The sequence below is a fragment of the Sphingobium sp. genome (assembly GCF_049304695.1).
Classification (GTDB): domain Bacteria; phylum Pseudomonadota; class Alphaproteobacteria; order Sphingomonadales; family Sphingomonadaceae; genus Sphingobium.
The window spans coordinates 1-46492 of record NZ_JBAQOK010000095.1; the positions used below are offsets into that span (position 1 = coordinate 1).

A 46492-nucleotide genomic window follows, 5' to 3' on the forward strand; every position below is an offset into this window, starting at 1 on the left:
GCCTCGTTTGGGCGCCTGCGCGGGGGCACGTTACATATATTGGAGAAGGTCGCATGACGCGGCAGATCATCATGACGTTGGCGCTGCTGACAGCCGCCATCCCCGCTTGGGCACAGCGGCCTGCGCCCACCCCCGTCGGCGCGACGCTGGGCAGCCGCCTGTCGGGCGACCTGACGCCGACGCATGATCCGGTCATCGCGCGCGAAGGCGACGTCTATCATGTGTTCAGCACGGGTCATGGCCAGCGGTTGATCGAAACGCGCACGTCGCCCGACCTGATCCACTGGACCGCCGGCGCGCCGGTCTTCACGACCTTGCCTGATTGGGCCAAGGCGGCGATTCCGGGCAGCGAGGGTATCTGGGCGCCCGATATTGCCTATGTGAACGGGCGCTATCGGCTCTATTATTCGGTCTCCACCTTTGGATCGAACCGGTCTGCGATCGGCCTGGCCACCAGCGCGACGCTGGACCCCAAGGCGAAGAATTTCGGATGGCGCGACGAAGGCATGGTCGTGATGTCCACCAAGGACGATGATTATAACGCGATCGATCCCAATTTCATCGTCGACCGGGATGGCCGCCACTGGCTGTCGCTGGGCAGTTTCTGGACCGGGATTAAACTGTTCGAACTGGACCCGAAAACCGGCAAGCCGCTGGACGCGAAGACGCCCATTTCCATTGCCCGCCGCCCTGCCCCCGTCGGCGCGCCCGCGCCGGTGGAAGCGCCCTTCATCATCGACCATGGCGGCTATTATTGGCTGATGGTCAGCTATGATTATTGCTGCAAGGGCGTGAACAGCAGCTACTACACGGTGATGGGCCGGTCGAAGGCGATCAGCGGCCCCTATCTGGGCAAGGATGGCAGCGCGCTGATGGAAGGGGGCGGCACGATATTCCTGCGCGCCGACCTTCAGGAACAGCAGCGCTGGCGTGGTCCGGGCCATGCGGGCTGGCTTCACGACAAGGATGGCCAGGATTATGTCGTCTATCACGCCTATGACAAGCAGGCCGACGGCGCGCCCACGCTGCGCATCGCGCCCGTGCGTTGGGGTGCGGATGGATGGCCCGTCGCGCAATATTGATCGTAATTAGTCCGACTATATCTATGCAGGACGTAGAGTTTCAGGAGATATAATGATGCGTTTCGCCCTCTCCCGCCGTGGCTTTATCGGCACGGCGGCTGCGCTGTCGGCTGCGCCGATGGCCACCCGCGCCGCCGTGGATACGCCCGCCGCGCCGGTTCCGGTCAATCCGCTGGTCAAACAGCGGGCCGATGCGCAGATATTCCGTCACGACGACGGTTTCTATTATATGACCGGATCGGTCCCCGAATATGACCGGCTGGTGCTGCGCCGGTCGAAGACGATCGCGGACCTGACCACCGCGCCGGAAGCGGTACTGTGGCGGCATGAAAAGACCGGGCCGCGTTCGGGCTTCCTCTGGGCGCCCGAACTGCATCTGATCGACGGCAAATGGATCGTTTATTTCGCCGCTGGCCCGAGCGGTGGCGGCGATGACGTGTTCCGCATCCGCAGCTATGCCGTCGTGTGCGACGGCGCGGACCCGATGACGGGAAAATGGAGCGTGCTGGGCGAATTGCAGACGCCATGGGACAGTTTCAATCTGGATTCGACCAGCTTCGTGCATAAGGGCGTGCGTTATATCGCCTGGGCGCAGCGCGAGCCGGGGATCGACAGCAACAGCAACCTCTATATCGCCAGGCTCAAGACGCCGCTGATGCTGGCGGGCAAGCCTACCCGGCTGACCGTGCCGACGCTGGAGTGGGAGACGCTGGGCTATAAGGTCGCCGAAGCGCCCGCTGTCCTGCACCGCAAGGGGCGGTTGTTCATGACCTATTCGGCGAGCGCCACCGATGCGCGCTATTGCCTGGGCATGCTGAGCGCGGACGAGAATGCGGACCTGCTGGACGCCAAAAGCTGGACCAAGTCGCCCCAGCCGGTGTTCCAGACCTGCAAGGAAACCAGCGTATTTGGCCCCGGCCACAACAGCTTTACCGTGGACGAACAGGGCCGCGACATGCTGGTCTACCATGGCCGCGATTATGAGGCGATCAAGGGTGATCCGCTGTTCAACCCGGATCGGCATACGCGCGTCCAGCGGCTCTATTATACCGCCGAGGGGATGCCCGATTTCGGCGTGCCGGTGGGCAACGGCCCCCTGCCCGAGCGTTTCATTTCCGCCGTCGATCCCAAAATGCTGCTGGCGCATGAGGGAACACAACTGGTGGCGGGCAACCCTGCGTTGCCGCAGACGCAGTTTCGCCAGTTGCCGGGCCGGGCGGGTAAGCAAAGCGTCATGCTGTCGCCCATATTGATGCCCGATCATTATCTGGTCGCGGACAAGGACGGGGCCGTGACGATCCAGCAGGATCAGAAGAGCGCCGATTTCGCGCTGCGCAGCCAGTTCGTTCGTCTGGCCGATGCGCGCAGCGGGACGGTACGCTTTGCCGCTATTTCCGCACCGGGCAAGGCGCTGGGCGTGGCGGGGAACCGTATCCGTCTGGTCCCCAGCCGTGACGCTACGGCAAGGTGGCGTGCCGACTGATTATTTCGACAGAGTCCGACAATTGAAAATGGCAAAGCGGGCCGGTCATCTTGCGATGGCTGGCCCGCTTCCTTAAACGCCAATGCCCCAAGGCCAATGAATATCAGCATAAACGTTGCGGCAAGAATGTCACAACTGAGGCACATCCCGTCTTTGCCGCAAAAATCATCCTTGCGAATCCCCTGTTCGGACAATAATTAGTCCGAGTAATGGACGCATGGCCGATGGCCAGCATCAGGGAGGATTTCTGACATGGCCGTCAAGCCGATCGCACTGGGTTCCGCATCGTTGCTCGCACTGATGCTCGCTGGCGCTGCGCAGGCGCAGACTGCTCCAGTCACGCCACAGGCAGGAGCCGACGCGGAAGCCGCCGATATCGTTGTGACCGGCGTACGCGCGTCGATCGTCGGCGCGCTGAACGTCCGCAAGAATTCGACGCAGATCGTCGATTCGATCGTGTCGGAAGATGTCGGCAAGCTGCCCGACAATAATGTCATCGAAGCGCTTCAGCGCGTTACCGGCGTGCAGGTGACCAACCGCACCGGGGGCGAGGCGGCGGGCATTTCGATCCGCGGGTTGCCCGACGCACTGACCACGCTTAACGGCCGCAATATCTTTACCTCGACCGGCCAGGCCTTTTCGTTGCAGGATATTTCAGCGAATCTGGTCAACCGGGTCGATGTCTATAAGACGCGATCGGCTGACCAGATCGAAACTGGCCTTGCCGGGCAGGTCGATGTCCAGACCCGCCGCCCGTTCGATTTTGACGGCTTTGCCATTTCGGGTCTGGCACGCGGCATCTACAACGAGCAGGCCGACAGCTATAACCCCAACGTCGCGCTGCTGGTCAGCGATCGTTGGGAAACCGGCATCGGCGACATCGGTATTTTGGTGAACGGCAGCTACACCCGCACCAAATATCGCGATCAGACCGTCACAGCGGGTGCATTTGTGCCGTTTGCGACCCTGACCCCTGCCGCAGGCACCGGCCTTGATGGCTTCCAGCGCATCTTCCCCGCCGGTCGCGATCCTATCACTGGCCAGTTCGCGCAGGTTCCAGGACAGGGCGAATGGATTCCCGGCCTCGATCGCGGCCTGTCGACGGCGGCTGGTGCGACGATGAAGGTCAATGGCGTCGATACCCCCTATTATCTGTCGCGCGACGCCGCGTTCAGTTCCGACCTTTACGGCAAGCGCGAGCGGCCTTCGTTCAACGTCGCGCTGCAATGGGCGCCCAACAGCAGTTCGGTCTATACAGCCGAAGTCTTTTACGCCGGGTTCCGGGGCGAGACGTTCAACAGCCTGCAATTCAGCTTCGTGGATTTCTGGGCCAATCCGCAGGCGCCGACGCTGTATGACGGCACCAACATCGTCAAGGCGCGCACCGCCAATTCGGTGTTCGGTTTCAACAGCGGCGATTATAACAAGAGCAAGACCGACAGCTTCGTCTATGCACTGAACGGCAAATGGGATCTGGGCGATCGCGGCAAGATCGTCGGCGACATCGCCTATCAGACGAGCAAGGTGCAATCGTCGTTCATGGCGATGCGTACGACGCGCGTGGCCGACACGATCAATGTCGATTTCAACGCGGGCGGCGGCATTCCGTCCTATCATTTCAACGACGACAGCCTGCTCAACGACACCAGCATCTGGAACGTCGCGGAATTTTACGACAATGCCAATCGCGACAAGGGCAGCGCCATCACTGGCACGCTCGATGGTTATTATACCTGGGACGATGGCTTCATCCGTCAGGTGAAGACCGGCATCCGCATCGACCAGCGCAAGGCGTCGAGCGCACTGCGCACGCAGGATCGGGGTGGTCCGCTGGTGGCGACCACGCTGGCGGGGCTGGGCGAAGGCGCGAGCTTTACCAACGACGATTTCTATCAGGGCCGGGCAGACGTGCCGACAAGCTGGACGCTGGCGAACGGATATTGGCTGCACGACAATGCCGACAGGGTGCGCGGGCTGTACGGCCTGCCTACGTCCGACCGGCTATCGCTGCAAAAGACGTTCGACATCGATGAGAGCACCATCGCCATGTATGTGCAGGCCGATGGCGAGGTATCGATCTTCGGTCGCCCGCTCAAGCTGCAGGCCGGTGTGCGCTATGTCACGGTCGATACGGACTATAATTTCTTCGACCGATATAATGCCGGGGCGCAGACCAGCGTATCGTCGGGGTCGGACCGGTTCCTGCCCAGCTTTACCGCGCGCTACGAGGTTTTCGACAATCTGCGCCTGCGCTTCAACTATGGCGAAACGCTGCGTCGGCCTAATTTCGGCGACATCAATCCCAACTATAACCTGACCGGCGATCTGACCAATGTCGGTTATGGCAGCGGCACGGCGGGCACGGCGAACCTGGCGCCCACCCATTCGAAGAATTTCGACGTGGCGCTGGAATGGTATTTCGATCGCAACAGCGCGATCACCGTCACTGGATTCCGCCGTGAAGTTCAGGGTCTGGTCGTGCCGCTGACCATTCAGGAGTTCATCCCCAACAATGGCATCCAGGCGGGCGCGACGAACAATTTCGCAATCACCCGTCCGGTCAATGCATCGGACGGCGTGTTGAAGGGCGTAGAATTGGGCCTGACCTACTTCCCATCCTACCTGCCCGGCCCGCTCAACGGCCTGGGCTTCGTGGGCAGCGTGACGATCCTGGACTCCAAGCAGAATATCCCGCAGTCGGACGCAGCAGGCAACATCGTGGGTCAGGCGACATCGTCCTTCTTTGGCGTCTCGGACCTGAGCTACAACGCGACGCTCGCCTATGACAACGGGCCAATCGGCGCGCGCCTGTCCTATATCTGGCGCAAGGAGTTTCTGGCCAACAACGAAGCGCGGCTGTTCGCCAATCCGATCGGCGTGTGGCGCAACCCGGAAAAGAGCCTGGACCTCCAGCTGACCTGGAACCTCAACGATCGTCTGGGCGTGACGTTCGATGCAGTGAACCTGACCAAGTCGAAGCAGCAGACCTATTACAAGTTCGAGGATGTCGGCGGACCAGAGCAGTTCAACCTTGGCACGACATTGCTGTCACGCACCTTTGCGCTCGGCGTCCGCTACACGTTCAAATAACTATCGAGGTGCCCAAGGGGCGTGGCGTCTCCTTGCCATGTCCCACAGAATGGCGGTCGGTCCGGGGATTTCTCCACCCCGGATCGGCCGCCATTTTTTGTGCCATGCCTTATCTGTAGCGCACTTCGGACAGGTCCAGGTCGCGGATCAGTTTCTGGGCGACCTTGCTGCCGATCCTGCCCTTGCGTGCCATGGCGAAGATGGTGTCCCGCTCCGCCTTGATCCCGGCGAGGCGCAGGTCGCGTTCCAGCCCGGCGAGGCGCGCCACTTCGCGCACGTCCTTTTCGTTCTGCGATCGGCTGTCGATGCGCTCGCGATAAAGGTCCATTATGCGGGTGCCCGTGGCGGTGTAGACGTCGGCGTCCGCCCGCCCCTCGGCCAGCCTGTGCTGCGTCTTTTCGATCGCCTTTATCGCCGCCTGCGCCGCCGCCACGCGCACGGCGTCTTCCTGCGCCTGTTCGGACGGTTCGGCAGGCATCGCCAGACCTTTAAGCAGGAGCGGCAAGCAGAGGCTGGCGAGAATGAGGGACAGGATGATGACCCCGGCCGCCAGGAAAATGGCAAGGTCGCGCGCGGGAAAGGCCGATCCGTCGGTCAGCGTCAGCGGAATGGTCAGCACGCCTGCCAGCGTGATCGCGCCGCGCACGCCCGCGACCGACATGGCGGCCATCAGGCGCCAGTCGGGGCGGCGATAGGGCGTTTCTTCCCGCGCGCGGAACAGGGTGAGGCGAAAGGAGATCCACACCCAGGCGAACCGCAGTGCGATCAGCACCAGCATGATCGCCAATATATAGCCGGCGAGCCACCATGGGTTAGCATGGTCGGTGATGCGCACCGTCTGCCGCGCGGCAGTGAGGATGCCAGGGAGCTGCTCACCCAGCAGCACGAAGATGATGCCGTTCAGCGCGAACTGGATCGTGTCCCATACCGAATTGCGGCGCATACGGGTGGCGGGCAGCGCCTGACGCGATATTTCGGCAAAGGTCATCGTCACGCCCGCCGCCACCGCCGCGAGAATGCCCGAACAATGGAAGGTTTCGGCGATGATGTAGGCGGCGAAGGGGATGAGCAGGCTGATGAGCACCTGCGAGCCGATGTCTTCGCCGAAGCGGGACGATATCCATGCCTTGGTCCGGGTGACGGACAGGGTGACGATGACGCCAACTGCGATCCCACCGATGGCAAGCCACAGGAAGCTGAGGCTTGCCTGACCGATGGAGAAGCTGCCGGTGAGCGCCGCTGCAATCGCGAAACGCAGGCAGACAAGGCCCGACGCATCGTTGAGGAGCGATTCGCCCTCCAATATGTGCATCATGCGCTTGGGGATAGGCACGCGCGCGGCGATGGCGGACACGGCGATCGGATCGGTGGGCGACACGACGGCGGCCAGCGCGAAGGCGACGGCCAGCGGCATTGCCGGGATCAGCCAGTGAATGAAGAAGCCGACCCCGACGACGGTCAGCAGGACGAGGCCAAGCGCGAGTTCAAAGACGGTCGATACGTCCTTGAGCAGTTCATCCTTGGGGATGCGCCAGCCGTCGAGGAACAGCAGCGGGGGCAGGAACAGGAGCAGGAACAGTTCAGGGTCAAGTTCGACCCGAAGGCTGGAGGCCAGACCGATCATATAGCCCAGGGCGATCTGCACCAGAGGCGTTGGCAGGGATAGCGGCAGCATGCGCGAGATGGCGCTGCTGACCACCACGGCGACCAGCAAAATCAGGACAATCGAGACAGTTTCCAACAATCAGCTCCAAAGCACGTCAGCGGTCAGGACGGGCTTACAGAGGCAACGGGTCGAAACCAAGGCATAGGCGGCTGCTTTTGTCGTCAGGCGCTTGTCTTCCAAAGCGCGGTAGCGCGATAAGCGAAGGGAAATCGATCAGGCGGCAGGACGGCGGTGAAAGCCGTTTCCATTTTTGTTACTGCCCGAAGATGCGGTGCTACATTGCCCGGACAGCTTCTGCGGAAACCGGATTTTCAGTGGCTCAACCTATGCCAGAACCACCCGCAAATACGCGCGCAGCATATTACGTCCTTATTACTTTAAGCTTTTCAGGAGGTCGCGTAATATGAAAACCTGACCCAGTCGCCCCAGAAACCATTGATTTTTCGATGATTTCTGGAGCGGGCGAAGGGATTCGAACCCTCGACCCCAACCTTGGCAATCTGATTCAAATGCTACGCCACAGTTTCCGGTATTACGATTTTATACGATATTTCAATTAGATATTGATTTTCGTCTACCACGTCATATCCTGCAATACGCCACGAAACGGCGTATTTTGGAGACAATATGGAGACAATGGCTGCCGTTTTGAGCTTTGTCTCCAAATGGAGGTGGCGATGCCAACTGCCAAGCTAAACAAGCGTTCGATCGATGCGCTTAAGCCCCCAGAAGAAAAGCAGTTCGTCCTTTGGGACAGTGAGATTCGAGGTTTCGGCGTTCGCGTGCTTCCATCAGGCCTCAAGACATTCATCATCCAGTACCGGAATGCCGAGGGCATCAAGCGCCGCGTCAATATCGGTCGCTTTGGCGTGATCACTGCCGAGCAAGCGCGCGATCTTGCCAAGATCAAGCTCGGCGCGGTTGCCGCCGGGGAAGACCCGGCGGATGACGCTCGCCGCGCCAGGAACGAGATGAACGTTGCTGAACTGTGCGATTGGTATCTTACGGAAGCCCATGCAGGCCGAATCCTCGGTCGACGAAACCGGCCGATCAAGGAGTCCTCACTCGCGATGGATGAAAGCCGAATCCGAACCCACATCAAGCCGCTGCTCGGCAAACGGATCGCCCGTCATCTGACCATTGCTGATGTCGAGGCGATGCAAAACGATGTGGCGACCGGAAAGACGAAAAAGCCTCGACCTGACGGTCGGGGCGGCAAGGCGACCGGGGGCCCCGGTGTCGCAGCACGCTGCCTAGCGACCCTTCAGGCCATCTTGGGCCATGCAAAGCATAAAGGCTTACTGGCCGAGCATCCTACAAAGGGTGCCAAGAAGCTCGCTGGCAATAAAAAGACGAGACGTCTCAGCGTCGCCGAGATCGAAGCGCTGGGCAAGGCAATGGTCTATGCCGAGCAGCAAGGCGTCAGCCCGACCGGTATTGCCGTCATCAGACTATTGCTGCTGACTGGCTATCGTCGCGAAGAGGGGCAAGCCATGCAGCGGGCATGGGTGAATCCGATGGGAGGCTTCGTCGCTTTCCCTGACACCAAGACCGATGGACAGATCCGAGCGATCGGGCCGGAAGCAATCAAGGTGATCGTGTCGCAGCCGCAGATCACAGGCAGTCCTTATGTGTTCACCGCGACCACCGGGGATGGCCCCTTCACGGCCGTCAGCGCCTGCCTGCAGCGGGTTTGCGGGTTTGCCGGAATTTCGGACGTTACCCCCCATGTTCTGAGGCATACCTTCGCCAGCATCGCAGCTGAACTGGGTTTCTCCGAACTGACGATCCGCGCGATGCTGGGGCACGCTTCGCAAAATGTGACGCAGGATTACATCCACGTCGATGAAGCCCTCAAGCTGGCCGTACGACGGACATCCGACGAGATTGCCAAGCTGCTCGCCCAAGGGGCTGCGAAGCTGGACCGCCTCCGTCTGGTTGCTTGAGCGACAAAGACGACTAGACAAATGGTAACATATACGTTACCAGAAACGTCATGAGTTGATCGTACAGGAGTATATCCGCGAGGACGGATCCAGCCCGTTCCGTTCATGGTTTGACGATCTCGACACCCAGGCCGGGGCTAAGGTGGCGACGGCGATTGTCAGGCTGGAGCTTGGCAATCTGTCGAACGTCAAATGGATCGGCGGCGGTCTCGGAGAATATCGGATCGATTGGGGACCAGGCTATCGGCTTTATCTTGGACAGGATGGAGATGAACTGATCATCCTGTTTGTAGGGGGAACGAAGAAGCGACAGCAGGCCGATATCGATCGTGCCAGCCTGCTGTTGACGGAGTATAAGAGCCGTAAGGCGGCTGCGAAGAAAGCCAAGGGATAGAAAGATGGTACTGACGCGCGATTTCAAGGAGACGGTCAAGGAGCGCGCCGCGCGCGATCCTGCCTTTGCCAAAGCCATGCTCGACGAGGCCGCGACGGCATTCCTTAACGGTGAGCCCCATATTGCACGCCTGATCCTTCGTGACCTAGTGAATGCGTCGGTTGGGTTTGAAGCCTTGGCGGCCCAAACGAACCGGCCGAGCAAAAGCCTGCACCGGATGTTGTCCGAGAAGGGAAACCCCAGCATGGACAATCTGGCAGCCATTTTCGGAGCGGTGCGCGAGCGCCTTGGCGTTGCCATCGTAGCACATGCAGTAGAGCTTGGCTGACTGCTATCGGCACGGAAGCAGAGCCGTTAGTCTATCCCAATCCAAGCCTAATTTCAGAGCGACGACGCGTTCACCGCGCCACGCCCCTACCACCCTGGGGGCTTGCGCAATCTGCTGCTGCCTGGGAGCAAAACCAAAGTTTCCGACCTCTATCTGACTTGGATGACCGTGCCAGCGGCGACAAGCCTGGGGCGATAACGGCCGGTTCGACACATTGTTTGGCATGCTCCGTGCGGACCTGGCACGGTCGGCCTCTACATCGGCCCTAGCGCGCACCTTCCGACCTGCGCACACCACCCCGTGGAACTATCTCCTAAGAGAGGTTGTTTTATCTATCTAAATAGTAGTAATTAGAAGCAGGGCTAGCTTTGCAATCCGATAGAAGGATTCGGGCCAGCCTGATGATTCAATAATGGAGAGTTGATATGGCGATCGACGACCGGCTCTACGCATTGAAGCAGTCAATGGTGAAGGCTCAGAACGACGACACACGCTATGCTGTCGCTGAGACCGTCAGGGACCTAGGATATATCGATTTTCGCGATTTCCTTCAGGCCCGTCCGACCTTATCGCATGTCGAACTTGTCGAGCGGAAATTGAATTCGCACCCCTAGGATGGAACTGGCGGGAAAGAAGCTCTGACTTGATTCCCGCCGGCCTTTTTCAGGCTGCAGTCCTACGCGAACCTGCAACGCTGTACCGGTTGTCAGGCACGTCCAGTCCAAGATGCTCGCGGAAGGTCGTCCCTTCATAGTTCCGACGGAAGAGGCCTCGTGCCTGCAGTATCGGTATTACCTGATCGACGAACAGATCGAGTTGACCGGGTAGTGGTTCGAATATCACAAACCCATCCGCCGCTCCCGCTTCAAACCACTGTTGTAATCGGTTGGCTACAGTCTCCGCCGATCCGACGAAGGCGCCGCGCGGCGTGGCCAGCCGCTCTGCTACCTGGCGCAGGGACAGATTGTCTGCCCGCACTTCCGCCAATATGCGCAGCGTGCTGCTTTGCTGGCTATTGATACCGATATGCTCAACATCCGGGAATGGGCCGTCCAGATCATATTGGCGAAAATCATGATCGTTGAAGGTACGTGACAGGAAGCCAAGACCGGTGTCGATTGATTCCAGCGCTGCCAGTTCATGATAACGGCTCTCCGCATCCTCGTCTGTTTCGCCGATGATTGGCGCAATGCCTGGCAGAATGAAAAGCTTGTCCGGGTCCCGGCCCACGCCCTTGGCACGGGCTTTCACGTCGGCCAGATAGGCCTGTCCCTCCTCAACGGTCGGAGCGTGCGTGAAGATCACTTCTGCCCGGCGCGCAGCAAAGTTGCGACCATCGTCGGATGCCCCGGCCTGAAATATGACCGGCTGCCCTTGAGGCGTGCGCTTGATATTGAGAGGGCCGCGCACCTGGAAAAATTCTCCCCTGTGGTCGAGACGATGAAGCTTTTCAGGATTGACGAACTGGCCGCTGTCCTTGTCTGCGACATGCGCGTCTGCTTCCCAGCTATCCCAGAGCCCCTGAACGACGTCGAGATATTCGCCCGCAATACGATAGCGCAGATCATGCGCGGGATGCTCTGCCTTGCTGAAGTTGGCAGCGGTGTCACCCAACCAGGACGTCACCACATTCCAGCCAGCCCGTCCCCCGCTCAAATGATCCAGTGAAGCGAACTGCCGTGCGACGTTGAACGGTTCGGAGTAGCTGACGGTTAATGTGGCGACCAAGCCGATGCGGCTGGTCGTAGCCGCAAGCGCCGACAGGATCGTAAGCGGTTCGAAGCGGTTGAGATAGTGGGGACTCGATTGTTCCGTTATGGACAAGCTGTCGGCGACGAATAGAAAGTCGAACTTGCCCCGTTCGGCAGTCGCCGCCTGCTTCTGATAGTGCGCCAGACTAGTGCTGGCATTGACGTCCCTGTCGGGATGGCGCCAGTCGTTCCACGTCCGTCCTACGCCATGCAGGATGAAGCCAAGTTTGATCTGCCTGTCCGTCATGTTCGTGCCTTTTTAGAATATGATCATTCCCTCGGCATAGGCGCGCAGCCTAGATGCCGACCAACGCGAAGTTCTGGTCCGCTTATGATTTGGAGAAATAGAGCAGCTGCTATGTGTCGGCAGGATTGAGAAGGATGCAAATTCCTATTTGGCATTGTCATGCCTCGACGGTGTTCGCGACTGCTAATGTCGTAATCTCACTGTCCATGCAGGATTGGTTTCATGCCCATAACCCCGCGTCTTCTAACCCGCCGATCAACCCTGAGCCTCATGGCAGGTGCGGTGACAGCAGCCTGCACCAGCGGCGCAACCCGATCGGGCAAACTGTTCGTCGGCGATCAACGTGGAGGTTCCAGAGTCGTGTTGCAGGGGGCGGACAGGCTGGCCAATGTGCCTTACGAGATTATATGGTCGCAATTTCCCAATGCCGCCCCACTTCTAGAAGCATTGAACGCGGGCGCAATCGATAGTGGCATAGGAGGCGATTCTGCCTTTATCTTTGCCGCCGGAACAGACGCCAAGATCAAGGCGATCGGCGCACAGGCGACGCGGGGCATGGGACCGGTTGTGCTTGTAAGGCGAGATTCGAGGATAGGTTCGCTTGCCGATCTGGCGGGCCGAAAAATTGCAACGCCGCGTGGATCCATCAGTCACAATCATGTGCTCGCCGTGCTGGAAGCCTATGGCCGTCCGTATGATGCGGTCAGCTTCGCTTTTCTATCGCCATCTGACGGGCGCGCTGCTTTGCAAAGTGGGGCAGTCGACGCCTGGGCGATCTGGGATCCCAATGCGGCCATGGCGGAGCAGGAAGGCGCCCGAATACTCCCCGGCAAGAAAGATCTGGTCCCTGGATATGGTCTGATGTTCGGGCGCGAAGGGGCCATCCACGACAAGCGATCGTTGCTTCAGGATTATCACGATCGGCTATATGCCGGATGGGAATGGGCCACGCGCAACCGTGAGGACTATATCGAGCTCATGCACAAGGATACCGGCCTCGCGCGCGACATATTGCGCATCACCCATGGCCGGGCGGATCGCTTCCCTGCCAAGGTTGATGCCACGCTGATCGCGCAGGAGCAGGAGACAGCGGATCGCTACCTGCGCGCTGGCGTCATCAACCGCAAACTGGATGTCGCCGGATTGTTCGACACCAGCTTTTCATGAGTCCGCGCTATTCTGCTGCCCATTGGGGTGTCTATCAGGTTGAGCAGCGAGCGGAAGGATGGCCGCCGCGGTTGACAGCGTTCGCCCAAGATCCCGATCCGCATCCCATCGGCCTGGACCAGTTTGATCAATCTGTCGCGCGGCTGCGCGTTGCACGCCCGGCAGTACGGCGCGGCTGGCTGGAACGACGTTCGCCGACCGGGAGGGGCGAAGAGAGTTTTGTGGAATTGCCATGGGACGAGGCACTGGATCTGGCTGCAGGAGAAATCGACAGAGTCCGCAAATCCTACGGCAACGAGGCGATTTTCGGCGGCTCCTACGGCTGGGGTAGCGCAGGGCGTTTCCATCATACCCAAAGCCAAATCCATCGCTTTTACAATATGATGGGCGGTTACGTCCGTAGCGTAGATAGTTACAGCCTTGGCGCCGGGCGGGTTCTCATGCCGCATATTGTTGCAGGAATGGATGAGAGCAACGTCTCTCACACCAGTTGGGACGTGCTAGCCCAGCATTGCCGATTGTTCGTCAGCTTCGGCGGAGTACCGCTCAAAAATACGCGCGTTTCGTCGAGCGGCGCGGGCCGACACCGGGTCCGCGATGGCTTGCGCGGCCTTCGAAACGCTGGAGGAAATATCATCAATATCGGGCCGGTCGGCGACAATCTGGGCGACGGTGACGCCGCCGAATGGATCGCAATTCGTCCCAATACCGACACCGCCATGATGCTGGCGCTGGCCTGGGTGGTGTTGCACGACCCCCTGTTCGACCGCGGCTTTCTGGACAGCCATTGCGTTGGCTTCGATCATTTCCGAAAATATCTGATCGGCGAGACCGATGGTACGCCCAAGACGCCGGAATGGGCAGCAGCGATAACTGGTGTCGAAGCAGCACGTATTGTAGCGTTGGGCACCGATCTGCTGCGCCATCGAACCATGCTGAATGCAGCATGGGCATTGCAGCGGGCGGCGCATGGCGAACAACCCTTCTGGGCACTCGTCACGCTGGCCGCCATGGTCGGACAGATCGGCCTTCCGGGCGGCGGCTATGGTCTAGGCTACGGCGCGATGAACGTCATGGGCAGCGCGCATCCGCGCTTGCCCGGCCCGGTCTTTCCCCAGGGCAGCAACGGCGTCAGCGCCTTCATTCCCTGCGCACGAGTCGCCGACATGCTGCTGCATCCGGGCGAGCGTTTCACCTATAATGGCGGGAGCTACGTCTATCCTGACGTTCACTTGATCCATTGGGCTGGCGGTAACCCTTTCCACCATCATCAGGACTTGAACCGCTTGCGTCGGGCCTGGGCACGCCCCAAAACCGTCATCGTCCAGGAACCCTATTGGACGCCGGTAGCGCGACACGCTGATATCATTCTGCCCGCGACCATCCCGCTGGAACGCGACGATATTGGCTTTGCAACCCGTGAGGGCTTGTTCGTGGCGATGCGGCAGGCAGTCCCACCGCAGCAGGAGGCGCGCGACGATCATGCTATTTTCGCTGCCCTCGCCGCAAGGCTGGGTGTCGCCGATGCCTTTACCGAAGGGCTAGATACTGTGGACTGGCTGCGACGCATCTACACCGAAAGCGCAGCGAAGATCGCGGCGGAGGGCATCGCTTTGCCCGACTTCGACCTTTTCTGGGAACAAGGGATCATCGATCTGTCCCCGCATGATGCACCCCATATCATGCATGCCGACTTTCGTGAAAATCCGATCGCGCATCCTTTGAGGACGCCGTCAGGGAAGATTGAGATATACTCCCAAACGATCGCCAACTTTGGTCTGGAGGATTGTCCTGGCCATGCAGTTTGGCGCGAACCCTTCGAATGGCTTGGGAGTCAAAAAGCAGTGCGTTATCCATTGCACCTGCTTTCCGACCAGCCCGAACGCCGCCTGCACAGCCAGCTCGACGCCAGCCCCTACAGCCGGGCCGGGAAAATTCAGCAGCGCGAGCCAGTGTTTCTCAATCCGGCAGATGCCGCCGCTCGTAATATTGCAGACGGCGATATAGTGGAGATTTTCAACGACAGGGGACGCTGCCTGGGCGGGGCGCTCGTCAGCGCGGCGATCATGCCCGGCGTGGTGCGCCTGTCGACCGGTGCGTGGTTTGATCCGGGTCCCGATCTGGAGCGGCACGGCAACCCCAACGTGCTGACGCTTGATCGTGGTGCATCCAGCCTGTCGCAAGGCTGCGCGGCCCAGACCTGTCTTGTGGACATTAAGCGGTTCGAAGGGACTGCGCCACCGGTTGAGATATTTGATCCACCAACGATAATCCATTCTGCCTGATGCAACTCTGCTCTCGTCGGTTGAGAGCAGAGCTGGACAGAATAGCCTATAGCTTGCCGCGTAAAGTCAGGCCGTAAAGACGAGGCTCGCCTATCGATGCGAGTGCCACGCCATAGGTGGAGTTGACGGAAATAGTGTTGTAGTAATTTTTGTCGAACAGGTTGCGCACCCAGAAGGACAAATCCCACTTGCCGTCCTGTCGGCGCACACCCGCATGTGTGCCGAACAGGGCAAAGCCCGGTACGCGCGAGAAGGGGTCGAGGTTCACCGTGGCATAATAGCTTGACCGATAGCTGCCATCGCCACCCACATAGACGTCCAGCCCGTTGCCTGCCGAATGGACATATTCCACCGTGCTGCCCAGCGACCATTTAGGTGCGCCCGAAGCCTGCCGCCCTGACAGGTCAACCGATGTCTTGTAGGATTCCAGGAAGGAGGGCACGGCATTGGTATATTTGAGATATTTGGCGTCATTATATGTCGCGGCGAATGTGGCGCTTAGCCCCTCGGCCGGGGCAATACGGGCGTCAAGTTCCACGCCGCGCGAACGCAATGTGCCGACATTGGCGATGTACGATGCAGCAGGCGTCACCAGCGTATTGACGTAATTGGCCTGATAATCCTTGTCCTCCGTCCAGAATAGCGCACCGTTGAGTTCCACCGCGCCACCTGCAAAACGGGTCTTGAGGCCCAGTTCGAACGCATCGACCTTTTCCGGCTTCACGAAAATATCCACGCCCAGCGTCTGCCGCACCAGGTTGATGCCGGGTGACTTATAGCCACGTGAATAGCTGTAATAGGCGTGAGCGCCGTCGGAAATATCCCAGGCTGCGATCAGCGTGCCAGAGATGTTGTCGGTGTTGCGCTTGGCATAATAGCTGCCAGTCGGCGCATAGGCGGCACGAAGCGCGACCGCGGTAGCCTGATATTCGACGGGCAGGCTGGTGATAGAGGCAACGTCTCCGCGCGCTTCTGCCGCATACAAGCCCGTTTTATGCTCATAGGTGTAGCGCAAGCCACCGGTCACCCGGAAATTTGGGGCGATATTCCATGTCGCCTGTCCATAGGCAGCGTAGCTGTGTGTTGCCGGAACTACATGCGCAAAGGATTCAAGACCATCCAGAATCGCAGAAGGCAATGGCGAAACGGATGCGGTCGGCGTATTGGCGGTCCGCAGCCAAGCGACCGCGTCCTTGCCATAGACTGTCCGCTGCTTGTCGTCGGCTTCCTGCCAGAAGAAATAGAGACCGGCACTATAGTCGATTGTACGTTCGCCCGTTGATGCGACACGGAATTCCTGGCTGAACTGCTGCTGATCTGTATCGACAACGCCTAGGGTAGATATTTCGGCACCGATCTGGTCGCCGTCATAATTGGGAATCCATTTCCAGTTGCGATAGGCCGTAATCGACGACAGAGTTATGCCGGACAGATCCAGGTCCGCCTGCGCCTGAAAACCGTAGCTGGGCATCTCGTCATATTGTGAACTATTGAGATCGACCTTGCGATCGAAGGCATTTACCGTGCCCGGCACATAGCCGACGTCGGCGGCGCGACGATAAAAGCCACGAACCTGCGTACCGTTGTTCAGCGTCGTCGGCAGGACAGCGGTGATGCTCTGGAATCCGACATCGCCCTTCTGGATCGAATAATCGGCGATAAAGCGAAGCCGGAAATTGTCGGTCGGCTTGTATAGGAGGTCGAACCGCGCAGAATGGTTGTCGAGATTGTCCCAATCTTTCTTGTAAACCGTATTTTCGATCAGCCCGCCCCGCGACGTGCGCAAATAACTGACCCGTACCGCCAGGTCGTCGCTCAGTGCCGCATTCACGCTGACATAGCCCCGGAAATAGTCATAATTGCCGTAGGATATTTCCGCCCTCGCCTCGTTCGTGAAGGTCGGTGCGCGGGTCTTGATGTCGATCGCGCCGGCTACGGTGTTCTTGCCAAACAGCGTGCCCTGCGGCCCGCGCAGAAGCTGGATGCTCTCCACATCGATGAGGTCGGTGATGACTGATCCGGTGCGCGGCCGATAAACGCCGTCGACATACAAGCCGACGCCCTGTTCCAGTCCGTCGTTCGTGCCGCCCGCATTGGTGCCGATACCACGAATCGTGATGGTCTGATTCCGACCACTGAACCCCTGAATGTTCAGGCTGGGAAGTTGCTGTACAACCTGCTTCAGGTTGAAAGCGCCCTGCGCGCTGATCGTGTCGCCGCTGATCGCACTGATAGCGATCGGCACCTTTTGCGCATCTTCCTGCTTGTAGCGGGCAGTCACGACGATGGCGTCAACGCTCGTTTCAGCGGTGCCATCATCCGGGATGGACGTCTGTCCGCTGGCGATGCCTGGCAGCGCGCAACTCGCCAGCAAAGCAAGAGCGAGGTGAGGCTGCGTGATCCGCTTGTTCTTGAAGCTCAACATAGGTCCCCTTTGGCATGAGTTTACGCTGCCTTAGGGAGCCGGAGGCCTGCGGTTCCAACGCGCAATGCATTACGGTCTATGCGTATTTTCAAAGCATTGAGGCCTACTCAAGCCATTTACCGCAGTGGTAATAGGTCAGTCGGCGCTTCTATCGGCATGCCGTGCGGCGTATCGCTTCGTCGCGATCTCCGCGCCTTCGCGCAGCAAGGGACCCAAACGCCAGAAATCCTGCAAATGGCCCTCGCCCGCCGATGCTGGGTGGTCCCAGCCATAGTCATGGCGCAACCGCCCGACATGACCCGACGCCAGCACGGCATCTGGCGATATGACTTCGGCGCTATGCTGGTCTGTTGCGACATAGATAGCGTCCGCGTCGCAATAGAGTTCGCACATGTAGCAGGTCTGGCACTGGTCGATCCGTGCGATCACGGGCGGACCGATGGTGCTGGCGTCGATCACATGGGTGGGGCAAGCGGCCACGCACGCATCGCAGCCGGTGCAGCGATCTGGAAAAATATGCGCGATCATGCTGCGATCTCCTGCGCGACGCGACGTTCCTCGAACCGCGTCCACACCTGGTCGAGGCCTCCGGTCAACAAGCGGCGGGCCAGCGCTGGTTCGACATGGGGCCGGTCATGACGCATATGCATTCCGCGGCTTTCCTCCCGCGCCAGCGCCGCGGCCGTCACCCAACGCGCGCTGGCGACCATTGCAGCCTGTTCGCGCAGGCCAACGCGGGCCAATCCATCATTTTCGGCATGATCGGAAATCTCGCGCCAAACTGAATCGAGCGCGGCCTTCGCCTTCGTCAGCTTTGCCTCGCCCCGCCAGAGCGCGCTGTCATAGTCGATAGTGCCAGCCTGAACGATTGGCAGCACGGATTGCAAATCAACGGCTCGTCTGCCAGCCAATGGCCTCACTCCGGCCTGTCCGACGGGGCGTGCTGGCCGGTCAAGCTGCTTGCCAAGCCTGCGCGCATGCGCCGCAGCAGCAGTTCCCGCAATCCGCCCGGACGTCAGCGCCCATGCCGCATTTTGCGCTCCACCACCGCTAGTTGCGCCTGCCACCAGTTCGCGCGTCGCGCTGTCGCCCGCAGCGTACAGACCTGACACGCTGGTACGGCATGCATCATCTATGATCTGGAGGCCCCCGGTGCCACGCACCGTACCTTCACCAAACAGGCGAATGGGGAAGCGATCCTGAAAAATATCGAGTCCCCGCCGCTCGAAAGGCGTGAGCGACGCGGGCTGAATCCGCCGCAACAGCGTTTTCAGCTGATCGGGCGCATCGCTCAAATCGGCCAGGACAGGCCCGGCGATCATCGCTTTTGCTAAGGCTTTGAGATGTGCAGCTTCGCCACTCATCGGCGGCGGGACGTCGAGTTCCCGGCCCTCGACATCAAAGAAGCGCGCGGCAAAATAGGGCAAGGTGCGGGTCGAGTTCCACGCTGGAGACAGGGAATAGGACACGGAAAACTCCATGCCGGATAGCGCCGCGCCGGCCTCGGCCGCCATCAGATAGCCATCGCCCGTATTGCCATGACTACCGATCAGGCCCGACCGGAAGGCGCAACCGCCCGTTGCCATCACCACAGTCGCTGCCCGTATCGTCCAATCATGGCCAACCATGCGCGCATGACCCGCCGCGCCGGCTACCGACCCATCGTCATGAACCAGCAGTTCGAGCGCGGGATGGTGGTCCAATATGGTGACGCCCGCGTCGCCCGCAAAATGGCGCAACGCGCGCATATATTCCGGCCCCCGCACGCCGCTAAAGAAAGTGCCGCCCTTCCCGTTGCCATCGAAGGGATAATAGGCAGCCAATTGGGGCAGCGTACGCCAGGTTTCCTCCAGGATACGCGCCATCCAGTTGCGCTCGGCCAGTCCTAAGCTGCGGACATAGCGCTCCTCGACCGCCGCTGCGCGCTTGTCCGGGTCAGGCGCGACCCACCAGTGATTTGGTCCGCCGGTCGCGGTTACGCCGCTGGTGCCGACAAAGCCTTTGTCGACAAGCACGACCTGTGCACCCGCTTGCGCAGCCGCGCTCGCCGCCCAGCATGCTGCCATGCCGCCACCGATGATAAGAACATCGGTTGTCAGGTGCAGCCCGTCCTTGCCGCTCATTCCGCCGCGATGGCCTGCGGTTCTCGCGCGCCGGACGCATAGCGGTTTTCCGGCACAGGCAGGCCCAGATGGCCGCGCAGCGTGTCATGCACATAGTCGGTGCGGAACAGGCCGCGCGCCTGCAGGATCGGCACCACGCGTTCGCGGAACAACGCAAAGTCGCGCGGACGGGTTACCCGCAGCAGGAAACCGTCAGCAGCGCGGCCTATGAACCAGCGCTCGATTTCATTGGCGATAGTTTCAGGCGACCCTACGAAATCAGACCGCCACTGGCCGAAACGATAGGCCGCCTCACGCAGCGTCAACCTGTCATCCTGCGCCCGCCGGATGATGCTTTCTGCATGTCCCTTATAGCTGTTGAGCGTCACGCCAGACAGATTGGGAAAGGGGGCGTCCAGGTCATATTGGCTGAAATCATGATAGTTGAAGGCGCGGCCCAACTGAACAAGCAGCTTGTCGATGTCGAGCGCGCCCTGCGCCGCCTGCGCAATGGCCTGCGCTTCCTCATCTGTGTCCGCAATGATCGGGACCAGGCCTGGCAAAATCTTGATGAGGTCCGGGTTACGACCCAGAGCGGCCGCGCGCGCTTTCAAATCGACATAATAGGCGTGCCCCGTCTCGAAATCCTGCGCGCTGGTGAAGGTGCCCTCGGCGATGGCAGCGCCCAGATTGCGACCTTCGCTGCTGTCGCCCGCCTGGAAGATAACGGGCTGCCCCTGCTGCGAGCGGCTGAGCGCCAGCGGCCCCGCGACCGCGAAATGTTGACCCTTATGATCCAGGCGATGCTGCTTGCGCTTGTCCAGGAACAGACCTGCTTGCCGGTCACGGGGGAAGGCGTCATCTTCATAACTGTCCCACAGGCCCTGCACGACATCGACGAATTCACGAGCGCGGGCATAGCGCAGCTTATGATCGAAATGCTCTTCGCGGCCATAGTTGTGAGCCGCACCCTCCAGCCCGGTAGTGACGACATTCCAGCCCGCTCGTCCGCGACTGATCTGGTCGAGCGAACCGAACTGACGCGCGACATTATAGGGCTCCCAATAGGAGGTGGTCAGCGTGCCGACCAGCCCGATGCGCGACGTCGTTGCGGCGACCGCCGACAGCAGGGTCAGTGGTTCCAGCCGGTTCAGGAAATGCGGCGCTGTATCGGGCGTAATATACGGCGAATCCACCACGAACACGAGGTCGAACTTTGCCGCTTCAGCGAGGCGCGCATTGTCTATATACCAGCCGATGTCGATGCTGGCGTTGCCGGGCAGCTCTGGATCGAGCCAGGAGCTATGATCCGCGCCGACGCCTTCCAGTATCGCGCCCAGATGCAGTTGCCGCCCAGTCGCGCCAATCTCGCTTGTGTCGCTCACGCTCTTGTCCTTTTCTAGATCAGGACTGGATCATTAGGTCAGCGGCAAGCACAGGAATAACGAGGGCTTCTCATAGACTGATGGGAATAACTGATCGTCAGGGGCAGGGATCTGGGATTTCACGATAGACCCCCTCGATCGCAGCTATGGCTTCATCAGGCAGCTTAAGATCGGCACTGGCGATATCGATCTTGAGTTGATCCAGACTGGTCGCGCCGATGATCGTGGCCGTTAAGAATCTGCGGCTGTTGACGAAGGCCAGCGCCATCTGTGATGGGTCGAGACCGAAGGCCTGGGCGATCGCCACATAGCGCGCGCTGGCGACCGGCTGGTTAGGTAAATCATATCTTACAAATTGCTTCGAAACGTCACGGCGCGATCCGGCCGGAATGACGCCGCCAAGATATTTCCCGCTCAGGTTACCGCCTGCAAGTGGCGAATAGGCAAGCAGGCCGACATCTTCGCGCAGCGCAAACTCGGACAGGCCCTGTTCGAACGTGCGATTGAGCAGATTATAGGCGTTCTGGATCGATGCGACACGCGGCAAGCCTTTGTCCCGTGCCAGGCGCAGATATTCCGATAATCCCCATGGCGTCTCGTTCGAAACGCCGAACGCACGGATTTTGCCGGCCTGGACGAGATGTGCCAGCGCGTCGAGTGTGTCCTCGATCGGCACGGTGTCCGGGCCATCGTCGATCCGATCGAGCCCGCGCCGGCCAAAGGATGGGACGGTGCGATCGGGCCAATGCACCTGATACAAGTCGATATAGTCCGTTTTCAGCCGGGCAAGACTATCCTCTACGGCCTGCACGATGTTGCGCCGGTCGAGCCGGTTGTTACCACCCCGGAAAGATCGGATCGGATCACGCGTCGGTCCTGCGACCTTGGTCGCCAGAACGATGTCGTCGCGACGCCCACGTTTTTCGATCCAGTTGCCGATATAGGTCTCGGTGAGAAATTGCGTATCCTTGCTGACCGGGGTCACAGGATAGGCTTCGGCTGTGTCGATGAAATTGACGCCCTGCCCGACGGCATAATCCATCTGCTCATGGGCTTCTGCCTGGCTATTCTGCGACCCCCAGGTCATCGTTCCCAGGCAGATGAGGCTGACTTTGATCTCGGTGCGGCCAAGCGTGCGATAGTCCATGCGTCGGTGCATCCTTGTTGTTGCTTGGTTGCTGCATAGTCCCGCCGGGGGAGAAGAAAAGTCGCGGGACGGTGGTTGAGCAGAACTCAACAAGCCGTCAACGGATCTTATAACCCCTCGGCTTCGACCCAATGCGCCCCGGTGATCTGCCGTGCGAGGGCCCATACCTGTCGCCGGATGTCCGGCACCGCGACGATTTCCCAATGCGCGCCGCGCGTCATGGGGCCTACGACAAACAGGCGAGACTGCGCCGATCCGCCGCGTGCTATAGCGTGGCATTGCCGGTCTACATCTATACCAATGGCCAGTTGGTCGGGCCGGATCAGCCCTTGTGCAAACAGATTTCGCAGCAACGGGTCGGTTGTCCGCCGCAGGTCTCCAAGAGGACCTGTACAGTTGACTACTCGCGCAACTGTAAGCCGCTTGGCTCCGTCCTGTCCGCGATCACGTATATCGACCGCGACCGCGCCGTTTTGGAGCGCAGCCGCCAGCACCTTGGCGGCGCGGATGTCCAGCCTTCCTTTTGCCTGCATCGCCTTCAGCCGTGAAGCGACAGGTGGTGCGATGCGATGACGATGGACGTCCCAATAGGGACGCAGATGGCGAAGGAAGCGGCCACGTTCCGCATGCGACGCAGCGCGCCACATGTCGGGCGTGAACGGACGCAATTCATCGATGGCGTTGCGCCAGCCTGTCTCGTCCGCACGCCGACGCACTCTGTGCACCAACCTCGACAGGCTCCCCTGCGGCCGCTCCTGGCATGGAGCAAAAGGCGGTGCCGGGGCATGGCTTTGCGGGGCGAGGCCGCGCCGTGACAGCGCAATGATCCGTCCCCTAAAGCCAGCGCTGTCGAGGCTGAGCGCACAATCTACGGCGGTCAGCCCACTGCCTAACAACAAAATGCTATCTGTATCGGTCAGCCCTTCGGCCAGATCAGCGGCCCAAGGGTCATCGGCATAGGCAGGGCCGTGGAAATCGGCAAAGGCAGGCAGTGTATGCGGAGGCAGGTTGCCTGGCGCAATGATGACGCTATCGGCTGCGACCATCTTACCCGATCCCAGTAGCAATCGCACGCCGCCCGGATCGATCGCTAGGTTGATCGCTTCGTCACTCAGTACGGTCAGTCGATCTCCGGCCAGGAGACGCGCGTCCTCCAGCATCGCGCAAAGATAAGCGCCATAATCGCGGCGCGTTGCAAAACTGCTTTCCTGTCCCAAACCATGCTGCATCAGCCAGTCAACAAAATGACCGGGTTGATCGGGCAGCGCGCTCATATTGGCCGCACGCACGTTGAGGATATGCTCCGCCTGCGCCGCACCATAGGCAAGGCCGCGACCCAGGCGACCCAGATCACGCTCAATGAGCGTCACGCGAAGCGCGCCATGGCGCAGCAGGTTTATCGCCAGCAGCGTGCCGCTGAAACCGCCGCCTACGATGGCGGCATGGTCGACCTTCATCATGGATCAAGCATTTCTAATATTTGGCACAGCATTGCTTGTGAGACTTATCTCTACCTTTGCAATAGATAAAGCCTTTATCTGTATCGCTGAAGGACAACCATGGCATTATTGCATTCTCTCAAGGCCCGCTGGCGTCGCCTGCGCGAGACTGCGCACCGCGAATTTCTGCGCGATCCCAACGTGATCCTGTTCGAGCGTGGCGTCGAGCCCGGTCAGAGGGGCGAGGCAAGCCGCTGATATGTGGCCGAGACGCCAATTTCTGGGTGCCGGGGCAGCGGCCTGTCTGATGCTGGGCAGTTGTGGCCGCGATCAGCGCGAACGGCCCCGGTTGCGTGTTTCCATTACGGGCAAGGGCGAGGGGGATACGCGCCTTCTGTTCAAGGCGGCAGGGATCAGGCCGGAAGGCTTCGATTTGCACTATAGCGAATTTCAGTCCGGTCATCTGGTGATAGAGGCGCTGAATGGCGGCTCGCTCGACTATGGCGGAATGAGCGAAATTCCGCCCATCTTTGCAGCCGCTTCCACCATCCAGAGCTTCCGCCAGATCGCCATCGCCCATGGCGATGTCAACAACCAGGTCGTATTGGTACCAAAGGATTCCAGAGCGCGTTCGATCGAGGATCTCAAGGGCAAGCGCGTCGGCTATGTCCGCGCCACCACGACCCAATATTTCCTTATCCGCATGCTGGAGGAGGCTGGCCTTGGCTGGGACGACATCATTCCGGTCGCCATGGGCGTGACAGATGGTGCCGCGGCCTTTTCGCAAGGTGCGCTGGACGCTTGGGCGATCTATGGCTTCCCGATCCAGCGCGCGATCGCGACCGAGGGCGCGCGCATCCTGCGCACGGCCTATGGTATTTTGTCGGGCAACTATCTGGTCGCTGCCCATGTCGATGCGCTGGCCGACCCTGATATGGCGAAATTGATCGGCGACTATCTGGGACTTGTCCAGAAAGCCTATGGATGGGCCGCCACACATCGGCAGCAATGGGCGAACATCATCGCCCAGGATATTGGCGTGCCGCGCGAATATGTGCTCGACCAGTTCAAGCGCCAAAGCGCGAGCTATGAATTGCGGCCGGTCACTGACGCCGCCATTGGTTCGCAGCAGCAGGTCGCTAACCTCTTTTTCAAACAAGGCCTGTTGCCCAAGGCGGTAGACGTCCGCCCGCTATGGGACGCCCGTTTCAATTCCGTCATTCCAAAGAGAGGCTGAGACCATGGCCAGCCAGCCAAAAATCATCGATTCTGTTCCCTTCGACACGCCGGTGCCCGCCGAGCTGCTCGACCATATTACCCGACAGCTCGGCAGTACCGCAGAGCGCTATGACCGCAGTGGCGAATTCCCCCGTGCGAATTTTGACCTGCTCGCGCAGGAGGGGCTGATCGGCCTCACCGTGTCGCGCGAACTGGGTGGGCGTGGCGCGTCCCTGTCCGAAGCGATCCGCGTTTTGGCGGCCGTTGCGAAGGGCGAGCCTTCCACCGCTCTCATCCTTTTCATGACCTATCATTATCATGCCAGCCCCGCGCGAGCGCAGGGCTGGCCGAAAGCCATCTACGATCGCCTGGCACGAGACGCCGTTGCGGGCCGTGGGCTGATCGGCGGCCTGCGGGTAGAACCGGAGCTGGGTACGCCCGTGCGCGGCGGTCTTCCCGCTACCATTGCCCGACATACCGCCGATGGTTGGGCGCTGACCGGCACGAAAATCTATTCCACCGGATCTACCGGGCTTGATTGGTTCTCTGTGTGGGCGAAAACTGACGAAGAAAATCCCCGTGTCGGCAATTTCCTGGTGAAAGCCGACAGCGCTGGGATAGCCATCGAACCGGTCTGGGATCATCTGGGCATGCGGGCGACCGTCAGCCACGCCGTGCATTTCGCAGATACTCCGACGCCAATTGATCATGCCGTCGATATTCGCCGACCTGAACAATGGGCCGTCGGCGCTGGCGATCCGGGGCTGGCGATCTGGAACGCATTGTCGATTTCGACGATTTATGATGGCGTGGCGCGGGCTGCGCGTGATTGGCTGCGCGCCTATCTCAACGATCGGGTGCCAACCAATCTTGGGGCATCGCTCGCCACTCTGCCGCGTGTGCAAGAAAAATTTGGCGAGATCGAAACGCTCCTTCAGATCAATCACACGCTGATCCGCGACGCAGCGGGCCGTTTTGACCACGGCTCACCGCCGAGCGCGGTGGAGGTGAACAATATCAAATATGTCACCACCGCCAATGCGGTCCGCGCGGTCGAAATCGGGCTTGAACTGACGGGCAACCCTGGCATCAGCCGGAAAAACCCGCTCGAGCGCCATTATCGCGACGTGCTGTGCAGCCGCATCCATTCGCCTCAGACCGACACGATCCTGATCGCGGCCGGCCGCGCAGCCCTTGGCAATTAGAGGGACACGGCCATGTCGCTGATCATTGCCAGCCAAATGGAGGAGGATTTCAACCGGAGGCTGGGTCAGCATCCGTCCGCCCCCACGCTGATCGATGTGGCGGAGGACGAGCCCTGGACCGCCGCCAGTGAGGCGGACATATTGCTCGTCCGCCCATCGCAGGCCTGGCGGCAGTCGCTCTATGCGCGGCCCCATATCTGGCCGGGTCGCCTGAAATGGGTCTATAGCGCATCGGCGGGCGTGGATTTCTACCCGGACTGGCTGCTTGACGCGCCGCTCGTCACCTGCGGGCGGGGCGTCGCGTCGGAAGAGATTGCCGATTATGTCGTCGCCGCCATCTACGCTTATGCCAAAAATCTAGAAGCGGTAACGGCGCGTTCGCGTGCGCAATGGGTCCACGCCCCGCTCGGCCGGGTGTCAGGCACCACCATCGGCATTGTCGGCCTTGGCGCGATCGGCTGCGCGGTTGCCCGGCGCGGGCTGGCTTTGGGCGCGCAGGTCATCGGCGTCCGCCGTGTCGGCACGCAATCAGGCCTTACCGGGGTCGAACTTGTGCGCGATATCGAAACATTGTTGGGACGCGCCGACCACATCGTCATCGCCGTGCCCGCAACCCCGGAAACCCGTTATCTGTTCGATGCGGCTTTATTGGCAAAGGTGAAGCCTGGCGCGCACCTCATCAATGTCGCGCGCGGCACCGTGATCGACCAGCCTGCCTTGGTCGATGCGCTCGATCACGGCCCGCTTGGCTTTGCTACACTCGACGTGACCGAACCGGAACCACTGCCCGAAGGCCACATCCTCTACACCCATCCCCAGGTGCGCCTCACCCCGCACATCTCCAGCAACCACATGCTGGTCCGCCACCGGTTGCTGGAAAAGGTGCAGGAAGATCTGACCCGCTTCGTGCGCGGAGAACAGCCCACCGATATCGTTGATCCGGCGCGGGGCTATTGACGATTCAGAGCGCCTGGACCGTCTCCCGCGCCAGTTCCGCCAGACGATTCGCCGCCTTGTCCAGCCGGTCCCCGGCACGCAGGATCGCGGCTACGCGGGGTAGCGACGGCAGGCGATCATGATCCAGGATCGCGTCTTCGCCCAGGAACAAGTGGGTGCGGCAGGTGATGCCCAGTCCTGCGCCCACGGCGGCCTTCAATGTCGCCAGATTGGGCGTCTCCACCGTGATCCGCCATTGCAGACCGGCATCCTCCAGTGCGCGGATCGCTGCCTCGCGGAACCGGCACGGCTCTTCCAGCACGGCGAGCGGGATGACCTCGCGCTCCACCAGCGCTGCTTCACCATACCAGCTCATCGGCGCGACGGTCACCGCATGGGGGTCGTTAGGGGCCGCAAAGCCCAGCAATATGTCCAGCTCACGCCGGTCGAGCAATGTCTGCAACTCCGCCGTCCCGGCAACGCGCGCGTAGATTTGCGCGTCGGGATGCAGTTCGGCAAAGCGCGAAAGCAGGCCAGTGAGCAGTGTATCGGCAAAATCCTGCACCATGCCGATACGCGCGGGACCGGCAAAGCGCCCCGCACTGACCGCCGCGACCGCTTCATCGTGGAGGTTTAGCACCCGCCGCGCATAGTCCAGCAAGACATCACCAGCACTGGTCAGCGTAAGCCGCCGCCCTTCGCGCAGGAATAGCGTCTGCTGCACCAGTTCCTCCAGTCGCTTGATCTGAAGGCTGAGCGCGGATTGGGTGACGAACACCTGTTCCGACGCATTCAGCATCGACCCGGTGTCGACGATGGCGACAAAGCTACGGAGCAAATTGGTCGGCAGATTGACCGGCACGATGGACCTCACACATTTAAAAGAAGCGTCTGCCGTCATCGGCCAGTGCCACCGATAGCGCATGGCTATATATCTATCAAAATAGTAGAGATTGTTGCGGCCCATCAAAATCTTGGGCCGACGACTGATAGCCAGAAATCCCCGATATTCCTGGATCTGCAAGCCATGAAGGGCTCCCAATCCCGACCTATAAATTTTCCCAATAGGTCACCCATCCAAACTCAATTGAATTGGTAGAGAATTCATGTTGGGCTTCTGACCATATTCACAAGGGCGAGACTATGACGGCTGCGACGATAGGAAACAGAGGATCGGCATATACTGCCCGACGCGCTTTCTCGCTTTCGAGATTTGGCGGCCGCTGGCTATCGCCTGTCCTTCTCTTGCTCCTGTGGGAACTGGGATCGCGCAGCGGCCTGATCCCGGAACGGACGCTTGCCGCGCCTTCGGCGGTACTCGGTACGCTACTGGAAATGGTGGTGTCGGGCGAACTCCCATCCAATCTTTTGGTATCCTTTGTCCGTGTCGCGGCCGGGCTTCTGATCGGTGTCAGCCTGGGCCTGGGCCTGGGCCTCATCGCGGGGCTGTCACGCGCTGGCGAACTCGCCGTCGATCCCCTCATGCAGATCAAACGGACTATCCCAGCCCTCGCTCTTACTCCGCTCTTCATCGTGTGGTTCGGCATTGGCGAAACCCCCAAGATTGCCCTGATCGCCTTCGGCACCGTTTTCCCTGTCTATCTCAATCTCTACAGCGGTATCCGCGGAGTCGATCTGCGCCTGCTTGACGCGGCCAAAAGCTTCGGCCTGAGCCGTTGGGAACAGGTCTGGCACGTCATTCTGCCCTCCGCGCTGCCTTCGTTGCTCGTGGGACTGCGCTACGCCCTGTCCGTATCCATTCTGGTGCTGGTCGTAGCCGAACAGATAAACGCCTCGGCAGGGCTTGGATATCTCATCAATAATGCCCGCGATTTCATGCGGACCGACATCATTGTCGTCTGCCTCATGGTCTATGCCATTCTGGGCCTTAGTGCCGATTGGCTGGTCCGTTCGATCGAAGCCCGCGCCCTGATCTGGCGCCCCAGCATAGTGGAGCAATAAGCATGGACGCTCGCCTAGGATTTTCCGCGCTGCAGAGTGCTGCCATTCCCGACTCTCCCCACCCTGAGCCGGTGGTGCGGCTCCGCAATTTCATACGCCGCTTTGGTGCCAATACGATCATCGACGGGCTTGACCTGGATATCGCACCGGGTGAGTTTATCGCCCTGCTCGGTCGCTCCGGCTCTGGCAAGACCACGCTGCTGCGCACGCTGGCTGGCCTCGACGAAGTAGGCGGGCAGGATGTCGAGGTTCCTACCAGCCGCGCCGTCGTCTTCCAGGACGCACGGTTGTTACCCTGGAAACCGGTCTGGAAGAACGTCGCGCTCGGCCTCAAGGGCGCGCAGCCACGCGAACGCAGCGAGGCAGCGCTCAAGGAAGTCGGTCTCGGCCATCGTCTCGACGCCTGGCCACTCACCCTCTCCGGCGGTGAATCGCAGCGCGTCGCGCTGGCCCGCGCGCTGGTGCGCGAACCCAAATTGCTGCTTCTCGACGAGCCCTTCGCCGCACTCGACGCGCTGACCCGCTACCGGATGCACGATCTCGTACTCTCGCTCTGGCGCAAGCATCGCCCCGCCGTGCTGCTCGTTACCCATGACGTCGAGGAAGCGATCGCGCTCGCCGACCGGGTGCTGGTCCTCGATTCCGGCCGTATCGTCGCGCAGGAACGCATCACCGCCCCGCGCGGCGAGCGCGCCGGCTTCGCCCAGCGCCTGCGGGAAAAGCTGCTGTCGCATCTGGGTGGTGACGATCATGACGATGCTGTCGTCCCATTCCCGATCGCTGAGGCAGCGGAATGAACGCGGTCACGGCGATCGACCGTCCCGTCCAAATGGACCGGCTGCGTGGCTTCGTCACGGCTTTTGCCGATCTGCTGGCCGCCACGCGTGACGAAGGCGCGATCCTGCAAAGCGGTGCCGCGCTGCTTACCCGGCTGATCGCAAAAGACGATTGGCTGCCCGATGCCTTCGCACGCCCGAACCCCGATCGTTACCAGCAATATCTGCTCCACTGCGACAGTCGGGAACGTTTCAGCGTCGTCAGCTTCGTCTGGGGGCCGGGCCAGTCCACTCCGATCCATGACCATAGCGTCTGGGGTCTGGTTGGCGTGCTGCGCGGTGTCGAGAAGGTCGAGCGCTTTCGTCGACTGCCGACCGGCGGTCTGATCAACGAGGCCGAAGACTATCTGCGCGAGGGTGAGGTCGACGCCGTCTCCCCCCGCATCGGCGACATTCACCGTGTCACCAACGCTCGCCCCGACGCGCCGTCCATCTCCATCCATGTTTATGGCGCCAATATCGGTGCGGTCGAGCGCGCCACCTATGCCCTCGACGGCACGCCCAAAAGCTTCATCTCGGGTTACGCCAACAGCGTGATCCCCAATCTCTGGGACAGATCGAAAAGCACATGACCACTGATACACTTGACCGCACCGCGACCGCGACCCCGCAGGACATCCGCCGCGCCCTACTGATCGGCAGCGAAATCGCGCTGATCGACGTGCGCGAGGAGCATGACTTCGCCCAGGGTCATCCCCTGTTCGCCGCGCAAATCCCGCTCCGCCGCATCGACGAGGAGGCGCGCTGGCGCATCCCCCGGCTCGAAACGCCTATCGTTGTCTATGACGATGGCGCCAAGGAAGATGGGGGTCTGGCGCGCAAGGCGGCCGTTCGCCTCGAAGCTTTGGGCTATACCGACGTGCGCGAACTGGACGGTGGCCTGTCGGGCTGGCGCGAGGCGGGCTATGAACTGTTCGAGGACGTCAACAGCTACTCCAAGGCCTTTGGCGAACTGGTTGAACATCGTCGCCACACCCCTAGCCTGCCCGCTGAAGAAGTGCAGGCGCTGATCCGGGAAAAGGCGGACATCGCCATCCTCGACGCCCGCCGCTACGATGAATATAACACTATGAGCATCCCCACCGGTACGAGCGTGCCTGGCGCGGAACTGGTGCTGCGCGCGCGGAGCATCGCGCCCGATCCCGACACGACGATCATCGTCAACTGCGCGGGCCGCACGCGCTCGATCATCGGCACACAGTCTCTGGTCAATGCCGGTCTGCCCAACAAGATCTATGCGCTGCGTAACGGAACGATCGGCTGGACGCTGGCGGGGCAGGAGCTGGAAACCGGCCAGACACGCGTCGCACCCGACATCGACCATCAGTCTGCGCAAGAGGCTCGCGCGCATGCGCGCGACGTCGCCTATCGCGCCGGGGTGAAGCGCATCGGCTGGGACGAGCTGGAACAACTCAAGGCCGACACCAGCCGCACGCTCTACCTCTATGACGTACGCCAGCCGCGCGAATATGAAAGCGGCCATCTCCCCGGCTTCCGCAACGCGCAGGGCGGCCAGCTAGTGCAGGAAACGGACCACAACGCTCCGGTGCGCGGCGCGCGTATCGTCGTCACCGACGATGTCGGCCCGCGCGCGGACATGACCGCGTCCTGGCTAGCGCAGTTGGGCTGGGACGTATCGATCCTCGACGTCGATTGGTCCACCGTCGCGCTGGAAACCGGCCCTGATGGTGCCCCCACGCCACGCACGCGCGAAGGCCGCTACAAGCGACCTTATGAAGGCACCGATAATCAGGCCGAAAAAATGCAGGCCTATCTCGACTGGGAATATGGCCTCGTCGCCCAACTGGAACGCGACGGAACCCACGGCTTCTTTGTCATCTGAATTTTTGCAGGAGGCTCCCATGAGCGTCAAGTTTATCGGCTATATCGGTTTCAACAACGGATCGGAAACGCAGGCTGCGGTGCGCAGCCGCGCGCTCGACAAGGAATATGTCGAGGCAGCGGCAAGGGCACAGGAAGAGGGCGGGTTCGACCGCGTTCTCATCCCCTTCGGCTCCAACAGTCCGGAAAGCCAGATCGTAGCCGCCCACGCCGCCGCCATCACGACACGGCTCGGATTCCTTGTCGCCCATCGCCCCGGCTTCACCCAGCCGACCGTCGCCGCGCGCCAGCTTGCGACCCTTGACCAGCTGTCGGGCGGTCGGGTTGCGGTTCACATCATCACCGGCGGCGCCGACGATGAAATGGCGCGTGACGGCGACACCAACAGCGTCAAGGCGGAGCGCTATGCCCGCACCGACGAATATCTCACGATCTTGCGGCAGGAATGGACCGCCGCCCAGCCCTTCGATCATCAGGGGCGCTTTTACGCTGTGCGCGGCGCCTTCAGCGCGATCAAGCCTGACAATCTGCCGGTATTCTTTGGCGGCTCGTCGGAGGAAGCCATCGAGGTGTCGGGCCGCCATGCCGATGTCTATGCTTTGTGGGGTGAGACGCTTGAGGCCGTGCAGGACACTGTGCGACAGGTGCGCCGCGCCGCGGCGCGCCATCGTCGAGACCCGGGCTTTTCCCTGTCGCTGCGCCCCGTGATTGCGGACACAGAAGAAGCCGCCTGGAAGCGCGCGGCCGAGATAGAGGAACAGGTGCGGGAAAACCGCCTGGCCGCCGGCTTGCCGATCTCTGGCCATCGCCCGCCCAATGCCGGGTCGTTGCGCCTGCTCGATACCGCCAGCAGCAACCGGCGCGACGCCCGCCTGTGGACCGGCGTCGCCGCGCTGACGGGTGCCGCCGGCAACAGCACCGGCCTTGTCGGTACGCCTGAACAGGTCGCCGACGCCATGCTCGACTATTATGACGTCGGTATCGACCACTTCCTGATCCGCGGGTTCGATCCGTTGGGCGATTCCATCCTTTACGGTCGCGAACTGCTGCCGCTCGTGCGCGCGAAAGTCGCCGCGCGCGACAAGGTCCGGCTGGCGTTAGCGAGCTGACATGGAAAAAAAGACAGTCGCCATCCTGTCGGCGACCCTTGTCGCGGCGGCAGGCATAGCGTTTGCCGCCGCGACTTTTAACCGGTCCAGCGAACCGGTTTTACGGGTCGCCAACCAGAAAGGGCAGGTCAAGTCCATGATGATCGCCTCAGGTGCGCTGGAAGGCGCGCCCTACACGGTCGAATGGTCGGAATTTCCAGCAGCCCAACCGCTCCTTGAGGCAGTCGGCAGCGGAGCGGCAGACCTGGGACTGGCGGCCGATGCCCCTTTCATCTTCGCCTATCAAAGTGGCAGCCCGGTCAAGGCGATTGCCGTGCAGGCTCCTGTCAATCAGGCTGCCGATGCGCTGGCCGTGCTCGTCAAGAACGGTTCGCCCGTCCGCTCGGTGCAGGATCTGGCGGGCAAATCCGTCGCCACCACGCGCGGATCTATCGGTCATCACCTGCTGCTCCAGGCGCTCGAACGCGCCGACATCCCGGTCGATCAGGTTCGCGTCACCTTTCTGCCACCGGGCGACGCCAAGGCTGCATTCGACAGTGGGGCGATCGACGCCTGGTCGACTTGGACGCCCTATACCAATGTCGCGATCAAGGAAGGCGCACGCGCGGTCGTTGACGCGAAAGATTATGGCCTGCCGCTCTATATCGACATCGCAAACGCTGATGCGATTACACCCAAGCGCGCGCAGCTGGCCGATTTTCTGAAGCGGGAAGCCAAGGCCGTGGCCTGGGCGCGCGCCCATCCGGACGCTTTCGCGCAGGTTCTGGCGAAAGAAACCGGCCTGCCGCTCGACATCGCCCGTGCAAGTTTTGACCGCAACAACCGACTGTCGCGCCCGATCGACGCCAGCATCATTGCCCATGAACAGGCCATCACTCGCCGGTTCCAGAAAGCTGGCCTCACCGAGGGCCAGCGCGATGTGAAGCAGGCGTTTGACGGCAGTTTTGGAACAGAGAGATGAAACTAAAACTGTTGCACCACAAATATAATGTGGAAATTAGTTTTAATCATAGATGAAAATCTAAATTCATTATTCCAACGCAACAATAGAAATTAGATCGCCCCATCTAAATTGGGGATAGTAAATCATGAAAAATATTGGGTCTTATTTGACATCATCTGCGATCGCTGCGGTTCTCTTGGCCAGTGTGCCAGCGGCGGCACAAGGCGACGTGTCGGCGCGGCCGGATACCGCAACCGCCGCCGACGCAGGAACCATCATCGTCACAGGCGTGCGTGGCGCGCCGCGAACCGTCGCGGAAAGCCCGGCACCGATCGATGTCGTCAGCGCGGACAAGCTTCAGGCCACAGGGTCTGCCGAGTTTGGCGAGGCGCTGTCCAAGCTGCTGCCGTCGCTTAATTTCGGCGCAACCCACGCGGGCGTCTTCTCGATTGGTCGGCCCGTTACCAATCGCGGCCTTGCGCCTGCCTATACATTGGTGCTCGTCAATGGAAAGCGCCGCCATAACGGCGCGTTCCTCAACAACAGCACGGCCGATACATCAGGCGCTAACCCTGTCGATATCGATCTTATCCCAACAGCGTCGATCGACCGGATCGAAGTGCTCAAGGACAGCGCGGCCGCCCAATATGGCACTGACGCCATTGCCGGCGTCATCAACATTCAGCTGTCGGAAAAGGAAGGGCTGAGCGGCGACTTCACATACGGCACCCTCTATGAGGCCAATGGCGAGCCCGACAGTTGGAAGGGCACGATCCGCTATGGCACGAAGATCGGCGATGACGGTTTCCTGACGCTCAGCGGTGAGATCCGCAAGCGCGGCGGCGCATGGTGGAACCTGCCTGCTACCGATACCAATCTCTATGGCCTGCCTGCCGGACGCACCATCGATCAGGTCGTCGCGACCAGCGGCCTGACCCGCGATCAGGTGGTAGCGAATGTCGCCGCCGCGAACGCGCGTAACGCCCAATGGGATCGCGATGGCGCGCATAATGGCGATCCGCAGATCAAGGCATTCAACCTCTCCTATAACGCGCAACTGCCCGTCACCGACAATGTCACGCTCTATAGCTTTGGCACCTATGGCGAACGGGACGCCCAGGTCGGCAATAATTTCCGCCGCCCTAACAGTACTGCGAATTTCACCGCCCAGTTTCCCGACGGCTATTATCCGCTCAACAATATCGACGAGAACGACTTTCAGTTCGTTGGTGGCCTGCGCGGCGAATTGCTGGGGTGGGATTATGACCTGTCCTCGTCGTTCGGGCGCAACTACAGCCATCAATATTCCAAATTGTCGGTGCGTCCCTCCCTGGGTCCCACAGGCCCGACCGAGTGGCCAAACCTTGCCAATTTCGAATTTCGCCAATGGACGCATAATGTCGACCTGACCCGGGAGTTCGAGATCGGTCTGGCGCGTCCTCTTCAGGTCTCGGTCGGGGGCGAATATCGTCTGGACCGTTTTCGGACCTTTGCGGGCGATCCGCTCGCCTACGAACCGGCAACCTACACGTTCAAGCCGGGTGATCAGCAATATGACTGGAACTTGGGACGTATTGCGTCGCCTGTCGTCCAGGGCGCGATCGTCCTCTCGCCGGCGGACGAAGCGGACATCAGCCGCAAGGTCTATGCAGGCTATGTCGACCTGGGCATCTACCCCCTTGACGCCTGGTATATCGGCGCTGCCCTGCGCGCGGAACATTATAGCGACGGATCGGGCAGCCCTGTCGGCCTCAAACTCAACAGCCGCTACGAATTGAGCCCCGCTTTTGCCATTCGTGGTACGGTCGGTACGGGCTTCCGCGCGCCCTCGCTCACCCAGATCGGCTATGCGCAGACGGACGGGCGCACCTCCTCCTTCTTCAATGCGGCGACAGGACAGACAGAATTGCGACCGACCGTTGCCAAGCTGGTGACGGCGGACTCAACCGTCGGTCAGCTCCTGGGTGCCAAGCCGCTCAAGGCGGAAAAGACCTGGAACGCTGGTCTGGGTGTCGTATTCACGCCTTTGCCTTCGCTCTCGATCACGCTCGATGGCTATTATATCCGCATCAACGACCGCATCGAACGCACCGGTCGCCTGTTTGGCACGGGCATTTCCGCAATCCTGGCCGCCAACGGTCTGTCGGATATCGAGCAGGCCGAATATTTCATCAACGCTGCCGACACCACGACCAAGGGCTTCGATTTCGTCGCCGACTATTCCACGGGCCTTGGCGATTTGGGCAAGCTCGGCGTCACGCTGGCATTCAACTATTCCCGGACCAAGGTGACCGACGTCGTCGCGACTCCGTCGCAACTATTTGCCGCCAACGGTACGTCCCTGCTGGGCGCGGGATCGGTATTTTTCGGCGGCGACAAGATCGGCGAACTGGAAGTGCTCCAACCGCATACCAAGCTGGTGAGCACGCTGAACTGGTCGAAAGGCATCTTCGGGCTCAGCCTGACGAACACACGCTACGGCAAATATACCCAGCGCACGGCAGCGGGCGATGACCGCTATTTCGGTGCCAAGATCATCACCGATGCAACCATCAGCGCAAAAGTGACCGACTTTGCGACGCTGTCGGTCGGGGCCACCAATCTTTTCGATGTTCGGCCGGAAACCAACGGACCGGGCAATCCCCAGACGGGACAGGGCTATTATGGCCCCTCCCCCTTCAACCCCGCAGGCGGATATTATTATGGGCGCATCGCGCTTAACTTCTGATCGCAGAACGGTTCTTGCGGGCCTTGCCGCGCTCGGCCTCGCCGCATGTGGTGGGGCCGGGAAAGGCGGTCGGACCAGACTTGTCCTGGGCGATCAGGTCCACCTCCTCCAGTCCAAGGCGGAAGCAGCCGGGGTTCTCGATAATCTCTCCTATGATATCGAGTGGGCGAATTTCGTCGGTGCCGCTCCCCTGCTGGAAGCCCTGAACGCAGGCGCGGTTGATACCGCGCCTGCGGGCGATATGCCGGTGGTGCTGGCGGCCGCGGCTGACGCGCCGCTCAAGATCATTGCCGCAAGCCAGTTTTCTACACGCAGCATCGCCCTATTGGCTTCAAAAGGGTCTTCGATCCGGAAAGTCGCGGATCTGTCCGGGCGCCGGGTTATCATATCCAGTGCACGGGGCAGCATATCGCATTATCTTCTGCTCGAAGCGCTCAAGGAAGCCAGGGTCGATCGGCGCAAGGTCGAGATTGGCTTCATGCTCCCTAACGACGCCGCAGCGGCTTTTGCCGCAGGTCAGATAGAAGCATGGGCAACTTTTGGCACCTACCAGATCGCCGCTGAACTGGCCGGTGCCCGGCTACTGCGCGATGGAGGGGGGATCAACAGCCCCTATGCTCTCATCGCCGCATCGCAAAAAAGTCTGGACGATCCGGCGAAACGCGCTGCCTTGCGCGACCTTACTGCCCGGCTGAAAAAGGCAGCTTCATGGTCGCAGGCAAATCCTGACGCCTATGCAGCGATTTTCCAACGGCAGACCAAAGTCGATGTCGAAGTGGCCCGCATCATGGCGGAACGCCAAAACGGTTTGTTGGTGGCACCCGATGCAACGGTCGTTGCACCGCTGCAGCGCGTCGTCGATCGTTTCTACGCCGATGGCGAATTGCCTGCCCATGTCGATGTCGCGTCGATCGTGGATGCCGGGATTTTCCCCGGATGAGCATTCGCCCCACTCACTTCAGTTTTCCTCATTGGGCGCTGCCCTGCCGCCCGCCTACAATTGCCTGCAAAGGAGTCTGAGCCATGGCCACTATCCTCAAGGACGACCGTTTTCGGGAAAACCCCATCAGCGACGCGGAATGGAAGGTGCGCTTCAATCTCGCTGCCTTCTATCGCCTCTCTGCGCTCTATGGCTGGGACGATTTTATCTACACCCATATTTCCGCGCGGGTGCCAGGCCCGGACCATCATTTCCTGATCAATCCCTTTGGCCTGATGTTCGATGAAATCACCGCATCCAGCCTGGTCAAGGTTGACCTCGACGGCAATGTCATCGGGACAAGCGATTATGGCATCAACTATGCCGGCTATGTGATCCATTCGGCGATCCATGGCGCACGCGACGATGCCCATTATATCGCCCATTTCCACAGCGCCGATGGCATGGCCGTCTCCGCCCATGCGGAGGGACTGCTGCCACTTAACCAGCGGGCGCTGGCGCTTATTCCCCGTCTCTCCTATCATGATTATGAGGGCGTGGCGCTCAATCTTGACGAACGGGAGCGGCTGGTCGCCGATCTTGGCGATACCAAGGTCATGTTGCTGCGCAACCACGGTACGCTGGCGCTGGGCGCGACACCGGGCGAAGCCTTCAGCGGCATCTATCATCTGGAAGAAGCCTGCAAGGCGCAGGTCCGCACGCTCAGCATCGGTCGCGAGAATGTACTGATCGCGCCGGAAGAAGCGCAGGCGGAAGTTCGTCGGCAGATCGGGCGCGAACGTGCGCCGGTCGAGGGAGAGCGCTCCCATTATGATCTGGTCTGGGAAGCCGCGCTGCGCAAGGCGCAGCGGCAGGCTCCCGGTTTCGACGCGTGAAGGGATTGCCATCATGACCAAACGTCAACTCAAACTCGGTCTTGTACCCACTGGCGTAGGCGGCCCCGGCGACAGCAATCGCTGGCTGGACACCGACATACCGCTTGATGCCAGTGTCAATATCGACTGGTATATCGACGTGGTGCGCCAGGCGGAGGCGGCCAAGTTCGACCTGGTGTTCATCGTCGACAGCCAGTTCATCACCGCACATTCCCCGCCCCATTATCTCAACCGGCTTGAGCCATTGACGCTTCTTTCGGCGCTCGCCGTGGCGACCAGCAAGATCGGTCTGGTTGGCACGCTCACCACCTCCTATAATGATCCGTTCAACCTTGCGCGTCGCTTCGCTTCGCTCGACCTTATCAGCAAGGGTCGTGCAGGGTGGAATGTCGTGACCAGCGGCGATGCCGGGACAGCGGGTAATTTCAGCCAGCCCGAGCATTTCGACTATGACACGCGCTATAGCCGGGCCGTCGAATTTCTCGACGTAGCGCGGGGCCTGTGGTCGTCGTGGGAGGATGGGGCGCTGGTACGTGATCGCGCGACCGGCCAGTTCCTCGATCCTGATAAACTGCACCGGCTGGATCATCGGGGCACATTCTTCCAGGTCGCAGGACCGCTCAACATCCAGCGGTCACCCCAGGGCGAGCCGGTCATATTCCAGGCAGGTGACAGCGACCAGGGACGCGATCTGGGCGCGACCATCGCAGACGCCATCTTTACCCACGCAGCGACGATCGAACAGGGACAGGCCTTCTATGCGGACCTGAAAGGCCGGGCTGCGCGCCGGGGCCGCGATCCCGACCAGATCGTCATCCTTCCCGGATTTTCGGTGATAGTCGGCGACACGGATGATCAGGCGCGGGACATTGAACGCCACTACCGGTCGCTCGACCAGAGTTTCGATCAGGCGCTTGCCGAATTCGGTCGCCCGTTTGGCTGGCATGACTTCCGCAACTACGATCCCGACGCATCCTTTCCGATCGAGTCGCTCGAACATGCCAAGAGCAGCTTCTACACGCAGGCGAAGAAGATCACTGATCTGGCCATCGCAGAAGGGCTGACGCTTCGCCAGACGGTAGAGCGTTTGCGCGCCGGGCGCGGCAGTCCTTTTGTCGGGTCCGCCCAGACAGTTGCCGATGAGATACAGCGCTGGTTCGAAGGGCGGGCGCTTGATGGCCTGAATGTTCATCTGGGGCACCCGAGCCAGTTTGCCCGCTTCGTCGGTGAGGTCGTTCCTATCCTTCAGGATCGCAACCTGTTCAGGCGCGATTACGAGGCGGATACGTTACGTGGACATCTGGGCCTTGCTGTGCCATCCGGTAGCGCAGCGAACGGCTCGGGACGCCGTGACGCAGCCTGACCAGCTCCATCTATAAAAATTTGTCGTTCTTCTTCCCGCAACTCTCATTGGCCTGCTCACCCCTCCATCGCCAATAATCAGGGCGTTGCGGGAAGGAGATCAATATGGCGACGATCCTCAAGGACACACTCGAAACGCGGTTCGCTGCGTTGCAGGCTGAGCGGGCGCGCAGCTGGACGGCCGCACAACTGGAGGGGAATGCGCGGCAGCGGCAAGTCCTGCGCGACCGGTTCGACCCTGCCTCTTTGGCGCAGGTTGGTGACATCCTCCCGCCGCTTGCCTTCGAAGGGGTCGATGGTGAAACGCTCGACATCGACGCGTTGACTGTCAATAGCTCTGCATTGTTCATCTTCTTCCGCTTTGCCGGCTGCCCGGCCTGCAACATTGCTTTGCCCTATTATGCTGAGGCGCTTGTCCCGGCATTGCGCGACAGAGATATTCCCCTGGTTGCGCTTAGCCCGCAGACGCCAGAACGGCTTACCGACATCAAGAAGCGGCACAACTTGCCCTTCGCTGTCGCGACAGACAAAGACAACCGCCTCGCCCGACAGATCGGCATCGCGTTTCAACCCGACGACCGCCCATCACCGCCGCCTGCCGGCTGGATCGGCGAAGTGACGGGCACGGGCAGCTGGGAATTGCCGCAGCCTGCCGTGCTGCTGGTCGGACCCGGTCGTGTCGTGCAATGGCTTCATGTCAGTCCAGACTGGCTGGACCGGCCAGAAGCTGAGGAAATCATTGCGCGGATCGATGCGCCAAAGCCCGGACTTCCTCACCGATACGGCGCGGCACATGTCACGACACCTGGACGATTGCGCGGACATTGAGCCTCCTCATGCCGTCACAGCTGCTTCTGCACGCCATGCGGCAAGGCTCTAGATCGCGCGATGCAAGACGCGCTCGTGGAAGGATGAAGGCGGCCTTTATCAGAGCATAGCATAAATTTGATGTCTACCATTTTGGTTGAGTTTATGGGGTGTTTGAACAGGGGAGTAGCTATGGCGAGCGACAATGAGCAACCGGCGCTGGATCTGGAACGGGCGCGCCTCCTTGAGCACGCCTTGACGACCACGCGTGAAGCTCTGACGCGCTTGCGTTACGGGGCGATCACATTGACCGTTCATGACGGAATATTGGTCCAGATGGATATAACCGAGCGATTGCGCTTCAAAGAACGCTGAGTGCGTACACGCAGACGATATTGATCCATGCGATTGCCAATTTGCCCGTTCCTTATTGCCGGAATGGCATGTCCATCCCAAACCAAGAGTCACAAGACGGCTCAATGGCGATATTTTCAGGAATCGTCCCATGGCTCGGCCGATGATGAAGATCATACACTGGAAATTTTTGGCTTACTGAACGGGCCTTCATGATGTTGACAAGGCGAAGGGCCTGATGAGGCAGAAAAGCGCTCTGATAATCCGGCATGTTCCCTACGAAGGCGTAGCTGCCTTTCGTGGTCCGATCGAAGCTGCGGGCTACAGCGTTGATCGGATTGATGTTACTGATCCGGGCTTTTCCTCGATCGATCTGTGCGCCCATGATCTTTTGATCATGATGGGCGGCCCGATGGGGGTTTATGAGCAGGATCGTTATCCATGGATCGCCTGCCAACTGCGCCGCCTGGCTGCGCGGCTCAATGCGGACATGCCGACATTGGGCGTTTGCTTTGGCGCGCAGATGATTGCTGCAGCGCTTGGTGCCAGGGTCTATCCGGGTCCGGTCAAAGAGGTCGGCTTCCACCCGGTGCAAATCCATGACAACGCCACTGATGGACCGTTGCGACATCTTGTTGATGTCCCTGTACTCCATTGGCATGGCGACACCTTCGATTTGCCGAAGGGCGCAGAGCTTCTGGCGTCCAGCCATGTCTATGATCATCAGGCCTTTCGCCGTGGTTCGAATCTTCTTGCCCTGCAGTTTCATGCCGAAATGGGTTTGGATGAACGCTTCAATGCGTGGATTGAGGAGTGGCCGGAATCGGTTATTGAAGCTGGCGGTACCGAAAGTGATCTGCGCGCTTCCCATGAAAAATTCGGCCCAACGGCCGTAGCCGCAGGGCAGGCAATGATTGGCGAGTGGCTCGCTGGTCTAGCTAATCCGGACTGACTGACAGGCAGCCACGGACTTGGAAGCGTCATCAAGGCGTAGGCGACCTGCAGTACAGGTTAGCGATTATACCATACCGTCCGCGTGGGCACGTTCGAAAACATCGCGCTACGATGTCGCAGATCAAACGCCATTGATCCCGACGTTCCAATCGGTGCGGCAGCACGCGTTCACAGAGCAAGCTTGTAGACGGCACCAAGCGCAGCGCAGCCGCCCAGTACCGTCAATACACCAAGCCTGAACCGAAAAATGGCTATGGCAGCGGCGAGCGCCAGCACGACGGCCACCAGGTTCACCGACCGCAATACGGGTACATCGAACGTGCCGGTCCAGGAATGGACCAGCATCGTCTGACCGAACAAGGTGTGGATGGCGAACCAGATGGCGAGGTTGAAGATCACGCCGACGACCGCAGCCGTGATCGCGGTCAGGGCGGCGGACAGTGCCTTGTTGCCGCGCAGCCGTTCGATGAATGGCGCTCCGGCAAGGATCCACAGGAAGCATGGCACGAACGTGACCCAGGTGGTGAGGATCGCACCGAGCGTCGCCGCCAGCAAAGGCGGCAGGGTGCCCGAGTCGCGAAAGGCTGCCAGGAAACCGACGAACTGCGTCACCATGATCAGTGGTCCAGGGGTCGTTTCCGCCATGCCAAGTCCATCAAGCATCTCACCGGGCTGCAACCAGCCGAAAGTCCCGACCGCTTCCTGCGCCACATAGGCAAGCACGGCATATGCGCCCCCAAAGGTGACGACGGCCATCTGGCTGAAGAACGTGGCGATATGGGTGAACACATTGTCTGGTCCCAGCTGCAGATATAGCCCGGCGACAGGTGCAAGCCACAGAAGGAGAAGGATAGAAGATATCCGTAGCGACCAGCCGGGATTGGGTCGCGCATGGTCCGGCAGAGCGTCGCCAAGCGCCGTATCGCGGTCGTGGACGATGTCGCCACCGGCAGAACCATGACCGCCCCCGCCCTTGAACTGGGGCAGGCCGCTGCGTCCGCCAAGATAGCCGCCGACACCTGCGGCGAGAATGATCAATGGAAAGGGCGCGTCGAGGAAGAAGATTGCGACGAAGGCGGCAACCGCTATCGCGCGCATGAGATTGTTCTTGAGCGCGCGCGACCCGACGCGCACGACCGCCTGCACCACCACGGCCAGCACGGCGGCTTTCAATCCGAAGAATATGCCTTCGATGAGCGGCACATGCCCGAGCAGCACGTAAAGATAGCTCAAAGCCAATATGGCGAGGAAACCGGGCAGAACGAACAGCGCGCCTGCGATCAGACCGCCGCGCGTCTTGTGCAGCAGCCAGCCGATATAGATCGCCAGTTGCTGCGCCTCTGGTCCCGGCAGCAACATGCAATAGTTGAGCGCATGGAGAAATCGCTCCTCCCCGATCCAGCGTTTCTCCTCGACCAGGATGCGGTGCATCACGGCGATCTGGCCTGCCGGTCCGCCAAAGCTCAACGCAGCGATGCGCGCCCAGACGCGGGTTGCTTCGCCGATCGGGATGCCATGATCGCTCGTCCTGCGCGAAGGCGGGTCTGCCAGCGGAGAACCGGTTTCTGACATCATTCTGCCTTTCGTGCCGAAAAATAGGCATAAAACTGGTTGAGGGCCTCGCTCGCCATGGCGATGCGGTGCAGATCATCGTCCGTCGAGGCGCAAACCCCTGACAGCATGGCGCCAAGGCCCGAAGTTTCCGCGCGGTTATATTTGCCATCGCCTATGTCGAGGTCGTGGATGATCTCGGCAATCGCCACCAGTCCAGCATCCCCCGCCAGACCTGCACGCAGGACGATCGTCTCGAAACTGCACCGGTCGCCTTCATGGGTGAACTCGGCGTCAGACATATCGAAGCGAAATTCGCCCTCCCTGGCATCGGCGCTACGGCTATCGACGAACCGAAAGACGGCATCGGGATCAATAAAGCGGCGGATCAGCCAGGCACAGGCAATGCGATCGACATGGACCCCGCTGCGCGTAACCCAGGTCTTGCCTGTCAAATCGAGAGGAGCATCGCCCGCAGGCTCCGCGCGACCGACGTCGGGATGGGCATGAAGCTGCCGATCCAGATCGGCGAGCGCCGCTTGCGCCTGCTGCCGCCCATGCGCGCCGAAGAAGTCGAGCGCAATGATGTCGGCCAGACGCTTTTGTAACCTGGCAATGTCGGAGCCACTGACCGGCCCCGTCTCGATCAGGCGACGCGCGCCATCTGCTATCTCATCATAATCGGCATCGCGCGCGGCATCGAAAAGGCCGCGCACATCGCCATCATGCTGACCAGCCAGCAATCGTGCTTCTATTAAGGTCGCCTCTCCGCCACCGGCGATGATCTCTTCCATCAGTTCCTGAAAGACTGCGATATGATCGGGCCGTAGCGGAAGCACATGCACCGCGTTTTTGAGCGGCACCGCGCCGATCGCCTGCAATCGACGCCAGATTTTCACCCGAAGATAGGGCGGCTTGGCGGGTAGCTGGTGAAGCAGCGCCAGCCAGCTTGGTGAATCAGTTGCAGTTGTCATGATGCATATGTATCAATCATGCCGCATCTATGGAACGACTATATCTCATGCTCTCAAAAATTGCCTGTTTGCGCGGCGCTTCTCTGCCGGTTGTGGTGGCGGCTGGGGTCTGGTCCGTACCTGCGCAGGCCGCTGACGACGGGCTCAAGCTCAGTGGTGCCGTACGGCTGCGCTATGAAGCCATCGATGGCCAGGCGCGCGTCGGTTTCAACCGCAGCGATGCACTGCTCAACACCCGCACGAACATCATGGCGCAATATAGGACCGGCGCTGTCCTGTTCGCCGTCGAAATCTACGATAGCCGCATCTGGGGCGACGATACGGGCACCCCGGTGACGACCGCCGAGGTCAATGCGATCGAGCCGGTACAGGCCTATGTCAGCGCGGATATTCTCGCGCCATTCGGTCAAGGCTCCAAGCTGACAGTGACGGCGGGCCGCATGATGCTGAACCTGGGATCGCGCAGGCTCGTTGCGGCGGACGATTATCGCAACACCACCAACGGCTATACCGGGGTGCGCGCCGATCTGGTCGCGCCGCAGGGGATCAGGGCCACTGTCCTCTACACTCTGCCGCAGATGCGCCTCCCCGACGATCCACAGGCGCTGCGCAACGCAAAAATCCGGCTGGATCGGGAGAGCTTCGACCTGGTGCTATGGGGCGGCCTTGTCAGCAAAGCCAATATGTTTGGCACGGCGATGGGCGAACTGAGTTATTTTCATCTGGGCGAACGCGATGCGCCGGGCCGGGCGACCCGCGATCGGTCGATCGACACGTTCGGCGGTCGCGTCATCGCCGAACCGCGAACGGGCAGGTTCGACTATGAGGTCGAGGCTTTCTACCAGACCGGCCATGTCAGCGCGTCCCTGGCAGCGACTGCCGCGCGCCAGACGGTGAGCGCCAGCTTCGTCCATGCCGATATCGGCTACAGCTTTGCAGGCGGCTGGAAGCCCCGCCTGTCGATCGAGCTTGATCGTGCCAGCGGCGACAAGCCTGGCGGCGATAATGGGCGTTTCGACACCCTGTTCGGAATGCGTCGCGCAGACCTGGCGCCTGCCGGTCTCTACAACGCCATAGCCAGAACCAATGTCATGACATCGGGCATCCGACTGGAAGCCACGCCAGGCAAACGCCTCGACTGGTTTGCTGCCTATCGGGGACTGTGGCTTGCTGCCAGGCAAGACAGCTTCGCCAGCACCGCAGTCCGGGACATGTCGGGCAGATCAGGTGATTTTGCCGGTCATCAGTTGGAGGCCCGGCTGCGATACTGGCTCATCCCGTCACGACTGCGCTATGAATTTGACGGATTGCTGCTGGCAAAGGGACGGTTCCTGCGCGATGCACCCAATGCGCCGGCTGGCCGATGGACGAAATATGCCTCATTCAACGTGATCGCCAGCTTCTGATCCTCCTGACCACAAGTCAGCACGATCGAGGGGGTCATTGCCTCGCGCACGATATCGTTCGCGTCTGGGGCATGGGGCCTGGAACATGGCTGTCAGCCCATGGATCTGCAGCCCTGTCCAAGGTCATCCCATTATGCATGGATTTGAGGGGGAAATGGTCGCGAAGTAGGGGGCGGTCTCACCCGCGCTATCCCCTTCGGGATATGGCATGCGCGCCTGCCAGGGTGACGCCCCGGTAGCCCGGACACGCTCTATGCCGCCTTCCTTCGTCGTCGGCACCCAGCCTCTATCGCGTCTGGTCCTTGGCGGTGACGATCGTTGGCGCATGGCTGTCCGCTTCGCGTCCAGCATGCGGTCGCCGCGTGTGGCGCGGCGGCGTGTTTTCGCGAGCCTCTCCCGAAATGCGGGAGTGAGCGGCGCTCCCTGCTAGGGCGTAGTGATGATTTAAGGATTTGGGATTCCCAATTTCGCTAAAATCGGATTCAAGGCTGATTTTGGGAGATCGGCGATGGATTGCGACGCGCTTCGGGATGACCAGTGGGACCGGATCAAA

The 46492-nt window shown here is 60.7% G+C and carries 39 protein-coding genes; 27 read left to right on the plus strand and 12 right to left on the minus strand.

Annotated elements, in window-relative coordinates; genetic code table 11:
* Window positions 1-53: 53 nt before the first annotated feature.
* The 3 genes from WA070_RS19180 to WA070_RS19190 all read left to right on the plus strand — a co-directional run bounded on the left by WA070_RS19180 (window position 54) and on the right by WA070_RS19190 (window position 5655).
* Window positions 54-1082: an arabinan endo-1,5-alpha-L-arabinosidase gene (locus WA070_RS19180; RefSeq protein WP_422635515.1), complete on the plus strand. Its 1029-nt coding sequence runs from the start codon at window positions 54-56 to the stop codon at window positions 1080-1082.
* Window positions 1083-1137: 55 nt separating this feature from the next.
* Window positions 1138-2565 carry a family 43 glycosylhydrolase gene (locus WA070_RS19185; RefSeq protein ID WP_422635550.1) on the plus strand — a complete coding sequence of 476 codons (1428 nt, stop codon included), beginning with the start codon at window positions 1138-1140 and terminating at the stop codon, window positions 2563-2565.
* Window positions 2566-2817: 252 nt separating this feature from the next.
* Window positions 2818-5655 (plus strand): TonB-dependent receptor, encoded by a 2838-nt coding sequence (locus WA070_RS19190; RefSeq protein ID WP_422635516.1) that lies wholly within the window; start codon window positions 2818-2820, stop codon window positions 5653-5655.
* Window positions 5656-5764: 109 nt separating this feature from the next.
* Here WA070_RS19190 and WA070_RS19195 read toward each other — a convergent pair whose 3' ends face one another.
* Entirely contained in the window at window positions 5765-7396 is a 1632-nt protein-coding gene (locus WA070_RS19195) for a Na+/H+ antiporter (protein ID WP_422635517.1), read from the minus strand.
* A 602-nt stretch (window positions 7397-7998) separates the two neighbouring features.
* Between WA070_RS19195 and WA070_RS19200 the strand changes: the two genes are divergently transcribed.
* The 4 genes from WA070_RS19200 to WA070_RS19215 all read left to right on the plus strand — a co-directional run bounded on the left by WA070_RS19200 (window position 7999) and on the right by WA070_RS19215 (window position 10603).
* Window positions 7999-9267, plus strand: coding sequence for a tyrosine-type recombinase/integrase (locus WA070_RS19200; protein ID WP_422635518.1), 1269 nt, complete (start codon window positions 7999-8001; stop codon window positions 9265-9267).
* 55 nt (window positions 9268-9322) lie between these two features.
* Entirely contained in the window at window positions 9323-9661 is a 339-nt protein-coding gene (locus tag WA070_RS19205; RefSeq protein ID WP_422635519.1) for a type II toxin-antitoxin system RelE/ParE family toxin, read from the plus strand.
* A gap of 4 nt (window positions 9662-9665) precedes the next feature.
* Window positions 9666-9989 (plus strand): DNA-binding protein, encoded by a 324-nt coding sequence (locus WA070_RS19210; protein WP_422635520.1) that lies wholly within the window; start codon window positions 9666-9668, stop codon window positions 9987-9989.
* Between the two features lie 425 nt (window positions 9990-10414).
* Window positions 10415-10603, plus strand: a complete 189-nt coding sequence (locus WA070_RS19215) for a hypothetical protein (RefSeq protein WP_422635521.1) — start codon at window positions 10415-10417, stop codon at window positions 10601-10603.
* 49 nt (window positions 10604-10652) lie between these two features.
* Here WA070_RS19215 and WA070_RS19220 read toward each other — a convergent pair whose 3' ends face one another.
* Window positions 10653-11987 (minus strand): LLM class flavin-dependent oxidoreductase, encoded by a 1335-nt coding sequence (locus WA070_RS19220; protein WP_422635522.1) that lies wholly within the window; start codon window positions 11985-11987, stop codon window positions 10653-10655.
* A 222-nt stretch (window positions 11988-12209) separates the two neighbouring features.
* Between WA070_RS19220 and WA070_RS19225 the strand changes: the two genes are divergently transcribed.
* The gene (locus WA070_RS19225; protein WP_422635523.1) at window positions 12210-13154 is read left to right on the plus strand and encodes an ABC transporter substrate-binding protein; all 945 of its coding nucleotides are present in this window, start codon (window positions 12210-12212) and stop codon (window positions 13152-13154) included.
* Entirely contained in the window at window positions 13151-15439 is a 2289-nt protein-coding gene (locus tag WA070_RS19230; protein WP_422635524.1) for a molybdopterin-dependent oxidoreductase, read from the plus strand. Before WA070_RS19225 ends, WA070_RS19230 begins: the two co-directional genes overlap by 4 nt.
* A 46-nt stretch (window positions 15440-15485) precedes the next feature.
* On the opposite strand, the gene WA070_RS19235 is transcribed toward WA070_RS19230, so the two are convergent.
* The 6 genes from WA070_RS19235 to WA070_RS19260 form a co-directional block, all read right to left on the minus strand.
* Window positions 15486-17864, minus strand: coding sequence for a TonB-dependent receptor (locus WA070_RS19235; protein WP_422635525.1), 2379 nt, complete (start codon window positions 17862-17864; stop codon window positions 15486-15488).
* 135 nt (window positions 17865-17999) lie between these two features.
* Window positions 18000-18392: a 4Fe-4S dicluster domain-containing protein gene (locus tag WA070_RS19240; protein WP_422635526.1), complete on the minus strand. Its 393-nt coding sequence runs from the start codon at window positions 18390-18392 to the stop codon at window positions 18000-18002.
* Window positions 18389-19987, minus strand: a complete 1599-nt coding sequence (locus tag WA070_RS19245) for an FAD-binding protein (RefSeq protein WP_422635527.1) — start codon at window positions 19985-19987, stop codon at window positions 18389-18391. The genes WA070_RS19240 and WA070_RS19245 overlap by 4 nt, the downstream gene beginning before the upstream one ends.
* A complete protein-coding gene (locus tag WA070_RS19250) occupies window positions 19984-21351 on the minus strand; it encodes an LLM class flavin-dependent oxidoreductase (RefSeq protein ID WP_422635528.1) in 1368 nt (455 codons plus the stop codon). The genes WA070_RS19245 and WA070_RS19250 overlap by 4 nt, the downstream gene beginning before the upstream one ends.
* A gap of 97 nt (window positions 21352-21448) precedes the next feature.
* Window positions 21449-22498, minus strand: coding sequence for an aldo/keto reductase (locus WA070_RS19255; RefSeq protein WP_422635529.1), 1050 nt, complete (start codon window positions 22496-22498; stop codon window positions 21449-21451).
* Window positions 22499-22605: 107 nt separating this feature from the next.
* Window positions 22606-23958 (minus strand): FAD/NAD(P)-binding protein, encoded by a 1353-nt coding sequence (locus WA070_RS19260; protein ID WP_422635530.1) that lies wholly within the window; start codon window positions 23956-23958, stop codon window positions 22606-22608.
* A gap of 99 nt (window positions 23959-24057) precedes the next feature.
* Here WA070_RS19260 and WA070_RS19265 point away from each other — a divergent pair, with 99 nt between their 5' ends.
* From WA070_RS19265 to WA070_RS19280, 4 genes are read left to right on the plus strand one after another with little or no spacing between them, the layout of a single operon-like run.
* The gene (locus WA070_RS19265) at window positions 24058-24195 is read left to right on the plus strand and encodes a hypothetical protein (RefSeq protein ID WP_422635531.1); all 138 of its coding nucleotides are present in this window, start codon (window positions 24058-24060) and stop codon (window positions 24193-24195) included.
* A 1-nt stretch (window position 24196) separates the two neighbouring features.
* Complete coding sequence (locus WA070_RS19270; protein ID WP_422635532.1) at window positions 24197-25174, plus strand: ABC transporter substrate-binding protein; 978 nt, start codon at window positions 24197-24199, stop codon at window positions 25172-25174.
* A 4-nt stretch (window positions 25175-25178) separates the two neighbouring features.
* The gene (locus tag WA070_RS19275; protein ID WP_422635533.1) at window positions 25179-26360 is read left to right on the plus strand and encodes an acyl-CoA dehydrogenase family protein; all 1182 of its coding nucleotides are present in this window, start codon (window positions 25179-25181) and stop codon (window positions 26358-26360) included.
* A 12-nt stretch (window positions 26361-26372) separates the two neighbouring features.
* Window positions 26373-27317, plus strand: coding sequence for a D-isomer specific 2-hydroxyacid dehydrogenase family protein (locus tag WA070_RS19280; RefSeq protein WP_422635534.1), 945 nt, complete (start codon window positions 26373-26375; stop codon window positions 27315-27317).
* Between the two features lie 4 nt (window positions 27318-27321).
* On the opposite strand, the gene WA070_RS19285 is transcribed toward WA070_RS19280, so the two are convergent.
* Complete coding sequence (locus WA070_RS19285; protein WP_422635551.1) at window positions 27322-28158, minus strand: LysR substrate-binding domain-containing protein; 837 nt, start codon at window positions 28156-28158, stop codon at window positions 27322-27324.
* A gap of 281 nt (window positions 28159-28439) precedes the next feature.
* On the opposite strand from WA070_RS19285, the gene WA070_RS19290 reads away from it, so the two are divergent.
* From WA070_RS19290 to WA070_RS19350, 13 genes are all read left to right on the plus strand, one after another.
* Complete coding sequence (locus tag WA070_RS19290) at window positions 28440-29258, plus strand: ABC transporter permease (protein WP_422635535.1); 819 nt, start codon at window positions 28440-28442, stop codon at window positions 29256-29258.
* Window positions 29259-29260: 2 nt separating this feature from the next.
* Complete coding sequence (locus WA070_RS19295; protein WP_422635536.1) at window positions 29261-30055, plus strand: ABC transporter ATP-binding protein; 795 nt, start codon at window positions 29261-29263, stop codon at window positions 30053-30055.
* The gene (locus tag WA070_RS19300) at window positions 30052-30666 is read left to right on the plus strand and encodes a cysteine dioxygenase (protein ID WP_422635537.1); all 615 of its coding nucleotides are present in this window, start codon (window positions 30052-30054) and stop codon (window positions 30664-30666) included. The genes WA070_RS19295 and WA070_RS19300 overlap by 4 nt, the downstream gene beginning before the upstream one ends.
* Complete coding sequence (locus tag WA070_RS19305; protein ID WP_422635538.1) at window positions 30663-31937, plus strand: rhodanese-like domain-containing protein; 1275 nt, start codon at window positions 30663-30665, stop codon at window positions 31935-31937. The genes WA070_RS19300 and WA070_RS19305 overlap by 4 nt, the downstream gene beginning before the upstream one ends.
* Window positions 31938-31956: 19 nt before the next feature.
* Window positions 31957-33045, plus strand: a complete 1089-nt coding sequence (locus WA070_RS19310) for an LLM class flavin-dependent oxidoreductase (protein WP_422635539.1) — start codon at window positions 31957-31959, stop codon at window positions 33043-33045.
* A gap of 1 nt (window position 33046) precedes the next feature.
* A complete protein-coding gene (locus WA070_RS19315) occupies window positions 33047-34006 on the plus strand; it encodes an ABC transporter substrate-binding protein (protein WP_422635540.1) in 960 nt (319 codons plus the stop codon).
* 148 nt (window positions 34007-34154) lie between these two features.
* Window positions 34155-36716 carry a TonB-dependent receptor plug domain-containing protein gene (locus WA070_RS19320; RefSeq protein ID WP_422635541.1) on the plus strand — a complete coding sequence of 854 codons (2562 nt, stop codon included), beginning with the start codon at window positions 34155-34157 and terminating at the stop codon, window positions 36714-36716.
* On the plus strand, window positions 36691-37656 hold the full coding sequence (locus tag WA070_RS19325; protein ID WP_422635542.1) for an ABC transporter substrate-binding protein: 966 nt from the start codon (window positions 36691-36693) through the stop codon (window positions 37654-37656). Before WA070_RS19320 ends, WA070_RS19325 begins: the two co-directional genes overlap by 26 nt.
* An 83-nt stretch (window positions 37657-37739) precedes the next feature.
* Window positions 37740-38531: a class II aldolase/adducin family protein gene (locus WA070_RS19330; RefSeq protein ID WP_310223350.1), complete on the plus strand. Its 792-nt coding sequence runs from the start codon at window positions 37740-37742 to the stop codon at window positions 38529-38531.
* Between the two features lie 13 nt (window positions 38532-38544).
* On the plus strand, window positions 38545-39894 hold the full coding sequence (locus tag WA070_RS19335) for an LLM class flavin-dependent oxidoreductase (protein ID WP_422635543.1): 1350 nt from the start codon (window positions 38545-38547) through the stop codon (window positions 39892-39894).
* 104 nt (window positions 39895-39998) lie between these two features.
* Complete coding sequence (locus WA070_RS19340) at window positions 39999-40721, plus strand: peroxiredoxin-like family protein (protein WP_422635544.1); 723 nt, start codon at window positions 39999-40001, stop codon at window positions 40719-40721.
* Window positions 40722-40892: 171 nt separating this feature from the next.
* A complete protein-coding gene (locus WA070_RS19345) occupies window positions 40893-41075 on the plus strand; it encodes a YezD family protein (protein ID WP_422635545.1) in 183 nt (60 codons plus the stop codon).
* A 217-nt stretch (window positions 41076-41292) separates the two neighbouring features.
* The gene (locus WA070_RS19350; RefSeq protein WP_422635546.1) at window positions 41293-42006 is read left to right on the plus strand and encodes a glutamine amidotransferase; all 714 of its coding nucleotides are present in this window, start codon (window positions 41293-41295) and stop codon (window positions 42004-42006) included.
* A 170-nt stretch (window positions 42007-42176) separates the two neighbouring features.
* Here the strand turns inward: WA070_RS19350 and chrA are convergent, their stop codons facing one another.
* Window positions 42177-43580 carry a chromate efflux transporter gene (gene chrA / locus WA070_RS19355; protein WP_422635552.1) on the minus strand — a complete coding sequence of 468 codons (1404 nt, stop codon included), beginning with the start codon at window positions 43578-43580 and terminating at the stop codon, window positions 42177-42179.
* Entirely contained in the window at window positions 43580-44533 is a 954-nt protein-coding gene (locus tag WA070_RS19360; protein ID WP_422635547.1) for a chromate resistance protein ChrB domain-containing protein, read from the minus strand. The genes chrA and WA070_RS19360 overlap by 1 nt, the downstream gene beginning before the upstream one ends.
* 47 nt (window positions 44534-44580) lie before the next feature.
* Here WA070_RS19360 and WA070_RS19365 point away from each other — a divergent pair, with 47 nt between their 5' ends.
* Window positions 44581-45939: an alginate export family protein gene (locus tag WA070_RS19365; protein WP_422635548.1), complete on the plus strand. Its 1359-nt coding sequence runs from the start codon at window positions 44581-44583 to the stop codon at window positions 45937-45939.
* A gap of 286 nt (window positions 45940-46225) precedes the next feature.
* Here the strand turns inward: WA070_RS19365 and WA070_RS19370 are convergent.
* The coding region (locus WA070_RS19370; protein ID WP_422635549.1) for a hypothetical protein at window positions 46226-46492 on the minus strand (267 nt) is incomplete at its 5' end.

Bases quoted from the DNA above. Each gene is read 5' to 3' on its own strand.
- WA070_RS19180 (WP_422635515.1), top strand. From the start codon at position 54: ATGACGCGGCAGATCATCATGACGTTGGCGCTGCTGACAGCCGCCATC.
- WA070_RS19185 (WP_422635550.1), top strand. From the start codon at position 1,138: ATGCGTTTCGCCCTCTCCCGCCGTGGCTTTATCGGCACGGCGGCTGCG.
- WA070_RS19190 (WP_422635516.1), top strand. From the start codon at position 2,818: ATGGCCGTCAAGCCGATCGCACTGGGTTCCGCATCGTTGCTCGCACTG.
- WA070_RS19200 (WP_422635518.1), top strand. From the start codon at position 7,999: ATGCCAACTGCCAAGCTAAACAAGCGTTCGATCGATGCGCTTAAGCCC.
- WA070_RS19210 (WP_422635520.1), top strand. From the start codon at position 9,666: ATGGTACTGACGCGCGATTTCAAGGAGACGGTCAAGGAGCGCGCCGCG.
- WA070_RS19215 (WP_422635521.1), top strand. From the start codon at position 10,415: ATGGCGATCGACGACCGGCTCTACGCATTGAAGCAGTCAATGGTGAAG.
- WA070_RS19220 (WP_422635522.1), bottom strand. From the start codon at position 11,987: ATGACGGACAGGCAGATCAAACTTGGCTTCATCCTGCATGGCGTAGGA.
- WA070_RS19225 (WP_422635523.1), top strand. From the start codon at position 12,210: ATGCCCATAACCCCGCGTCTTCTAACCCGCCGATCAACCCTGAGCCTC.
- WA070_RS19230 (WP_422635524.1), top strand. From the start codon at position 13,151: ATGAGTCCGCGCTATTCTGCTGCCCATTGGGGTGTCTATCAGGTTGAG.
- WA070_RS19235 (WP_422635525.1), bottom strand. From the start codon at position 17,864: ATGTTGAGCTTCAAGAACAAGCGGATCACGCAGCCTCACCTCGCTCTT.
- WA070_RS19240 (WP_422635526.1), bottom strand. From the start codon at position 18,392: ATGATCGCGCATATTTTTCCAGATCGCTGCACCGGCTGCGATGCGTGC.
- WA070_RS19245 (WP_422635527.1), bottom strand. From the start codon at position 19,987: ATGAGCGGCAAGGACGGGCTGCACCTGACAACCGATGTTCTTATCATC.
- WA070_RS19255 (WP_422635529.1), bottom strand. From the start codon at position 22,498: ATGGACTATCGCACGCTTGGCCGCACCGAGATCAAAGTCAGCCTCATC.
- WA070_RS19260 (WP_422635530.1), bottom strand. From the start codon at position 23,958: ATGATGAAGGTCGACCATGCCGCCATCGTAGGCGGCGGTTTCAGCGGC.
- WA070_RS19265 (WP_422635531.1), top strand. From the start codon at position 24,058: ATGGCATTATTGCATTCTCTCAAGGCCCGCTGGCGTCGCCTGCGCGAG.
- WA070_RS19270 (WP_422635532.1), top strand. From the start codon at position 24,197: ATGTGGCCGAGACGCCAATTTCTGGGTGCCGGGGCAGCGGCCTGTCTG.
- WA070_RS19275 (WP_422635533.1), top strand. From the start codon at position 25,179: ATGGCCAGCCAGCCAAAAATCATCGATTCTGTTCCCTTCGACACGCCG.
- WA070_RS19280 (WP_422635534.1), top strand. From the start codon at position 26,373: ATGTCGCTGATCATTGCCAGCCAAATGGAGGAGGATTTCAACCGGAGG.
- WA070_RS19290 (WP_422635535.1), top strand. From the start codon at position 28,440: ATGACGGCTGCGACGATAGGAAACAGAGGATCGGCATATACTGCCCGA.
- WA070_RS19295 (WP_422635536.1), top strand. From the start codon at position 29,261: ATGGACGCTCGCCTAGGATTTTCCGCGCTGCAGAGTGCTGCCATTCCC.
- WA070_RS19300 (WP_422635537.1), top strand. From the start codon at position 30,052: ATGAACGCGGTCACGGCGATCGACCGTCCCGTCCAAATGGACCGGCTG.
- WA070_RS19305 (WP_422635538.1), top strand. From the start codon at position 30,663: ATGACCACTGATACACTTGACCGCACCGCGACCGCGACCCCGCAGGAC.
- WA070_RS19310 (WP_422635539.1), top strand. From the start codon at position 31,957: ATGAGCGTCAAGTTTATCGGCTATATCGGTTTCAACAACGGATCGGAA.
- WA070_RS19315 (WP_422635540.1), top strand. From the start codon at position 33,047: ATGGAAAAAAAGACAGTCGCCATCCTGTCGGCGACCCTTGTCGCGGCG.
- WA070_RS19325 (WP_422635542.1), top strand. From the start codon at position 36,691: ATGGGCGCATCGCGCTTAACTTCTGATCGCAGAACGGTTCTTGCGGGC.
- WA070_RS19330 (WP_310223350.1), top strand. From the start codon at position 37,740: ATGGCCACTATCCTCAAGGACGACCGTTTTCGGGAAAACCCCATCAGC.
- WA070_RS19335 (WP_422635543.1), top strand. From the start codon at position 38,545: ATGACCAAACGTCAACTCAAACTCGGTCTTGTACCCACTGGCGTAGGC.
- WA070_RS19340 (WP_422635544.1), top strand. From the start codon at position 39,999: ATGGCGACGATCCTCAAGGACACACTCGAAACGCGGTTCGCTGCGTTG.
- WA070_RS19345 (WP_422635545.1), top strand. From the start codon at position 40,893: ATGGCGAGCGACAATGAGCAACCGGCGCTGGATCTGGAACGGGCGCGC.
- WA070_RS19350 (WP_422635546.1), top strand. From the start codon at position 41,293: ATGAGGCAGAAAAGCGCTCTGATAATCCGGCATGTTCCCTACGAAGGC.
- chrA (WP_422635552.1), bottom strand. From the start codon at position 43,580: ATGTCAGAAACCGGTTCTCCGCTGGCAGACCCGCCTTCGCGCAGGACG.
- WA070_RS19360 (WP_422635547.1), bottom strand. From the start codon at position 44,533: ATGACAACTGCAACTGATTCACCAAGCTGGCTGGCGCTGCTTCACCAG.
- WA070_RS19365 (WP_422635548.1), top strand. From the start codon at position 44,581: ATGCTCTCAAAAATTGCCTGTTTGCGCGGCGCTTCTCTGCCGGTTGTG.